The sequence below is a fragment of the Streptomyces sp. NPDC091412 genome (assembly GCF_044756885.1).
Classification (GTDB): Bacteria; Actinomycetota; Actinomycetes; order Streptomycetales; family Streptomycetaceae; genus Streptomyces.
The window spans coordinates 54,543-111,063 of record NZ_JBIVTV010000010.1 but is presented as its reverse complement, the minus strand read 5'-3'; the positions used below and the strand labels follow the sequence as shown (position 1 = coordinate 111,063).

Here is a 56,521-nt window from a genome sequence, read left to right as displayed (position 1 = left end):
TCACGGCGTCCGCGCCGAGGGCGCGGGCCCGCATCACCTCCGACGGCGTCCAGGCGCCGACGATGCTCGGCACCCCGTGTGCGGACGCGATCCGGGGCAGCTCGTCCACCAGGCCGGGAGACACGGCGAACCCGGCTCCGGCGTCGATCGCGGCGCGGACGAGGGCCTCGTCGGTGAGGGTGCCGGCGCCGATCACCGCGTCGGCCGAGAACTGCCGGACGGTCCGTTCCAGGACCGCCGGGAAATCCGGGGTGGTGGCGGTCAGTTCGATCGTTCGCACTCCGGCGCGTATGAGCGCGGCCACGGTGGTGGCGAGGTGCTCGGTCGTCGCGGGGCGCAGGACGGCCACGACACGGGTCTCGGTCAGGGCCACGGGCAGGGGCAGGGGGGCCGCCGATTGGGCCACGGAACAGCTCCTTCTCACAACAGGGTGCCGGGGGCGGGCTGCCTGGTCGCCTTCGGCGAGGCAGGACACGCCGTTGGTCGGGTGTGGTCAGCGGGACCCGGTCGGGCTTCTGCCGCGCCGCGCGAGCGGGCCCCGGCCGGGTCCGTCACCGGGGCGGCCGTCGTCATCCGCGGCCTCCCCACCGCTGCGAGATGTCGCGGGCCGCCGCTCTCACCAGGGGCACCACCCGCGAGACCCGCTCCGGTGGCATGCGTTCCTCGGGCGCCGACACGCTGATCGCATGGGTCGCGGCTCCGGTCACGTCGAAGACCGGGGCGGCGACGCAGCGCACCCCCGCCTCGTTCTCGACGTCGTCGATCGCCCAGCCGCGGGCACGGGACCTGGCGAGCTCGGCGCGCAGCGCGTCGCCGTCGGTGATGGTGTTCCCGGTGCGCGGGGCCATGCCCGCCGCGATCACCGCGTCGACCACGGCGTCATCGGCGTGGGCCAGCATGGCCTTGCCGACGCTGGTGCAGTACGCCGACTGGGTGCTGCCGACCCGCGAGGCCATCCGCACGGGAAGCGGGCTGTCGACCTTGTCGACGTAGACCACGTGCGGGAAGTCCGCCGTGACCAGGTGAACGGTCTCGCTCGTCGCCTCCGACAGGCCCTTCAGCACGTCGCGGGTGTCGCGGTGCGGGTCGTTCCCGGCCAGATACACCTGGCCGAGCTGGGCGTTGCGCCAGCCGAGCCGGTACGCGCCGCTGGGCAGGACCTGGACGAAGCGGGCGTCGACGAGCGGTTGGAGCAGCCGCAGCACCGTGGACTTGCTCAGGCCCTGCTGTGCGGCCAGCTCGGTGAGCGTGCAGCCGCGGCCCTCGACGTCGTCACCGAGCCTGATGAGGATCCCGAGCGCCCGGCGCAGTGAGGCCGAGTTGTTGCGTGCGCCGGGGGTGGGGGCGAGCCGGTCGGTCAGGACGAGCCTCCTCGTCGAATCGCGCGGCCGGCCGTGGCGTTGCGCAGGTGGCCGTCGCGGAGTGCGAACGCGCCACCGATCACCACGTGGTCCACACCGTCCGCGAACTGCCGTGCGTCGTCGTAGGTTGCCGGATCGGCGTGCTGGGTCCCGCGCCGATCGCACGCAGCATCATAGACATGCGCCGTGCATTGCAAGGAGACATTCTGCATTGCACAACAGTCCGCCACTACGGCCGACTTGACCGCCGCGCCGCCCGACCGCGTCCGGTGCCGTCCCCGGGGACCGCGCCCCGGGGGCGGCCGTCCCGTCGTGCACCGCCCGTACGACCGCCGTACGAGGCCTCTCCTCCCCAGGTCGGATCTTCCGCCCCCTCGACGAGTAAAGCCGCACAACCGCACGTACCGTCGAATGCATGACGCACATCGACGCGGGCGCGGAGCTTGACCCGGTGCACCCCGTGCCCCTCCCGGCGGTCCGGCCGAACGGACTCACCTCGGCCGAGGTCGCGGAGCGCATCGCCCGCGGCGAGATCAACGACGTGCCGGTGCGCAGCAGCCGCTCCCTCCCCGACATCGTCCGCGCCAACGTCTTCACCCGGTTCAACGCGATCATCGGCGTCCTGTGGGTGATCACCCTGTTCGCCGCCCCGATCCAGGACAGCCTGTTCGGCTTCGTGATCATCGCCAACACGGGTATCGGCATCATCCAGGAGTGGCGGGCGAAGAAGACCCTCGACTCGCTCGCCGTCATAGGCGAGGCCCGCCCCACGGTGCGCCGCGACGACACCGCCGTCGAGATCGCCACCTCCGAGATCGTCCTCGGCGACCTCATCGAGATCGGCCCCGGCGACAAGGTCGTCGTCGACGGAACCTGTGTCGAGACCGACGGTCTGGAGATCGACGAGTCCCTGCTCACCGGCGAGGCCGACCCCGTCGTCAAGCGGCCCGGCGACCGTGTGATGTCCGGCAGCTTCGTCGTCGCCGGCGGCGGCGCCTTCCAGGCGACCAGGGTCGGCCGCGGCGCCTACGCCGCCCAGCTCGCCGAAGAGGCCTCCCGCTTCACGCTCGTCCACTCCGAGCTGCGCACCGGCATCTCCACCATCCTCAAGTACGTGACCTGGATGATGGTCCCGACCGCGATCGGCCTGGTCATCAGCCAGCTCGTGGTGAAGAACAACGACCTCAAGGAGTCCGTCGCCCGCACCATCGGCGGCATCGTCCCCATGGTCCCCGAGGGACTGGTCCTGCTCACCTCCGTCGCCTTCGCCATCGGCGTGATCCGGCTGGGCCGCAAGCAGTGCCTCGTGCAGGAGCTGCCCGCCATCGAGGGACTCGCCCGCGTCGACACGGTCTGCCTGGACAAGACCGGCACCCTCACCGAGGGCGGCATGGACGTCACCGAGCTGCGATCGCTGGACGGCTACGACGAGTCGTACGTGCGCAAGGTCCTCGGCGCGCTCGGCGAGTCCGACCCGCGCCCCAACGCCTCCCTCCAGGCGATCATCTCCGCCTATCCGGACAGCGAGGAGTGGCGCTGCGTGGAGTCGCTGCCCTTCTCCTCGGCCCGCAAGTACAGCGGCGCCAGCTTCAGCGAGGGCGACGGCGATTCCAGTACGTGGCTGCTGGGCGCCCCGGACGTGCTGCTGCCCGCCGAGGCCCCCGCCCTGGCCGAGACCGGGCAGCTGAACGAGCAGGGCCTGCGCGTGCTGCTGCTCGCCCGCGCCGCCCGCGACCTGGACGACCCGGAGGTGGCCCGGACCGTCCGGCCCGCCGCGCTCGTCGTGCTGGAGCAGAGGCTGCGGCCCGACGCCGCCGAGACCCTGCGCTACTTCGCCGAACAGGACGTCCGCGCCAAGGTCATCTCCGGCGACAACGCGGTGTCCGTCGGCGCGGTCGCCGCGAAGGTCGGCCTCGACGGCACGGCCGTGGACGCCCGCCGGCTGCCCGCCGAGCGGGACGAGATGGCCCGGGACGTGGACGAGGGCACGGTGTTCGGGCGGGTCACCCCGCAGCAGAAGCGGGACATGGTGGGCGCGCTCCAGTCACGCGGGCACACGGTCGCGATGACCGGCGACGGCGTGAACGACGTGCTGGCGCTGAAGGACGCCGACATCGGCGTGGCGATGGGCTCGGGCTCGGAGGCCACCCGGGCGGTCGCGCAGATCGTGCTGCTGAACAACAGCTTCGCCGTCCTGCCGTCCGTGGTCGCCGAGGGGCGTCGGGTGATCGGCAACATCACCCGGGTCGCGACCCTGTTCCTGGTGAAGACGGTCTACTCGGTGCTGCTGGCGGTGCTGGTGGTCTGCTCGCAGGTGGAGTATCCGTTCCTGCCCCGCCACCTGACTCTGCTGTCCACGCTGACCATCGGCGTCCCGGCCTTCTTCCTGGCCCTCGCCCCGAACACGGAACGGGCCCGGCCCCACTTCGTACGGCGGGTCATGCGCTACGCGGTACCGGGCGGGGTGGTGGCCGCCGTGGCGACCTTCGTGACGTATCTGGTCGCCCGCCACCACTACACGGGCCCGGGCGCCCTGGACGCGGAGACCAGCGCGGCCACGCTGACGCTGTTCCTGGTCTCGATGTGGGTCCTGGCGATCGTCGCCCGCCCCTACACCTGGTGGCGGATCGCGCTGGTGGCCTCGATGGGCGCGGCGTTCCTCGTCGTCCTGGCCGTGCCCGCGCTCCAGGACTTCTTCGCCCTGAAGCTGGAGGGCACGGCCATGCCGTGGCTCGCGGTGGGCATCGCGGTGGTGGCGGCGGCCGTCCTGGAGTTCCTGTGGAAATGGACCGGCCGCCGCTTTCCCGTCTAGTGCTGTGACCGGAAGGCCGAGTGGCTTACTTCTTCACGCGGACCAGGTCGCCCGGGGCGTTGACCGCCGGGGTGTTGGAGGTGCCCGCGAAGCTGAAGCGGTAGTAGCCGTCGGCGGTGGACTTCACGGTGGTCTTGAGGGCGCCCGTGGAGTTCGTCTTGACGGTCTTCAGCGTCTTGTAAGTGGTGGTGCCCTTCTTACGGAACTGCAGCTTCACCGCCTGACCGCTGTAGCCCGAGTACTTGCCGCTCTCCCAGTTGGCCCGCGACAGCTTCCCGCTGACGGTGACGCTCTTGCCCTTCTTCACCGGCTTGGGCTTGGCGCTGGTGGTCAGCTTGGAGTTGCGCTGCACCAGCGTGGTGCCGAGGCCGCCCTTCTCGGCGATACCGACCTTGCTGAAATCGATGTCGTTGGACTCGAGGTCCTGGCCGTTGTACGCGACGGCCACGGCGCCCGCGCGCCACGAACCGGCTTCGGCGTTCCGCAGTTCCCCATCGGCCGGATAGATGTCGATCTTGCCCTTGCAGTTGGCCGTGGTCTGCGAGGTGACGGAGCAGCTGGCCGGGTTGTCGCCGAAGAGCACGTTCTGCGGCCTGTCGAAGGAGCCCTTGTAGAGGTACGGGCCGGTGAAGAAGTCCTTGGCGCGCACGTCCACGTCGGCGCCGAACTTCATCGTGTAGGTGATCGTGGTGGACACGTGGCCGGCGGTGCCGACCTTGAGGGCCTTGGCGACCTTGAGGTTGGAGAAGGTGACGTCCAGGTCGTACGGCATGTCCTCGTCGGCGGCGACGCGGGCGCTGATCCCGGTCTTGGCGGCCGAGGGCGTTTGGGCGGCCTGGAAGACCTTCGCGACGTCCGCGCGGTAGGTGGAGGGACCGGCGGCGTGCGCGGCGGGCACGGCGAGGGCGGAGAGGGCCAGGGCGCCGGACACGGCAGCCACGGTGGCTCGTATACGCATGCGTTTCCCCAGGTGGAGAAAGGGGGCCGGCGCCGGCCGTTCCTCGCGGTTCGTCCTCGGCGCCGGGCCCAATGATCGTGGAGTCTGTCTGACTCACATGATGAGATCCCTGACCCGTGAAGAAGGTTGCGCGGAAATCTGGATTTCCTGTGAGTGGCCTGTCTGTGCCCGACGGGCGCCCCGTCCACGAAGCCGGCCCGGGAGAGTCCGGGCCGGCTACCCGGCGAGCGGGTTACTTCGTCACGCGGACCAGGTCGCCCGGGGCGTTGACCGCCGGGGTGTTGGAGGTGCCCGCGAAGCTGAAGCGGTAGTAGCCGTCGGCGGTGGACTTCACGGTGGTCTTGAGGGCGCCCGTGGAGTTCGTCTTGACGGTCTTCAGCGTCTTGTAGGTGGTGGTGCCCTTCTTACGGAACTGCAGCTTCACCGCCTGACCGCTGTAGCCCGAGTACTTGCCGCTCTCCCAGTTGGCCCGCGACAGCTTCCCGCTGACGGTGACGGTCTTGCCCTTCTTCACCGGCTTGGGCTTGGCGCTGGTGGTCAGCTTGGACAGACGCTGGACGCTGAAGCTCTTGACGTTGTCCTTCTGGAGGTAGTCGCCGTCCTTGGCGGCGGCCACGGCCCACACCTTCCAGGTGCCGGCGACCTTGTTGATGAGGTTGTACCGCGGCTCGAGGGTGAACGTGGAGGTGCACTTCGACGTCGTCGCGTCCACCTTGGTGCACTTGGCGGTGCCGTCCTTGCTGTTGGCCACCGCCCCGCTGTCGGCCTTGTCGACGTTCGGGCCGTGGAACAGGATCACCTGCGCCCAGTCGATGCCGGAGTCGTCCGTGGCGGTGAACGTGACGGTGACGTTCTTGGCGGCCGTAGCACCGACCACGACCGGCTTGCCGCCGTTCACCACGACGTTGGAGATCTTGGTGTCTCCGGACACGTCGTCGGCCTGGGCAGCCGGGACGGCGAGGGCGGTCAGGGCGAGTGCGCCGGCCGCGACGGCCACAGTGGCTCGTATACGCATGCGTTCCCCAGGTGGAGAAAGGGGCCGCGCCGGTCGTTCCTCACGGTTCGTCCTCGGCGCCGGGCCCAATGATTGTGGAGTCTGTCTGACTCACGTGATCAGATCCGTGACCGCCGGGGATGGTTGCACGGAAGCTCGGATTTTTTGCGGGAATACCGGCGGAAAGAGTTCCTCCACGGTGCGCCGGCGATGGTCGCGCTCGGGGTAGGCCGCGCGCATCATGTCGAACAACCGCCTTCCGGATCGCCTCAGTTCGGTGAGATCGACGCCGGGGATCGAGCCGTCGCGCATGACCACCCTGCCCGCGACCATCGTCAGGACCGCGTCGCGGGCGGTGCCGTTGAGCACCAGGGTGCGCAGCGGATCCTCGGTGACGCCCATACGGAAGTCGTCCAGAGCGAACGCCGACAGGTCGGCCGTGGCCCCCGCGGCCAGCCGGCCGAGATCCGGTCGGTGCAGCGCAGTCGCCCCACCGGTCCACAGCGCGTCGAAGTAGCCGGTGAGGTGCCCCTGGCCCAGGTCTCCGGCCTGGAGCTTGGCCACCTGGGTGCCCACGTCGATTCCCCGGATCAGGTCCGGCGGGAAGGAGTCGGTGCCCAGGCAGAGGTTCACCCCCCGCGCCCGGTAGCCGGCGAACGTGTGGAGGTTGTGGGCATATCGGGCGTTCGTCAGCGGGCAGTGCACGACCGAGACGCCCGCGTCGGCCAGCACCGCGACATCTCCGGTGTCCCTGCCGAGCACCTCGGGGTGCACGTCCAGCACGACCCCATGAGGAACGATCAGCCGGTCGGACAACAGCCCGGAGTCGGCGATCAGTTGCAGCGGGGTACGGCCGTAGGCGCGCTGGATGCAGTCACGCTCCGACATGCCCTGCAGAGCGTGCAGGCGCACCAGCGCGCCGCGCTCGCGCGCGGCCCGGGCGACGTCGCCGAGCAGCTCGGGGAGCAGGGTCTCGATCCGGCAGGGCAGCAGCACCCCGGTCACGAGGGGATCGGCGAGCCGGGCCGTGTGGTCCAGGAAACGCAGCGCCTCGGCCAGACCACGCCGGCCGGCCTCCTCGTCGAACATCACGGTCCGCTTGCCGTCGGCGCCGATCACGTTCACCCCGGACCGGAACGACGGTCCGAGGAAGCCCCGCAGACCCAGCCGCGACGACACCTCGGCCATCGCCACGAAGTCCTCACAGGTCTCCGCCCAGTCGCTGTGCACCTCCGAGGCGATCGGCATGTAACTGGTGATGCCGTGCAGGGCGAGCTGGACCAGCGCGTACTCGCGTACCGCGCGGCGTTGCGCGGCGTCGAACACCGCCCGGGGCGCGGCGAAGTACTCGGCCGACCAGGTGAAGCCGGACGCCAGATCCGGGGACGCCCAGGAGTCCAGGATCAGATGGTCGATGTCGGTGAGGGCGTCCAGGTCGATCAGACCGGGGGTGACCACCGCGTCACCGAGGTCGATACGCACGTCGGCCTGCCGCCGGTCGAGTTCGGCGCGATCACCCACATCGACGATGGTGTCGCCGTCGATCAGCACGGCGCCGTCCGGCACCTCCACGTGCGAGCGTCCGTCGTGGGCGATCACCCAGGAAGCAGTGACCAGGGTCTTCATCGACGCGCCTTCCAGATTTGGTACACCAACTGACTGAAATGGTCACCCTGACCCGGGAACGGTCCATGCTTCCCTGGGTCCAGTAACGACTGGATAAGGCTCGCGCAAACTTTTACACAAGCCGGAAACTGCGTCCCACAAGGGCTGATGTCCCAGCAATGACGATGCGCCGGGTTGCCGTCGAACTCTAGTAGAAATCGCGATTCTTGGTATACCATTTCGGCCACCTCCCCGCCCCCCGAGCACCAAAGGATCGGACGTGCCGGATCCGCATGAGCCGCCGAGCCCGCCGCGCCACGCCGACGCGCCGAAGCCCACTGATGGGCAGGTGGCCACTCTTCCTCCCCCACAATCCGCGACCACGACCGCCGAGCGCGGGCCCGCCGCGGAGATCGCCACCGCGCGGTCGCTGCTGGGCACGGCGTGGCTTCGGATACGGCGCAGCCGGATCGCCATCGCCGCCCTGATCGTGGTGGTCCTCATGGTGCTGTTCGCGATCCTGGCCCCGATGTTGGTCGCCATCGAAGGATCGGACCCGTTCACCTCCCGGACGGGGCCGGACTTCCTGGACTCCTTCTACGCGCCCGGCCTGCCGCTGCCGTACTACCGCTTCCCCTCCAGCGAGCACTGGCTCGGCCTCGAACCGGGGCTCGGGCGCGACATCTTCGCCCGGATGGCCTACGGCGCGAGGATCTCCCTGACCATCGCGCTGCTGTCCACGGTGGTGTCGGTGGTCCTGGGCACCGTGCTCGGCGCCGCCGCCGGATACTTCGGCGGCAAGATCGACATGGTGATCAGCCGGGTGATGGACCTGTTCCTGGCCTTCCCCCACCTGCTGCTGGTGCTGTCGCTGACCCCGATCATGCAGTCCCGGCTGCGTGGCACCGCCCTCGACTCGGGAAGCCTGGTACCGATCGCCTCACTGGTGATCATCCTCGGCTTCTTCGGCTGGGCCTACCTGGCCCGAGTCGTGCGCGGCCAGGTGCTCTCGATCAGGGAGCAGGAGTTCGTCGAGGCCGCACAGGCCTACGGGGCCTCGCACCGGAGCATCATCCTGCGGCAGATCATCCCGAACGTCATGGGCGTCGTGCTGGTCTACGCGACCATGATGATCCCCACCAACATCACCGCAGAGGCGGCCCTGTCCTTCCTCGGGGTCGGGGTCAAGGACCCCACCCCCTCCTGGGGCCAGATGCTCAACGCGGCCCAGGCAGGCAACTGGTACCTGTCCGACCCGTGGTTCCTCGCCGTCCCGGCGGGAGCACTGGTGATCACCGTGCTCGCGTTCAACCTGCTCGGCGACGCGGTCCGGGACGCGCTGGACCCCAAGTCCTCCCGAAGCTGATCTCCCCCGACGCGCCGTCCTCCCCCGACGCGCGCCACCCCTTCCTTACCCTCAAGGAGACGCAGTGAAACGAAGCACCATGGCGGCGATCGCCCTGACGGTGAGTGCAGGGCTGACCCTGACCGCCTGCGGCGGATCCAAGCCCGCCCCCGGTTCCGGCTCCGGTCCCAGAGCCGACGCCTACGCTCCGGTCGAGATCGGGAAGGGCTACACCACCAAGGGCGGGAACATCAACGTCCTGATGTCCTCGGACTTCCAGACGCTGGACCCCGGCAACAGCAACTACGTGCAGACCGCCAACGTGGGGCAGCTGTACTACCGCACCCTGACCATGGCCAAGGAGACCGCCGGCAAGCCGCCGACCATCGTGCCGGATCTCGCCACCGACCTGGGCAAGCCCTCCGCCGACGGCCTCACCTGGACTTACACCCTGAAGAAGGGGCTGAAGTTCGAGGACGGCACGCCGATCACCAGCAAGGACATCAAGTACGGAGTCGAGCGCACCTACGCCCGCGACGTCTACACCCAGGCACCGCAGGAACTGAACGCGGCCCTGGCCGACGACAGTTACAAGGGCCCGTACTCCGGGGGCGACTTCAAGGCGATCGACACCCCGGACGACCGCACCGTCGTCTTCCACCTCAAGCAGCCGTTCGCCGAGTTCCCCGCCCTGGCCTCCCGGTCGAACACGGCGCCGGTACCGAAGGCCGAGGACACCAAGCTCGACTACACCAACCACCCCGTCTCGTCGGGCCCGTACAAGATCCAGTCGTACGACCGCGGCCGTTCGATGAAGCTCGTCCGCAACGACCAGTGGAACCCGGCCACCGACCCGAACCGGACCGCCCTGCCGGACACGTTCACCTTCACCCTGTCCACCGCCCAGGCGACCATCAGCCAGCAGCTGCTCGCCGACTCGGACCCGACGGCCGTCACCTTGGACAGCAACGGCGGCCTCCAGGCCTCCGACGCCGCCGAGCTCAACAAGCCCGACGTCGAGAAGCGCACCGCGGGCGGCCTGCTGGGCTGCACGGACGTGCTGGACTTCAACACCGAGACGATCAAGGACCCCGACGTCCGCAAGGCACTCGCGCTGTCCATCGACCGGAGCGCCGTCCAGGTGCAGTACGGCGGCGAGCGGTTCGGCAAACTGACCCAGTCGTACATCAACTCGGCCCAGCGGGGATACGTCGAGCAGCACACCGACCTCGACCCGACGGGCAAGCCCAAGCTGGACGAGGCCAAGAAGCTCCTGGCGGGCAAGACGTACCCCAAGAAGCTGGTGTACGGCTACGCCGACGCCAACCCCCGGTACAAGAACGTCGGCACCGTGCTGCAGCAGAACTTCAAGCAGCTCGGCATAGACCTGCAACTGCGCCCGATCCCGACCGCCAACTACTACACCGTGCTGGCCGGTGACCAGATGCCGGACATCGCCCGCAGCGGCTGGTGCGGTGGCGCGGACAGCGGTTCGGTGCGCACCACCGTCGACCCGAACCTGGGCCCGAGCGTGGACGGCAAGACCTTCGGCTTCTCCAACATCCCGCGCTACTACGACCCGAAGATCTCCCGCGCGATGTACGAGCTGCGCGGCACCAACGGGTCCAGCGAGGAACTCGGCAGGAAGTGGGCGACCCTGTTCGACCAGGCCATGCAGAGCTACCCCCTGGTTCCGCTGGTGCGCAGCTACACCAGCAGCGTGGTCGGCTCCAAGGTCCGCAACGCGCAGGTGGGTTACTTCTTCGGCAGCATCGACCTGTCCATCATCGGCGTCCAGCACTGAGACCCCGTCACAAAAGAGGTAGAACGGTGAGTCCATCCCGAGCCGACGGGTCGCGCCCATGACCAGATTTCTGACGCGGCGATTCGTCGCGATGATCCTGCTGTTGTTCGTCATCAGCTTCGTGACCTTCAGCCTGTTCCAACTGGGCCCGGCCGACCCGGCCGCGGCGGCCTGCGGTCAGGAGTGCACCCCGCAGCGCATCGCCGAGGCCCGGGTCGCGCTCGGGATGGACAAGCCCTTCCTCACCCAGTACTTCGACTACATGTCGGGTCTGGTCGGCAGCCGCACGGTCGGCGCGCCGGGCAGCGAGACGCTGTGCTCCTGGCCGTGTCTGGGCAAGTCGTTCCAGACCAACGAGGACGTCACCGCGATCATCGGGCGGGCGCTGCCCTACACCCTGTCGGTGGCCAGCGGCGCGATCGTGCTGTGGAGCGTCGTCGGCGTCGGCCTCGGCCTGCTGGCGGCGCTGCGCAAGGGCCGGTTCACCGACAAGCTCGTCGTCGGCGCCGCCTCGGTCGGGGTGTCCCTGCCCATTCCGGTGACCGGCCTGCTGCTGCTGTTGTTCTTCGTCAGCACGGTGCACCTGCTGCCGTTCACCACCAACGCGATCACCTCACCGTTCGGCGCCGCGGGTCCGGGCGGCTGGTTCCTGAACTACCTGCTGCCCTGGGTGGCGCTGGCGGTGCTGTTCAGCGCGCAGTACATCAGGGTCACCCGCGGCAACATGCTGGAGACCTTCGGCGAGGATTTCATGCGCACCGCGCGCTCGAAGGGCCTGTCCCGGCGGATCATCGTGTTCAAGCACGGTGCGCGGGCCGGCATCACTCCGGTGGTCACCATGCTCGGTCTTGACATCGGCACCCTGCTGGGCGGCGCCGTCCTCACCGAGCAGATCTTCTCGGTACCGGGCGTCGGATTCACCGCGGTGCACGCCGCCCAGGCCGGCGACCTTCCGGTCACCATGGCCATCACCATGATGGCCGCGTTCTTCATCATCGTCGCCAACGTCGTGGTCGACGCCACCTACGCCGTGATCGACCCGCGAGTGAGGGTTGCCTGATGACCACGCCCAAAGCCGCGCCCCTGCTGGACATCCGCGATCTGCGGGTGAGCTTTCCGACCGACGACGGCGTGGTGCACGCGGTCAACGGGATGGATCTGACCCTGGCGCGCGGGGAAACCGTCGGCATCGTCGGCGAGTCCGGCTCCGGCAAGACCGTCACGAGCCAGGCCCTGATGGGACTGCTCAAGGACACCTCCGCCACCGTCACCGGGCAGATCCTCCTGGGCGGCAAGGACCTCAACCCGCTGACCGAGGCGCAGATGCGCGCCTACCGCGGCAAGAAGATCGCGATGATCTTCCAGGACCCGCTGTCGGCGATGCACCCGTTCTATCCCGTCGGGGCGCAGATCGCCGAGGCCTACCGGGTGCACAACACCGTGTCCAAGAAGGCCGCGGCGGCGGTCGCCGTCGACATGCTCGGCCGGGTCGGGATTCCCGACCCCAGGCGCCGTTACTCGGCGTACCCGCACGAGTTCTCCGGCGGTATGCGGCAGCGCGCCATGATCGCCATGGCGCTGGTCTGCGAACCCGAGCTGCTGATCGCCGACGAGCCCACCACCGCGCTCGACGTCACCGTGCAGGCCCAGATCCTCGATCTGCTCAATGAGCTCCAGGCCGAGACCGGGTCCTCGGTGATCCTGGTGACCCACGACCTCGGCGTGGTCGCCGAGGTCTGCCATCAGGTCGTGGTGATGTACGGCGGGGTGTGCGTGGAGCAGGCGACCGTCGCCGACCTGTTCGGCGACCCGCGGCACCCCTACACCCAGGGGCTGCTCGCCTCGATGCCGTCGCTGGCGGGGAGGTCCGAGCGGCTCAGCCCGATCCCGGGCTTCCCGCCGTCGCTGCTGGCCCTGCCCGAGGGCTGCCTGTTCGCGGACCGCTGCCCGAAGACGCACCTGGTGCCCGACGGCGCCTGCGGCACCCGCAGGCCGACGCTGACCGGTCCCGTCGGGCACCCGTCGCGGTGCCATCTGCAGACCCTGGAACCGGCCGGAGAGGTGGTCCGATGACGTCGCTGCTGGAGGTCACCGACCTCACCAAACACTTCCCGATCCGCTCCGGCGCCTTCCGGTCCGCCGGCGGGGTGATCAAAGCCGTCGACGGGGTCGGTTTCTCGGTCGAGGCCGGGCAGACCCTGGGGCTGGTGGGAGAGTCCGGTTGCGGCAAGTCGACCACCGGCCGACTGCTCATGCGACTCCTCGAGCCCTCGTCCGGGAGCATCAGGCTCGACGGCCGGGAGATCTCCGAACTGCGCCGGTCGGACCTCCAGGAGTACCGGCGCCGGGTGCAGATGGTGTTCCAGAACCCGTCGTCCTCGCTCAACCCGCGCCAGTCCGTGGGCAGTGCGATCGCCGCACCGCTGCTGGCCCAGCGGATCACGCCGCCCGGCGGCGTCAAGGCCAAGGTGCGGGACCTCATGGACCGGGTGGGGCTGCGGCCCGACCACTACAACCGCTTCCCGCACGAGTTCTCCGGCGGCCAGAAGCAGCGCGTGGGCATCGCCCGCGCGCTCGCCCTGGACCCGCAGCTGATCATCTGCGACGAACCGGTGTCCGCGCTGGACGTCTCGGTGCAGGCCCAGGTGATCAATCTGCTGGAGGACATCCAGCGGGACACCGGGGTGGCGTATCTCTTCATCGCCCACGACCTGTCCGTGGTCAAGCACTTCGCCGACCGCATCGCGGTCATGTACCTGGGCCGGATCATGGAACAGGGCGACACCGAAGAGGTGTTCGGCGCTCCGCGGCACCCCTACACCCGGGCGCTGCTGTCCGCCGTCCCGCAACCCGACCCGGCGGCCGACCGCAGCGGGCGGATCCGGCTGTCCGGCGACCTGCCCAGCCCGGCCGACCCGCCGCGCGGCTGCGTCTTCCAGTCCCGGTGTCCGGTGCATCCGCGGCTGGACCCGCAGCGCCGGGAGCTGTGCGCCGGCAGCGTGCCGAGCGGCGACATCGCCTGCCATCACACCGACCTCGCCGCCGAGGCCCTGGCCACGACGGCCGGGTGAGCCGGGCCGCGTCCTGTGAACCGCCGTACCGCGCGGCAGAACCGCGCAACAGAGAGGTGACAACCGTGTTGATCCGTGACGTCCGCCCGTGGGGTGGCGAGCGCAGCGACGTCGAACTGTCCGGCGATCGCATCGCGGCGATCCGCCCGCACGACCCGGCCGCGCGGCCGGCCGGTGAGGTCGTGGAGGGCCGCGGCCGGCTGGTGCTGCCGTCGTTCAGCGACGTGCACGTGCACCTGGACTCCACCCGGATCGGCCTGCCGTTCCGGCCGCACACCGGCGGCCCGGGAGTCTGGACGATGATGCTCAACGACCGGCAGAACTGGCGCGCCGCGGAGGTTCCCCTCGAGGAGCGGGTGGCCGGCACGCTGGAGCGGATGATCGCCCGCGGAACCACCCGGGTGCGGTCGTACGCCCAGGTGGACGTGGACTGCAAGCTGGAGAAGTTCGATGCCGTCGTGGCCGCCAAGGAGAGGTTCGCCGGGCAGGCCGACGTCCAGATCATGACGTTCCCGCAGGCGGGCATCCTCCGCGAGAAGGGCACCGTCGACTACCTGGAGGCCTCGCTGAAGTCGGGCGCCGAGGTGATCGGCGGCATCGATCCCTGTTCCCTCGACCGGGATCCCAAGGGGCACCTGGACGTCGTGTTCGGACTGGCCGAGAAGTACCAGGTCGAGGTGGACATCCATCTGCACGAGCCGGGTCATCTCGGGGTGTTCTCCACCGATCTGGTGCTCGAGCGCACCCGGGCGCTGGGCATGCAGGGCAAGGTCACGATGTCCCACGCCTACGAGCTGGGTTCGATCTCCGAATCGGTGAGCCGCCGCATCATCGACGACTTCGCCGAGCTGGACGTCGCGATGGCCACCGTGGCGCCGCCGGACCGCGGGCAGCTGTCGCTGGTGGCGCTGACCGAGGCGGGCGTCCGGGTGGGCCTGGGCGAGGACGGGCAGCGCGACTACTGGAGCCCCTACGGCAACTGCGACATGCTCGACCGCACCTGGCAGCTGGCCTTCACCAACAACTTCCGCCGTGACGAGCTGATCGAGATGTCGCTGGCGGTCGCGACAGTCGGCGGCGCCTCGATCATGAGCCACGACGTCGCCCGGCCGGCCGGGGTCGCCGACCGGCCCGGTCTGGCCGTCGGCGACCGTGCCGACCTGCTGCTGGTCGACGGCGAGACGCCGGCCAGCGCGGTGATGGACCGCGGCACCGACCGCACCGTCCTGCACGACGGCGCCGTCGTCGCCGACCAGTTGGCCCTCGTACGCCACTGAGCCCGCGCACGTCATCGCCCTGAGAGGTGGGAACCTCTCAGGGCGATACGTCCGGACCCGCCGTCCTAGACCAGCAGCTCGCCGCCCTGGACCACCACGCGTCCGCCGGACATCACGAGTTCACGCCGAGGGGCCCGCATCAGGGCGTCCTGCACGTTCTCGGCGTCGATCAGCACGATGTCCGCGGGTGCGCCCGCCGCGAGGTCGTGGACGCCCCGGTGCACGAAGCCCGCCGCGCGGGTGGTGGCGAGTTCCACCGCGTAGGCGAGGTCCTCGTCGGTCCGCATACCGTGCAGCCGCGCGAAATCCAGGGCCACGCGCAGCAGATCGCCGTCGCCGAACGGCGACCACAGGTCGCGGATCCCGTCGGTGCCAAGACCCACCGGCATCCCACGGTCCCGCATCCCGCGCCAGGGCAGTGGCGCCACGCGCACCGGGGCGACCGTCGACCAGGAGACACCTGCCTCGGCCAGCTCGTCGAGCAGTTCGGCCTGCCGCTCCGGAGGCAGCTCCCCGAGGGCGAAGCCATGGGAGACGTTGACCTTCCCCCGCAGCCCCGCGCGGCGAGTGCGGTCGGCGATGAGCTCGAACTGGAAGGCGCCCAACGCGCCCCCGTCGTGCAGGTGGATGTCGATACCGACCCCGCGCCGCTCGGCGATGTCGAACAGCCCGTCGAGCTGCTTCACCGGATCGCGGTCGATCGCCGCCGGATCGAGTCCGCCGATACTGGCCGCACCGTTCGCCGCCGCCTGGTCCAGCAGCTCCAGGACGCCGGGTCGGCGGACCACCCCGTCCTGCGGGAACGCGACGATCTCCACCTCGATCGCGCCGCCGAGTGCGTCCACCGCCTCGCGGACGGCGTCGATCCCCCGCAGGCCGACTCCGAGATCGACGTCGACGTGGCTGCGCACCGCGGTGACGCCGTGCCGCAGGCACTCCCGCAGCACCGTGAGACTGTTGGCCACGCTGGGAATGCCGAGCGCGTCCCGCTCGGCTCGTTCGTGCGCGATCCGGCCCAGCGTGGTCGGCTCGCCGCCGTAGGACACCCACGGCCGGCCCCACCAGCTCTTGTCCACGTGGGCGTGTGCGTTGATGAAGCCGGGCAGGGCGAGCAGCCCGCCGCCGTCCAACCGCTCGCCGGGTTCGCTCGCGGCACCGGCGGGCACCAGATCGCGGATCTCCCCACCGGAGACGACGATGTCGACGGCCTTCATGCCCCGGGGTCGGACATTGGTCAGTATCAGATCAGCCATTCAAAAATGGTATACCGAAACGCGAGGGCTGGGCCCTTGGCCGTCCAGCCGCACGGATCACCCGTGGTGGGCGACGATCGCGTGCCGGCTGTTCTCCAGGTGCTTGGCGACCAGTTCGTCGACGAGCGCGACGTTCCGGTCCGCGATCGCGGCGTAAAGGGCCTCGTGCTCCCGCGCGATCGCCATGAGGTCGTCGTGCTGTCCCAGCAGCCACCGCATCCGGCTGCGGAAGGTGCTCTCCAGCTCGCTCAGCAGCTCGTTGGCGGCCATCGATGTGACGGTCTCATGAAAGTCCGCCGCCGCACGCCGGGCGCGTACGCCGTCCCCCGCACAGGCGGCCTTCAGCTCTTCCTGCAGGTGGGAGCGGAGCCGGTCGAGGCCGGCGCGGTGGCGCCGTTGAGCGGCGAGCCGGAAGGTCAGGGCCTCCAGGGCCCCGCGGACCTCGTTCAGATCCGCGATGTCCGATGACGTGAACTCCCGGACGACCGCCCAGGTGCGTGGCCTCGGCGTGACCAGACCCTCGGCGACGAGCACGCGCAGAGCGTCGCGGACGGGCACCCTGCTCACGCCCATCTGCGCCGCCAGCTCGCGTTCGACGAGCTTGCTCCCGGGCTTGCGAACACCATCGAGAATGTCGTCCCGGAGTTGCCGCGTGACCCGCTCGGACTCCGGCTGGAACTCCCCAGACCCTGCCATGCCCTCAGTGTCCCACGGGAAGCGCGACTATTTGGTATACGGGTCTGGTTCGAGGTGGCGCGACCCGCCGCGGGAAGCCGTCCGCTTTGTCACGGCGCGGCCGCGCGGCGCGGGCGTCTCAGTCGAACCAGCGGTCCCGGGCCAGTTCCTCCGTCCGGGACGGGTCCTCCAGAAGTGCCGCGACCTCGAAGCGGCGCGGCCACTGGCCCGACGCCCAGGCGAGGCCGGCGGCCACGCCCTCCAGGGTGGCGGCGTGCAGGACACCGTCGGAGGTCAGCCGCCAGTCCAGCGCGGTTCCGTCGACGACCAGTTCCTCGTGCTCGACGTAGGTGCGCGGGGTGCGCGGGCCGAGCAGCACCCGCACCGGCTCCGGTACGTCGTGCTCGGCGCCCTCGGAGTCGATCCCGCCGGTGACGGACTCGCTCAGCCGCCGCACCTGGAACAGCTCGGCCAACTCGTCGGCCAGCGCGGGCCGTACGGGCAGCAGCGGGACACCCTCGGTGAAGGGCAGCAGGTCCGGGGAGTCGCACACCACGGCATCGGCGGCGTCCACGACCTCCACCCGGCCGTCGACCACGGCCCGCACCTCGTCCGGCAGGGTCACCTGTTCCGGGTCGAGCTCGGCCAGCGCGCCGTACAGGGCGTGCAGTTGGGCGGACGTCACGGGACGCTCCGGGTCGGCGAGCCGTTCCAGCAACTCCGCGGCGCCGCCCGGTTCCTCCAGCAGGGCGGCGACGCTCGTGCGCACGCCGAGTGCCCGCAGCACCTGCTCGTCGTCGAAGCCGGCGGCGTCGGCCTCCTCGTACAGGCCGCGCAGCAGCGGGTCGGACCCGGCGGCGCGCAGACCGGCCGGGCGGCGCCCGCCGAGCACCGGGTGTCCGCGCAGCCACCAGGCGGTGTACGGCCGGACGATCTCGTGGGTGCCGTCGGGCAGCAGGATCCGCACCGGCTGGGTGAGCGCGTCCCGCAGCGGCGGCCGGGCGAGCAGCGCGAGGGCCCGGGGCCACTGGTCGTCGTCGACGAGGTCCAGGTCGCGCACGGCGACGATCTCGGTGGCGACCGGCGGCACGGGCGTGTCCGGGAACCGGTCGAGCAGGTCCTCGCACCACACGTCGACCGCGTCGAGCAGCCCGGGGTCGTCCGGCTCGGGGAAGTCCCCGTCACGCGGATCGAGTTCGTCCGGGTCGAGGACGACGTCCGTGGCCCGCACCAGGGCGAAGTTCGCGAGCACACCGCACGCGGCGAGCGGCTGCTCACCCCACTTCCCGGCCAGCTCCGCGTCCACCGCCGGGAGTTCGCCCTCGCGCATGAGACGGGCGAACGGGCTTCCGGGCAGGACGAGTTCGCCGGCCGGGGCGAGTTCGCCGTCCTCGTCGGGCAGGGCGAGCGCGCCGAGCCAGGGCTCCTCACCGGGTTCGAGTCCGGCCTCCCCGACCAGCGCGAGGACGGTGTCGGCGAGTTCCTCGGCGTCCGGCGTGTCCTCGTCCCATCCACCGGTGTCCTCGTCGAGGGAGGCGGCGACGGCGGCCCGCACCTGCGGGGTCGTGAGCACGGCACGCGGCGTCGCGGGCAGGGCGCCGAGCTTCTCCAGGAGGGGATGCACGGCGTCCGGGTGCGCGACCTTCAGACCGAGCCGGGCCAGCACCTCCGGGTCGGTGAGGGCGGCACCGGCCACGGGCAGCAGGACCTGCCGGGGCCCGATGGTCGTACGGCTGTCGGCCAGCGGCACCGGCAGCCCGGAGAGGCGGTCGGGGTCGACGCCCGCGAGGCTGTCGTACAGCCGCCGCCACCAGCCGGGCTCCTTCTCCAGGCCGGCCAGCCGGTCGACGGCGTCGGTCAGCGGCAGGCGGGCCACGCCCAGCGTGCGCAGCTCCACGCGCCGTTCGAGTCCGGCGGGCAGCAGGGTGGGCAGCACCTCGGCGAGCACGCGCACGGTGTCGGCGCCCGCGCCCTCGACCACCTCGGCGTCCCGGGGGCGGAGGGATTCGGGCAGGTCGGAGTCGTCGTCCTGATGGGCGGCGGCCACGACCGCGGGCGGCAGGAAGGAGGTGCGCGGCAGCCGGTCGAGAATGGCCTGCCGCAGCGCGCCGTCCAGTTCGCCCTTGCCCAGCGGGCCGGGCACGAGGCCGATGACGCCCTCGGCCACCGGCCGCCAGTCGGCGAGGAGTTCGGCGTAGGCGTCGGCCGCGCGCTGCACGAGGAAGTCGGTGAGCGGGCCGGGCGCGGCGTGGCGGCGGGTGCTGTCCAGCGGGAACGAGGCGATGAGCAGGGCCGGCACGCCGAGGGGTTCGTCGCTGGGGGTGGGGGCGTGGACGACGGGGCTGGTGCGGGGGCCGGCCGGGGTGCCGTCGGCGTCCACGGGGACGGCCCAGGTGACCGACCAGTGCGGGCGCAGGCGCTCCTCCACCGGGCGGTCGGCGAGGAGTTCCGGGGTCAGCGGGCCGTGCGCGCCCGCGGTACGCCAGCGGGTCGTGCCCTCGCGGGTGTCCTCCACGACCGTCAGGGCGCCGTCGGTGCGGCGGCGCAGGGTGCGCGGCGCGGTGTCGCCGATCTCGATGACGACCTCCTCCAGCCCGGGCAGGGCGAGGAGCAGGGCGTCGTCGACGGCGTGCAGGAGGCGTTCGGCGAGGTCGGCGGCGGCCGCGTCGCGCAGCCGCAGGATGACGACCGTGTCGTAGGGGTCGGGCGCGGTGCCCTCGGCGGCGAACGGCAGCCGCAGCAGCGGTACGTGTCCTTCGCGGCGGCGGATCTCGTCGCCGAGGCCGGGGCTGTGCCGGGCGGTGTCCTCCGCCAGCGCGCGGGCCTCGGCCAGCGACCAGCGGACACCGCCGTGCCGGCCGACGACGGCGGGCTCGTCGGTGACGGCGAGGACGGCGGCGAAGCCGACGCCGAAGCGGCCGACGGCGCTGTCGCGGGCGTCGCGCTTGGCGGAGGCCCGGAGCGTGGCCAGGGACTCCACGCCGGTCGCGTCGAGCGGGGCGCCGGTGTTGGCGGCGAGCAGCACGCCGTCGCGCAGGGTGAGCCGCAGCCGGCCGGGCACGCCCGCGCGGGCGGCGGCGTCGGCGGCGTTCTGCGCCAGCTCGACGACGAGCCGGTCCCGGTAGCCGCCGAGGACGAGGTCTTCCTCCGCGTTGGCGTCCTCACGGAACCGGGCCGGGCTGGTGGCCCAGGCGTCCAGCACACCGCGCCGCAGGCGCGCGGTCCCGAACGGATCGCCTCCGGCGGACGGCTGCACCAACATGCTCACGTTCACTCTCCTCATCGGCGTGACGACGAAGGTACCGCGCGTGGGAGAGGCCATTCGCCCGACGGACGGACGGACCGGTCCGGACCGGTCGCGGGGCGGGTCCTGGTCGCGGGGCAGGTCCTAGGAGTGCCCCAGTTCGGCGGTCTCGTCGTCCCCGGTCACCGGCACCGAGCCGGAGTCCTGCGCCGGACGCAGCGGGAAGGGGTCCACCCGCGTCTCGTCGATCACCGGCGGGGGCGGCTGCGGGGGCTTGGGCATCACCGCGGCCTCGGAGTGGCCGCCGCAGCCGTACGTCAGGGAGACCACATGGCCGTCGGCCGGGGAGAACTCGTTGGCGCACACGCCGAAGGCCTGGCCCAGCGAACCGCCGATCGGCACCAGGAAGCCGCAGCTCACGCAGGCCGCCGGGGCCGCCTGGGCCATCGGCGTCTTCGCGCCGAAGCCCTCCTCCCAGCGGTCGGCGGCGACGTGCAGGCCGTAGCGGGACAGGACGCGGGCGCGGCGCATGCCCAGTTCCTGGGCGAGCGCGGAGATCGAGCCGCGGGACGGGACGGTGGACAGGTTCCTCGGCGGGCCCGCCGTGACCTCGGCGTCCTCCGCTTCCGCCAGGTCGGCCATCTCCTGGGAGACCGCGGCGTTCGGCACGGGCTCGTCCTCGCCGGAGTAGCCGGGCTCCAGCCGCAGGTCCTCGGCGTCGGTGGGCAGCAGGTCGCCGGGGCCCATGTCGCCCGGGCGCAGGCGCTCGCTCCACGGCACCCACTCGGGCGCGAGCAGCGCGTCCGGTCCGGGCAGCAGGACGACCTCGTCCAGGGTGACGATCTTGGCGCGCGACGCGCGGGCCACGGTGACGGCCCAGCGCCAGCCCCGGTATCCGAACTCCTTGCACTCGAAGAAGTGCGTGACGACCCGGTCGCCCTCGGAAAGCACTCCCGCGTGCTCGCCGACGACACCGGGCGCGGCCGCCTCCTCGGCCGCGGCCCGGGCGAGGTCGACGGCCTCGGCGCACAGGCGGTCGGGGGTGCGGCTTCGCGTGGTCGCTGCGCTCACAGGTATCGCTTCTCTCCTACGCCGTCTCTCGGGTGCGCCGGCCTGAAGGCGGCGGGGCGGACGGAGCGGACCCTGGGACCGCGTCGACGTCCGCGCCCGATCGCGCTCGGGCGCACCTACGTCATCCATTCTGCGGTATGCCCGTAAGGCGCGCGGTCGAGAACGTTCGCCACGGCGCGCTACGCACGCTACCTTCTCGTCGCCGCTCGGCCTACACCGACGTTGTCTTCACCGCGCCGCACCAGAACTTTCCCACCACGCCAACACCGGCCCACGCCCCGACAAACCCACCACCGGAGCCACGAGCCCGTTCCCGACCACGCCCGGAGCCCGGCCGCCGCGGAGACCACGGCACCCGCACCGAGCCCGCCCGGACACCGGCCGCGGCCGGGTCCAGCACGCCGGGGACAGCCGCAGCCGGACCATTCCCCCTGAGACGCCCGGCGCGCGACCAAGGCAATCCACCGGCCCGGGCCGCCGCAGCCGCGACCGAGCCCGGGGCCCGAAAAACACCCCGCCACCGCAAGCGCGACGAAGTCCGGGGTCCGAAAACACCCCGTCCCCGCAAGCGGGGTCGCGTCAAGGTGTCGGGGGTGGGGACTGCCGGGGCCGGGTGGGTGCCTTAGGGGTGTCTGGTTGGTCGCATCCGTGCCGCCATGGCGCTACCGGTGCCGTTTCCGGGGCAGTATGACGGGGTGGCAGCCGCGAGGACGCCCCCGAAAACCACCGGCGTCGGTGGGGACAAGGGGGTCAAGGGGAGCAGCCGGGGCAGCGGTTCGGGCCGGTTCGGCGGGTCCGTCCGCGCGGTCGGGCGTGCCCTGCATCTGCCCGTGACCGGAACGGTCCGCGGCATCCGCAGGGCGACCAACGCCCACGGCGCCGGCGAGTCCGGTCTCGGCCGGCTGATCGAACTGCACGCGGTGAACGGCGCGGGCGACGTGATGATCACGGTGGCGCTCGCCTCCACCGTCTTCTTCTCCGTCCCCACCGACGAGGCCCGCGGCCGCGTCGCGCTGTACCTCGCCATCACCATGGCCCCCTTCACGGTCCTCGCCCCCGTGATCGGCCCCCTCCTCGACCGTCTCCCGCACGGCCGCCGCGCCGCGATGGCCGCAGCGATGCTGGCCCGCGCCCTGCTCGCGCTGATCATCGCGGGCGCCGCCGCCAGCGGCAGCCTGGAGCTGTATCCGGCGGCGCTCGGCGTGCTGGTCGCCTCCAAGGCGTACGGCGTGGTCAGAAGCGCCGTCGTACCCCGGCTGCTGCCGCCCCGCTTCTCCCTGGTCAAGGCCAACTCACGGGTCACCCTCGGCGGGCTGCTCGCCACCGGCGTGGCCGCGCCCATCGGCGCGGGCCTCCAGGCCCTCGGCGCGCGCTGGCCGCTCTACGGCGCCTTCGTGATCTTCGTCGCGGGGACGTTCCTGTCGTTCGCCCTGCCGCCCAAGGTCGACTCGGCCAAGGGCGAGGACCGGGCGCTGCTGGCCGCGGACGAGCAGCACCTGCGCGGCCCCCGCCGCAAGCCGCTGAAGCGTCCCGGCCTGCGCACCGTCGGCACGGCCGTCACGCACGCCCTCGCCGCGAACGCCGCGCTGCGCTGCCTGTCCGGGTTCCTGATCTTCTTCCTCGCCTTCCTGCTCCGTGAGCACCCGCTGACCGGCGAGAGCGCGGCGGTCTCGCTGGGCATCGTGGGCGTCGCGGCGGGCGCCGGCAACGCCCTGGGCACCGCGGTCGGGGCCTGGCTGAGATCGCGCGCGCCCGAGATCATCATCGTGACCGTCGTCGCCATCGTGCTGGGCGCGGCGGTCACGGCCGCGGTCTTCTTCGGCGCCTTCCTGGTGGCCTGCCTGGCCGCGATCGCCGGCTTCGGGCAGGCACTGGCCAAGCTGTCCCTGGACGCGCTGATCCAGCGGGACGTGCCCGAGCCGGTGCGGACGTCGGCGTTCGCCCGCTCCGAGACACTGCTCCAGGTGGCCTGGGTGCTCGGCGGCGCGATCGGCATCGTGCTGCCGCTCAACGGCGTGCTGGGCCTGTCGGTGGGCGCCGGGCTCGTGGCCGCCGGATGGCTGCCCACCGTCCGTGGTCTGCTGGCCTCGGCCCGGCACGGGGGCACCACGCGGCCCCGGGTGGCATGAGGCCCGCACCGCGGCCATCTGCCACGCCCGCACCCCCGCGTGGGCGGGCAGGCGGGCGCGCCCGATAGCCTTCGGCCATGACCACGCTGCATTCCGCCGTGCGACGCCGCCGCGCCGTCGCCGCTGCCGGCGCCGTTTCCGCCGGACTGCTCGTCCTTTCGGCCTGCTCCAAGCCGACCCCCCTGTCCACGATCACCGTCGGCAGCTCCTCGGTGAGCTCGGAAGCCAACTGCTACAACGACGGCAACGCGATCAAGACCGCCGACCTGGCCAAGTGCCTCAAGTCCAAGGACATCAAGACGATCAAGGTCGACCCGGACGAGACCGTGCGCTTCGGGGTCGACCCGAAGATCGCGGACACGGGCTGGACCATCCTGATGAACGGTCAGCCGCTGACCGACTCCAGCACCAAGACCTACCGCACGATCCCGGGCAGCGTCTTCTTCAACGCCCAGTACGGCGCCAGCGGCAACTCGACGCTGGTCTCCATCAAGGAGGGTGAGAAGGACGTGCGAGGTCTGTGGTCCTTCAAGCTCACGAAGAACTCCTGACCACGTCCGCGCCACGCGTCCTCGTCGCCACCGCCGTCCCCGTCGAACGGGACGCGGTGGCACGGGCGTTCGCCGGGCCCGTCCGTGAAGAGCCGCTGTCGGCGCTGCCCGGAGCGACCCTCCACCGGGTCCCCGGACCCCCCGCCGTCGACCTGATCGCCGCCGGCGTCGGCCCCGCCCTCGCCGCCGCGACCACCGCCTCCGCCCTGACCGCCGCCGCGCTCGCCGGCGCCCCCTACGACCTCGTCGTCTCGGCCGGCATCGCCGGCGGTTTCGCGCCCCACGCGCCCGTCGGCTCGCTCGTCGTCGCCGACGAGATCACCGCCGCCGACCTGGGCGCGGAGACCGGCAACGGATTCCTGCCGGTGACCGAACTCGGCTTCGGCACCGTCACCCACCGTCCGCCCGAAGCGCTCGTACGGGCGATCGCGGCCGCCGCCCCGGCCCGTACCGGCACGGTGCTGACCGTCTCCACGGTGACCGGTACCGCCGCCCGCGCCGACGCCCTGCGTGCCCGCCACCCCGGCGCCCTGGCCGAGGCCATGGAGGGGTTCGGCGTCGCCGAGGCGGCCGCCGCGCACCGCGTCCCGGTGCTGGAGGTGCGCGCGGTCTCCAACCCCGTCGGCCCGCGCGACCGCGCCGCCTGGCGCATCGGCGACGCCCTGACCGCCCTGACCGAGGGCTTCGGGAAGCTCGCGCCCGTCCTCACGAGTTGGAAGATTGCATGAGCCCTGACAGCAGCCGACTGCGGATCGCCTACTCCCCCTGCCCCAACGACACCTTCGTCTTCGACGCGCTCGCCCACGGCCGCGTCCCGGACGCGCCCGCGCTCGACGTCACCTTCGCGGACATCGACGTCACCAACGGCATGGCCGAGCGCGGCGAGCTGGACGTGCTGAAGGTGTCCTACGCGGTGCTGCCGTACGTCCTCGGCGAGTACGCGCTGCTGCCGTGCGGCGGCGCGCTGGGCCGGGGCTGCGGGCCCCTGGTGCTCACCAAGGAGCCCGACGCCGACCTGACGGGCCGTACGGTCGCGGTGCCGAGCGAGAAGTCGACGGCGTACCTGCTGTTCCGCCTGTGGGCCGCGGACGTCGTCCCCGGCAGGGTGGGCGAGATCGTGGTCATGCCGTTCCACGAGATCATGCCGGCCGTGCGGGACGGGAAGGTCGACGCCGGTCTGGTGATCCACGAGGCGCGGTTCACCTACCGCAACTACGGCCTGCACAAGCTCGCCGACATGGGCGAGCACTGGGAGCGCACCACCGGGCTGCCGATCCCGCTCGGCGCGATCATCGCCCGGCGGTCGCTGGGCGAGCGGACGCTGACGCGGCTCGCCGACTCGATCCGCGCGTCGGTACGCGCGGCCTGGGACGACCCGGAGGCCTCCCGGCCGTACGTCATGGAGCACGCCCAGGAGATGGACCCGGCCGTCGCCGACCAGCACATCGGGCTGTACGTCAACGAGTTCACCGCCGGCCTCGGCGAGGACGGCTACGCGGCGGTCCGCGGGCTGCTCACGCGTGCGGCGGCCGAGGGGCTCGTACCGCCCCTCGGCCCGGACGCGCTCGCTTTTCCCTAGGGTCCTTCGTTTGGATCAGCCCGGCATGATCCAAACGAGAGGCCCTGGTCCTGTCGAGGCGGGAATTCGACGACAGGGCCCAGTCCTGTCAGCCCCGTCGGGTCATACGTCCAGCTGGTCGGCGACCGCGCGCAGCAGTCCGGCGACGTTCTTGCCGGACGTCTTGTCGGGGTAGCGGCCGCGCTCCAGGGTCTGCGCGACGCCCTCCAGGAGGGTGGTCAGGTCCTGCACGATGGACGCCAGCTCGTCCGGCTTCTTGCGCTGGGCGGCGGCGACCGACGGGGTCGGATCCAGGAGCGTCACGGAGAGGGCCTGGTCGCCGCGCTGGCCGGCGACCACCCCGAACTCGACCCGCTGCCCCGGCTTGAGCATGTCCACTCCGGCAGGGAGCACCGAGGAATGGACGAACACGTCGCCGCCGTCGTCGCGGGAGAGGAAGCCGAAGCCCTTCTCAGCGTTGAACCATTTGACCTTGCCGGTAGGCAAAGCACGCACCCCATCTCACCGGTCAGCCGAACCACAGTTGCCGCAGGTCAGGCTATCTAGCGCTCGCTCGTGCCTGCCGTTGTCCCGAAGCCTCCCCAGCTCTTTACCCGCCGTCAAGCCCGCCCACTCCAGTCGGCCGAACCTGGCCGGTCCGCGTGGGCGCGCTCGCTCGGGGGCGAGGGAGACAGGGGATATCTCAGCACATGAGGGGGCGGCTCCGGCAACCCGTATTCGCGGACGGTGACGACACCCGGACGGCCCACGCGGCGACGCCCCGCGCCACCGGCCGGGCGTTGAGAACCACCCCGGAACACACCGCCGTCGACAGCATGACCGCACCCTCCCGGCCGCGGTCCCCGGACACGTCGACACCCGCCCCGCGCAGGGTGTCCTGACGGTGCGGCAGCGAGAAGGGTCGTCCGGTGTCCGAAACGGTTCGCCGCCCGCGAGATCCACCGGCGCCGGTGGCCGGACGCGAGTGCGCCGGCCGGCCACCGCGGGCGTCGCCCGGACGCGCTACGACAGCGCGGAACCGTGGCCCGCGGGGTCCGTCCGCTCGCCGTTGTCGGCGACCAGTGTGCGGGCCGCCACCAGGCGGAGGGCGTCCTCGCTGTTCCAGCTGGGGGCCGCCGCCCGCATCGCCTCGACATGGGGCGGCAGGTCGAGGCCCAGGTCCTCGGCGAACAGGGTCTGGCAGCGCTTGATCGCGCCGAGGGCGCTGGCCGCGTCCCCGTCGATGCAGTGCACCGCGGCCAGGAGCTCCCACAGCCGCCGGCGGTAGGGCGCTTCGGCGATGATGCTCTCGATCCGGTAGGAGAGCGTCTCGTTGCGACCGGCGAGGATGCAGCTGGTGAACAGGTCCTGGTAGGCGTCGAAGCGCGCGTTGTTGACGCCCGCGACGTGGGCGTTGAACCACCGCGTCGGCGGCAGGTCCTGGCCGAACGGGCCGCGCCACCAGGCCAGGGCTCCCTCCAGGACCTCGGCCGCCGGCTCCGCCTCACCGCGCAGCAGCAGATTCCGGCCACGCCGTGCGGCCAGCGTGCACTGTGCCAGGTCGAACTCGTGGGGCGTGACCGCCAGCCCGTAGCCGCTCTGACCGCCCCGGTAGGTCCGCACCCGGCAGCTCAGACCCGGCCGGGCCTCGTCGAGGTCCCGGCGCAGGGCGGTGAGATGGCTCCGTATGTTCGCCGCGGCCGAAGTCGGCGGGTCGTCCCATAATCTTTCGGCCAGTTCGGTGATCCCTATGGGCTGTTGTCCGGAGCGATTGCGAAATCGTTCCCTCTTGCGGCAAAACTCCGGTCCGGTTCGAATATGCCGGGGTCGTCCACCGTTGCCGACCGTCCCGCCGACGCCCGCTCCACGGTCAACCGGGGCTCTGGGTGCCCGCGCACCAGGAACTATCCTTGGTGGCGTGCGTGACGATACCCGAACGAATTCCGCCACAGCCGGCGACCGGCTGGTCCGTGCAGGTGCCATCGTTTTCTTCGTCGGTGCGCTGGCCACCGCGGTGACGTTGGCGCCGCTGTTCCTCGGCACGAAGCCCTTCCCGACCTACATGTTCGGACTGAGCATGCTCATGGGCGTCGGCTTCCTGATCGCCGGTGCGGGCGTGCTCCGATCGATCGCGGCGGGCCGCCGTCAGGCGCGCGGCGCCTCACGGTAGCGACTGAAAAGCGTGCGGTTGGCCGCGAGCCAGTCCGGGAACACGGTCAGGTCCGCGAGCACGACATCCGCGCCCGCCGCCCGCAGTTCCCCCTCGTCGCACGGTCCGGTGGCCACCGCCACCGACAGGGCGCCGGCCGCGCGGGCACCCCGTACGTCCCCGACGTGATCGCCGACGTACACCCGGGCACCGTACTCGCACAGCGCCTCGGCCTTCCGCTCGGCCCACAGGTCGCCGATCACCGCGTCCGGCTCGATGCCCAGGTGCTCCAGGTGCAGCTTGGCGTTCGGCTCGTACTTGGCGGTGACGACGATCGCCCGGCCGCCGTCCTGCCGCACGGCCTCGATCGCCTCGCGGGCGCCGGTCAGCGCGGGCGTGGCGGAGACGGCGATCGCCGGGTACAGCTCCCGGTACAGATCCCCCGCCGCCTCCACGCGCTCGGCCGGGAACCAGTTGACCAGCTCTTCCGCGAGCGGCGGACCGAGCCGCGTGACCGCCAGGTCGGCGTCGATGTACGTTCCCGTCCGCTCGGACAGCTCCAGGTAGCAGGCGCGGATGCCGGGGCGGGAGTCGATGAGGGTCATGTCGAGGTCGAAGCCGACGGTCAGCGGGCGAGAGGTCATACGGGTCATTGTGCCCAGGAGGCGGAGCCGCGAGACCCCGGACCCGTGTGACGTACAACTATCTCCGGTGCCTGTGGCGTATCTCCGGTGCCAGTGGCGCCGAGCGCGACTACGTCCGCCGCTGCGAGCGCCACACCAGGAACAGCGCCGACAGCACGGCCGCGGCCCGCACCACCCACGGCCAGGTCTGGGAGACCGCGTCGTTCATGTGGCCCTCGGCGATGGGGGTGCCCCAGCGGCCGTCGGTACGGCCCCACAGCCAGACCACCCAGGCGGCGAGCGCCAGGCCGGGCATGCCGACGACGGCCCACTTGGACTCCGCGGCGGTCAGCCGGCGGGAGGCGTAGGCGATGACCCAGCCGAGCAGCAGCGCGTACCAGTTGCCCAGGACCGCGCCGACCACCAGCAGCCCGGCCGCGAGCAGCAGCAGCGGATTGCTCCGGCCCGCCATCAACGGGGGCAGCGCGAAACGCCGGCGCCCGGCGGGCGCCTCCGGCTCGGCCGCCTCCACCGGTTCGCCGGCACCGGCCGCCTCGGGCGCGGGCTCCGCGTCGGCGGATTCCTTCGCCGGCGGGGGCTTGAGCAGCTCCGGGATCTCCACCCCGCCCATGAAGCCGGGCACGTCGTCACCCCTCCCCAACGGGCCCTGCTCCAGGCGCCACCACTCGGAGCCGGCCATTGGGCCGCCGAGCTCGTCGGCGCTCGCCAGGTGCGGCGGGGACGGGCCGTCGGACGGCGCGGGGCCCGCCGGCCGCTGCGCCGGACGCGGCCGCGGTACGACCTTGCGCAGGCCCTTCGGGCGTGCCTGCTCCGCCTCCGGTTCACGCTGCGCGGGCACGGCCGGGGCCGCCGCCCGCGGTCCGCCCCCGCCGGAGCCGCCCGCGGCCGCGACGACGTCGTCGGGGCTGCCGAGCCCGTCGATGATGCGGCGGACGGCGGCGGGGCTGTCCACGGCGGCCTTGGCGCGGCGCCGGTCGATCTCGTTGCGCAGCTCCGCGACCAGACGCATCCGCGTGGCCGAGGACAGCTGGCGTTGCTGAGCGACGTCCCCGACGCGGCTCAGATACTCGTAGACGACCTGATCGCTCTCGATCCCCACGAAGCCCCTCCGGGGTGGCTGGCCGATGACCCCGCTGGACGACGGTACCGTCTCCCGCGCGGTGCCCCGTGCCGCTGTACGGGGCCGGGCGCGACACTCACCCGGTACCGTGAATCGGATGAGCAGCGATGAGAAACCGGCGGCCCCGCGTTCACTCGCGGAAGCGCTCCGCGCGCGCGACGACGCCTCCCTGGCCGCGCTCCTGCGCAGCCGCCCCGACCTCATCACGCCGGTCCCGACCGACCTCACCCAGCTCGCCACCCGCGCCGGGACCCGCGCCTCGGTGGTCCGCGCCCTGGAGCGGCTGGACCGGTTCGCCCAGCAGACGGCCCAGGCCCTCGCGGTGGCCGGCGACCCGGCCACGTACGGCGAACTGCTCGACCTGATGGCGTCCGACGCCCGCGATCCCGTCGTCGCCGCCGCGCTGCCCCGCGCCCTGGGCACCCTGCGCGAACAGGCCCTCGTCTGGGGCGGCGACGACCGGCTGCGCCTGGTGCGCACGGCACGCGAGCTGCTCGCGCCGTCTCCCCAGCACCCGTCCCCGACCGGGCTCGGACCGACGGTGCGGGAGGCCGCGGCGGGCATGTCCCCGGGGCGCATCCAGGAGATCGTGACGACCGCCGGGCTGCCCTCGACCCACGACTCCGTCTCCGCCGTCGCCTCGCTCACCGACCTCTTCACCGACCGCGAGCGGATGTCCGCGCTGCTCGCCGGGCTGCCCGCCGACTCCCTCGACGTACTGGAGCGCCTGGTGTGGGGGCCGCCCTACGGTCAGGTCACCCCCGACCCGGCGCCGCGTCTGCGCCGGCTGCTGGACCGCGGGCTGCTGCTGCCCACGGCTCCCGGAACCGTCGTCCTCCCCCGCGAGGCGGCCCTGCACCTGCGCGCGGGCCGCGCCCACCGTGCGCCCGAACCGGTGCCGCCGGCCGTGGAGGCCGCCGCGACCCACCGTCCACAGGTTGTGGACGCGACGGCGGCCGGGCAGGCGTACACCGCCCTGGCCACCGTGGAGGAACTGCTGCGGGACTGGGACGAGGGCGGCCCGAACGTGCTGCGCGCGGGCGGTCTGAGCGTGCGCGACCTCAAGCGCACCGCCGTCGCTCTCGACGTGCCCGAACCGGTGGCCGCCTTCTGGGTCGAACTCGCCTACGCGGCCGGTCTGGTCGCCTCCGACGGCGAGGACGACGAGCGGTACGCGGCGACCCCCGCCCACGACGAGTGGCTGGAGCGGCCCGCCGCCGAACGCTGGGCCCACCTCGCGGCGACCTGGCTGGCGGCCACGCGGACCGCGGGTCTGATCGGCGGACGGGACGCCAAGGACCGGACCCTGTCGGCGCTCGGCCCCGGCCTCGACCGCTCGGCGGCGCCGGAAGTACGGCACCGGGTGCTCACCCTGCTCGCGGGCCTGCCGCTGGGCGCCGCACCGGCCGGTGAGTCGGTGCTGGCCCGGCTGCGCTGGGAGCACCCGCCGCGCGAACCGCGGCAGGAGGACGACCTGCGCGGCCGCCTCGCCCGGTGGACGCTGTCCGAGGCGGAACTGCTCGGCGTCACCGGCCGGGGCGCGCTGTCCGCGCACGGGCGCGCGCTGCTCGGCGCGTCCGCACCGGCTCCCGCGGAGGCGGAGCCCGCGCCCGGGAAGACCCCCGCGGGCGAGGCCGGGCGCGGTCCCGCCGCACGCGCGAAGGCGGCCACGGACGCGGCCGGGGCCGCGCCCGCGAGCCCGGGGGACAAGCTGCCCGTCCACAAGCACCACCGGCCGGAAGGAATCCCCGGCATCCCCGGCATCCCGGCACCCCCGTCCCCGACCACGCCGGTCTCCCCCTTCCCGCCCACCGCCCCCGCCTCCGCCGCGTCCGCCGACGAACAGGCCGCCGCGGCCCGCGTCCTCGCCCCGCTCCTGCCCGAGCCCCTGGACCACGTCCTGCTCCAGGCGGACCTGACCGCGGTCGCGCCCGGACCCCTGTGGCGTCCGCTCGCCGAGACGCTGGGCGTGCTCGCGGACGTGGAGTCCAAGGGCGGCGCGACCGTCTACCGGTTCACCCCCGCCTCCGTACGCCGCGCCCTTGACGCCGGCCGCACCGCCTCCGACCTGCACGCCTTCCTCACCGCGCACTCCCGTACGCCGGTGCCGCAGCCGCTGGCGTACCTGATCGACGACGTGGCCCGCCGGCACGGCCATCTGCGGGTCGGCGCGGCCTCGGCGTACCTGCGCTGCGACGACGACGCGCTGCTGAACGAGATCCTCGCCGACAAGCGGTCCGCCGGGCTGCGCCTGCGCCGCCTCGCGCCGACCGTGCTGGCCGCGCAGGCCGACCCGGCCACGCTCCTGGAGGGCCTGCGCGCGATGGGCTACGCACCGGCCGCCGAATCCGCGGCGGGCGACGTGCTGATCACCCGCGCGCACTCCCACCGCACCCCGCCGCGCACCGCCCCCGACCCGGTCCCGGAGGGCCCGCCCGCCCCGGACGCCACGCTGCTGTCCGCCGCGATCCGCGCGATCCGGGCGGGCGACCTGGCCTCGACCGCCCCGCGCAAGCCGACCACGGCCACCCGGGAGGACGGCGAACTGCCCCGCACCGGCTCCGCCGAGACCCTCGCCACCATGCAGGCCGCCGTCCTCACCGGCGAGTCCCTGTGGATCGGCTACGTCAACGCCGAGGGCGCCGCCAGCCAGCGCGTCATCGCGCCGATCCGCGTCGAGGGCGGCTTCGTCACCGCGTACGACCACACCGCGGACGAGGTCCGCACCTACCCCCTGCACCGGGTCACGGGGGTCGCCGAGCTCGCGGACGACCAGCCGTGATCCGCCCCGGATAGGGCACACTGGACGTTTGACCACATGGAAAGGGCGCTGCGTGTGAATGGTCCCCTGATCGTCCAGTCGGACAAGACCCTGCTTCTCGAAGTCGACCACGAGCAGGCCGACGACTGCCGCCGGGTCATCGCGCCGTTCGCCGAGCTGGAGCGGGCGCCCGAGCACATCCACACCTACCGGGTCACCCCGCTCGGCCTGTGGAACGCGCGCGCCGCCGGGCACGACGCCGAGCAGGTCGTCGACGCCCTCGTGCAGTACAGCCGCTACCCCGTGCCGCACGCGCTGCTCGTCGACATCGCCGAGACGATGGACCGCTACGGGCGGCTGACCCTCAGCAAGCACCCGGCGCACGGTCTGGTCCTGACCACCACCGACCGGCCGGTCCTGGAGGAGGTGCTGAAGTCCAAGCGGATCGCTCCGCTGGTCGGCGCCCGCATCGACCCGGACACGGTGGCCGTGCACCCCTCCGAACGCGGGCAGATCAAGCAGACCCTGCTGAAGCTGGGCTGGCCCGCCGAGGACCTCGCCGGGTACGTCGACGGCGAGGCGCACCCGATCGAGCTGCGCGAGGACGGCTGGGCGCTGCGGCCCTACCAGAAGCAGGCCGTGGAGAACTTCTGGCACGGCGGGAGCGGTGTCGTCGTCCTGCCCTGCGGGGCTGGCAAGACGCTGGTGGGCGCAGGCTCGATGGCGCAGGCGAAGTCCACGACGCTGATCCTCGTCACGAACACCGTCTCGGCCCGGCAGTGGAAGCACGAGCTGGTGAAGCGGACCTCGCTGACCGAGGACGAGATCGGGGAGTACAGCGGGACCAGGAAGGAGGTCCGCCCGGTCACCATCGCCACCTACCAGGTGCTGACGACCCGGCGGAAGGGGATCTACCCCCACCTGGAGCTGTTCGACTCCCGGGACTGGGGACTGATCGTCTACGACGAGGTGCACCTGCTGCCCGCACCGGTCTTCAAGTTCACCGCGGACCTCCAGGCCCGGCGGCGGCTGGGACTGACCGCGACCCTGGTGCGCGAGGACGGCCGTGAGTCGGACGTGTTCTCCCTGATCGGCCCCAAGCGGTTCGACGCGCCCTGGAAGGAGATCGAGGCGCAGGGCCACATCGCGCCCGCGGACTGCGTCGAGGTCCGGGTGAACCTGACCGACTCCGAACGACTGGCGTACGCGACGGCCGAGACGGAGGAGAAGTACCGCTTCTGCGCGACCACGGCGACCAAGCGGAAGGTCACGGAGGCGATCGTCCGCCGCTTCGCCGGGCAGCAGATCCTGGTCATCGGCCAGTACATCGACCAGCTCGACGAGCTGGGCGAGCACCTGAACGCGCCGGTGATCAAGGGCGAGACGTCCAACGCGCAGCGCGAGAAGCTCTTCGACGCCTTCCGCGAGGGCGAGATCAGCGTGCTGGTCGTGTCGAAGGTGGCGAACTTCTCCATCGACCTGCCGGAGGCCACGGTCGCCATCCAGGTCTCGGGCACCTTCGGCTCCCGCCAGGAGGAGGCCCAGCGCCTCGGGCGGGTGCTGCGTCCGAAGGCCGACGGCCACCAGGCGCACTTCTACTCGGTGGTCGCCCGCGACACGATCGACCAGGACTTCGCCGCACACCGCCAGCGCTTCCTGGCCGAACAGGGCTACGCCTACCGGATCATGGACGCCGACGAACTGCTGGCGGAGGAGGCCTGACCCTCCCGGGGCCCGCCGGACCGCCGTCTGCGGAATTCCAGCGCCACCGCCATGAGCAGGGCCAGCCCCAGCAGGGGGTAGGGCGAGGCCAGGGGCTGCTGCCACCAGGACAGGTGCAGCTCCACGCCCTTGTTGGGGACCATCCACAGGGTGCGGGCCGTGAACAGGACCACGGTGACCGCCGCCCAGACGCGGCGGCCCTCGGCCAGGAGTACGGCGATCAGCGGGACGCACCACACCCAGTGGTGGGACCAGCTGATCGGTGAGACGAGCAGCGCGGTCAGTCCGGTCAGCAGCACGCCCCACCGCTCCCGCCGCACCCGGCACGCGAGCCACAGGCCGGCGACGGTCACCGCGACGGCGGGCAGCATCCAGGCGAGTCCGGGCGACGGCTCCCCCAGCAGCCGGGCGACCAGGCCCTGGAGCGACTGGTTGGCGATGATCCACGGCTTGCCCACCCGGTTGGTCTCGAACAGACGGCGCGTCCAGTAGTCGACGCCGGCCGCGGGCAGCACGAGTGCCCCGACGGCGACCGTCCCGGCGAACCCGGCCACCGCCACGGCCGCCTCGCGGCGCCGCCCCCGCAGCAGCAAGTACACGATGAAGAGGCCCGGGGTGAGCTTGATGCCGGTCGCGACGCCGATCAGGACACCCCTGCCGCGGGCTCCGGGCGGCCGGGTCAGGTCCCACAGGACCAGGCAGACGATCGCGAGGTTGATCTGCCCGTAGACGAAGGTCTGGAAGACCGGTTCGAGCCAGACGGCCGGCGCCGTCGCGGCGCACACCGCCGCCAGCCCGGCCCGGCGCCCGGCGAGCCGCGCGGAGAGGTGGACGAGCCAGGCGAGCAGGAGCGCGTTGCCCGCGAAGAACGCCGCCTTCAGGGCCGCGGCGGGAAGCCACACCGCCGGCACGAACAGCAGGGCCGCGAACGGCGGGTACGTGGCCGGAAGCCGTCCCTGCGTGACCGTGAAGCCGTACAGGTCGCGGCCGTGGACGACCGCCGCGCCCTCGGCCTGGTAGACCACCGCGTCGGGCATCTGCACCCGCTGCACCGCGAACAGGACCGCGAGGGCGGCGAGGGAGACGACGAGGAGGGCCAGGGCGAGTGCCGCTGGTGACCGGACCATCACCTTCCGTGCTGTCACGGACCGACCCTAGTTGCTCACTTGTGGCGTACGCCCGCCTCCTCGCCGTACTCGCCGAGGACGACCACGTCGAACAGGGCGCCCGCGAACACCTTGACGGCGTGCAGGGCGTCGCCCATTACGTGATGACGGGGGCCGTCCTGGACAGCCGTGGCGCCGGCCGGGCGAGCGGCGGGAGCCGGGTGGATGGTTGCTGCGCTCATATCTCCATGGTGGATCCGGGGGCATAGGACCGGCATCGGTCCACGGACCGGGCTTTCCTGCCTCCGAGTACCCCTCTGGAGGGACCTCTGCCCCTGCGTCCGGCGGACGCGAACCCCTAGGGTCTGGCGATCACGGCACCTGGGCCTGCCCGGAGCGGGAAAACCGGTTGGCCTCCGCGCGTAGCCGCGCCCTAGAATCCACCCTCTTGCCCGCCTCCTCACGGAGCGCCGCCGTCCGGACGGAAACCGGTCGGCAGATCCCGCCGCCGCGCGGCGCAGCCACACGGCACCACCCCACGGCGCCCGCCCGCCCCGAAGGCCTTCCGGAGGCACCCCCTTGTCGTCCCTGTCGTCCTCGTCTCCCGCGTCTCCCGCGTCTCCCTCGTCGCCTTCGTCTTCGTACATGCCCGGCGACCCCCTCGCCCGCGAGCGCGCCCACCTGTCCGCCTCCCGGGCCGCACTGCGCGCCATGCGCGAGGACGTGGAGTCGCTCGACATCCGGGACGTCACCGCGAACTGGGTCAACGCCGAAGTCCTCGCCCGCCAGATCGACGAGCGCATCAAGGCGCTGGCCGACCTCAGCGACACCCCGCTGTTCTTCGGGCGGCTCGACTACCTGCACGCCCCGGGCGCGGACAGGGCGGAGGGCGCCGAGGGCGAACGCTTCTACATCGGACGCCGGCACGTGCACGACGGCGAGGGCGACCCCATGGTCATCGACTGGCGCGCACCGGTCTCGCAGCCGTTCTACCGGGCCTCCAGGAAGGACCCGATGGACGTCGGGCTGCGCCGCCGCTTCGGCTACACCGGCGGCGACCTCACGGCGTACGAGGACGAGCACCTGTCCGACCCGGCCGAGCCGTCGGGGGCCGCCACCACCAGCAAGCTGCTCCAGCAGGAGATCGAACGCCCGCGTGTGGGCCCGATGCGCGACATCGTGGCGACCATCCAGCCCGAGCAGGACGAGATCGTGCGGTCCGGGATGTCCGGCACCGTCTGCGTCCAGGGCGGACCCGGCACCGGAAAGACCGCCGTGGGCCTGCACCGGGTCGCCTACCTCCTCTACGCCCACCGCGAGCGGCTCGCCCGCACCGGCACCCTCGTGATCGGGCCGAACCGGTCCTTCCTGCACTACATCGAGCAAGTGCTGCCCGCGCTCGGCGAGTTGACCGTTCAGCAGGCCACCGTCGGCGATCTGGTGGCGCATGTGGAGGTGCGGGGCGCGGACGACGCGGCGACCGCGATCGTCAAGGGCGACGCCCGGATGGCGGAGGTGCTCCGCAGGGCGCTGTACTCCCACGTGACCATGCCCACCGAACCGGTCGTGGTGGTGCGCGGCTCGCGGCGCTGGCGCGTCCCGGCGTACGAACTGGAGGACATCGTCCGGGAGTTGCTGGACCGCGGCATCCGCTACGGCGCCGCCCGCGAGGCCCTGCCGCAGCGGATCGCGCACGCCGTGCTGGTGCAGATGGAGCGGGCGGGCGAGGCCCCCGACGACCGTGTGCAGGACGCGGTGGCCCGCAACGCGGCGGTCAAGGCGGCCGTCAAGGCGGTCTGGCCCCCGGTCGACCCGGCGAAACTGGTGCTGCGGCTGCTGGCGGACGCGGACTTCCTCGCGGAGCACGCGGACGGGATCCTCACCGAGGAGGAGCGCAAGACGCTCCTGTGGGCCAGGCCCGTACGGTCGGTGAAGTCGGCCAAGTGGTCCGCCGCCGACGCCGTACTGGTCGACGAGGCCGCCGACCTGGTGGAGCGGACCCACTCCCTCGGGCATGTCGTCCTGGACGAGGCGCAGGACCTCTCCCCCATGCAGTACCGGGCGGTCGGCCGGCGCTGCACCACCGGCTCCGCGACCGTCCTCGGCGACCTGGCCCAGGGCACCACGCCGTGGGCCACCCGCACCTGGGAGGAGGCCCTGGCCCACCTCGGCAAGTCCGACGGCCTGATCGAGGAGCTGACGGCGGGTTTCCGCGTGCCGACGGACGTCATCACGTACGCCTCCCGGCTGCTGCCGCACATCGCCCCCGGGCTCACCCCCGTCGCGTCGGTGCGCGAGAACCCCGGCTTCTTCGAGATCCGTACGGCCGCCGGGGACGCCGAGGTGGTCTCCGCGTGCCAGGAGTTGCTGCGCAACGAGGGCTCGGTCGGCCTGATCGCCGCCGACGCCCGCGTCCCGGCCGTGGCCGAGGCGCTGACGGCGGCCGGCCTGCCGTACCTCGCCCCCGGCGAGGAGACGACGGCCGAGACCCGCCTCACCCTGGTCCCCGCCTCACTCGCCAAGGGCCTGGAGTACGACTACGTCGTCCTCGACGAGCCCCAGGCCGTCGTCGACGGCGAACCCGACGAACGCACCGGCCTGCGCCGCCTGTACGTGGCCCTGACCCGAGCAGTCTCGGGCCTGATCGTGACCCACACGGCCCCCCTGCCGGGTCAGCTGTCCTGAGGGCCACCGGACTGCTGAGAGGGCGGGTCGGCGGGAGCGGGGGCAGCGGGGCTGGTTTCCTCGCCGGGCGCCGCCGAACCGGGCGCGTCGCCGGACGCGGCGGGACGCGGCACGGCGGGACTGGGCGCGTCCCCGGGCGCGGCCCAACCGGACGCGACGGCGCCGGACGCGACGCCGGGCACGGAGTGGCTGGCCCCATCAAGGCCGGGCAGGTCGCCGGGTGCGGCAGGGCTGGACCCAGCATGGCCCGGTGCATCACCGGGCGCAGCGGGACGCGGCACGGCGGGACTGGGCACGTCGCCGGGCGCGGCCCAACCGGACGCGACGGCGGGCACGGCATGGCTTGCCCCATCAAGGCCGGGCAGATCGCCGGGCACGGCAGGGCTGGACGCGGTAGGCCCGAGTGCGGCGGGACTGGGCGCACCGGCGCCGGATGCGGCGGATCCGGGCCCGGCAGAGCCAGCCGGCGCGGCGCCGGGGACGGCCCCGTTCGAGAGCGGCGGCGCGTACGGTCCATGGCTGCCCTGCGGTGACGCGTACGGCCAAACCGCGCCCGGCGGCGGAGCGTACGCCCCCTGTGCGCCCGGCGGCGGGTACGCCCCCTGCGACCCGGGCGGCTGCGGGTACGGCCCGTACATGCCCTGCGGTCCCGGGTACGGCCCGTACGCACCCGGCGCCTGCTGCGGGTACGGACCGTACCCACCTGGCGCCTGCTGCGGGTACGGCCAGTACGCGCCCTGAGGTGGTGCGTAGGGCAGGAAATGGGGCGGGACCGGCTCGGGAGGCGGGGCTGACACGTGCTGCGGGCGGCGTCGCCGTGCCAGCCACAGCACGATCGCGGCGAAGAGCAGCACCGAGGCCATGTCGACGAGGGCCAGTTGCCAGGTGGCGTCCGCCGCCGTCTCGTCGGACGCCAGTCCGTCCACGTACGCGGCGGACAGGCCGAAGGCCAGCAGGTTGTTCAGCGCGTGCAGGGCGATGGACGCCTCGAGGCCGCCCGTGCGGATGGTCAGCAGCCCCGCCACCACACCGAACACCAGGAGATCGGCGAAACCCCAGGGCGTGCCCCAGCCGTGCGCGGCCGCGAAGAGCACCGCCTGCGGCAGCACCGCGAGCCACGGGGAACGGAGGAAGGCACCGGCCGCCTGCAGCAGCCAGCCGCGGAACACGTACTCCTCAGCCGCCGACTGCAACGGCACGAGGACCACCAGCATGGCCAGGGAGACGAGGAACGTCTGCCACCCCACCCACACGCCGGCCCCTCCGCCGTCGCCCTGGTCGTCCGGCAGGAAGATCGCGACCACCGGCAGCAGCACCATGGGGGGCACGGCGGCCAGCAGGCACCAGGCCAGCCATCGCCAACGCGGCCGACCGGCGACGGAGGCCACCGTGCCGGCCGGACGCCGGCCCAGCCAGAGCACGGCCAGCAGCACCAGCGGCAGGTCCACGGCTATGAACGCCAGATCCAGACCCGTACCCAGAACGGGGCCGAAGTCGACGCCACCGTCCGGCAGTTCCGGATAACCGGCGGCCGTGCCGATCCCCTCGGTGAGGAGGTAGAGGAACAGGGTGGCCAGGACCGACCCGAACACCAGCACCACAGTGCCGAGCAGCGGCCACCACCAGCGGTGGTGAGGTGAGTACCGGGCCATACGGTGATACGGAAGCCCGGTGGGGTCAGGGGACGTTGCTGTCATGAACGACATCGTGCCCGGTCCGAATGGGCCAGGCGTACGAATTACCCGCCCCGGACCCACCTCACCCCGGTCCGGGCACCGTGTCTCAGCCCGCGGGCTGCCGGACCGCCGCCCCGTCCAGGACCGCGCGCCACTCCGCGACCGCCGCGACGGAGACCGGCCCGTCCCAGCCGCCGGGGCGGGCCGCGCCGCCGATGTGGAAGGCGTCGATCCCCTCGGCGAGCAGCGCGGGCACATGGTCCAGCCGCAGGCCGCCGCCGACCATGATCTGCTGCTCGTAGCCGGGCTCGCCGCCGCGCGCGGCCTCCGCGATCAGCGTGGGCAGCCCGTCGTCCACGCCCGAGGCGGCACCCGCCGTCAGATACGTGTCGAGCCCCGGCAGCCCGTCCAGCCGCTTGCGCAGCGCGTCGCGGTCGGCGGCACGGTCGATCGCCCGGTGGAAGGTCCAGCGGCAGCCGTCCAGCTCGCCGACGACCCGCTCCACGGCGGCCAGATCGACCCCGCCCCGCGGATCGAGGAACCCGAGCACGAACTCCTCGACGCCGGCCGCCCGCAGCTCGCCCGCGACGCCCACCAGCCGGTCCAGCCCCCGGGCGCCCCCCGCGCCGAATCCGTCCGCGAGCCGCAGCATCACGCGCGGCGGAATGTCCACGGCCGCGCGGATCCCGGCGACGGTACGGGCCGACGGGGTGAGCCCGTCGGCCGCCATGTCGGTGACCAGCTCGAGGCGGTCCGCGCCTCCGGCCTGAGCGGCGACCGCGTCCTCGACGTCGAGGACGATCACCTCCAGGACTGCACGCATGCTCATAGGAGCCCTTCCCTCGGTTCCCCTGAAGCGGACAGGTCTAGTCCAATATCAGAGTACGCCGGTCGGCAAACCCACGGCCGGGAACCGGTCACCCGATGATGTTCAGCCCAGCCTTCCCGGCGCCCGCGAGCTCGTGGATCCCGTATCTCGTGCACATCGGCGGAAGTCGTGCCCGCTCCGCCGGACAATGGCCGTATGGCCGATCTCGATGCCCTGCGCTCCCGCTGGACCCGCGCCCTGGAGGGTGCCCGGGGCCCCGGTGGCGGTCCCGACCCGGTGCCGTATGCCGACGACCTGCTCAAGCGCTGGCAGGAGCCGCAGCGGCACTACCACACGCTCACGCACCTGACCGCGGTCCTCGATCACATCGACGTACTGGATGAATACGCTGCCGACCCGGACGTGGTGCGGCTGGCCGCGTGGTTTCACGATGCCGTCTACCTGCCCGAGCGCTCCGAGAACGAGGAGCGGTCCGCGCGCCTGGCCGAGCGGGCGCTCCCAGAGGCCGGAGTCGCCGACGCGAAGACCGCCGAAGCCGCCCGGCTGATCCGCCTCACCGTCACCCACGATCCGGCCGACGACGACCGCGACGGCCAGGTGCTGTGCGACGCCGATCTGGCGATCCTCGCCGCGTCCCCGTCGGCGTACGCCGCCTACGCGGCCGGCGTCCGTGAGGAGTACCACTTCGTCCCGAACGACGCCTTCCGCGAGGGCCGTGCCGCCGTCCTGCGGCAGCTCCTCGCCCTGCCCCGCCTGTTCCGCACCCCGTACGGCGCGGAGCGCTGGGAGGCGACGGCCCGCTACAACGTCACCTCGGAGCTGGAAATGCTGTCGCCCTGAGGCCCCGCCGCGCCTACCCTGCGCCGTATGCGTACATGGGGCGGGGAGCAGGTGGAGCAGGCCGTCGCGGACGCCGTGGCGCTGCTGAGGACGGCGACGGACCGGGACTGGGACGGGGTGAGGGCCGGGCGGCTGGAGTGGAGCTGCCGGCGGACGGCGGAGCACATCGCGGGCGATCTCATCGCGTACGCCGGGCAGTTGGCCGGGCGGGCGCAGAACGCCTACGTCCCCTTCGAGATCACCCTCGACGAGGGCACCGGAAACACGGACGTCCTGGACGTGATCGAGACGACCGGCGCCCTGCTCGCCGCCGCCGTCCGCACCACCCCGCGCGAGGTCCGGGCCTTCCACCCGTACCCCTTCCGCGGCGCGAACCGCGAGGGATTCGCCGCGATGGGAGTGGCCGAGGTACTGCTGCACACGCATGACATCGCGACCGGCCTGCACCTGGCCTACGAGCCGCCCGCCGAGCTGTGCGAGGACGTGCTGACCCGGCTCTTCCCCCACGTCCGGCCGGGCTCCGCACCCTGGCCGACGCTGCTGTGGGCCACCGGCCGCGGCGACCTGCCCGGTCGGCCGCCGGTCACCGAGTGGCGCTGGAGCAACCCGCCGGCCATACCCGCCGACCGGCTCACCCTGGAGGGTGTCACTCCCGCCGCCGCCCGCGATCTGAGCGCCGGCGGTGACGGCGGGTTCACGTGGGCCGAGGGCGGGCCCTACGAGGGCACGCGGGACGCCGCCGGGATGACCGTGAAGGCGTACGAGGCCGGGGCACACCGGCCCGAGTGGGGGATGTTCGTGCTGGTCCGCAGGGAAGACGGGTGCGCGGTCGGCGGGATGGGCTTCCACGGAGTGCCCGACGAGGAGGGGCGCGCGGAGGTGGGTTACGACCTCGCCGTGTCCGCCCGTGGCCACGGCTACGCGACCGAGGCCCTGCGCGCGCTGTCGGGCTGGGCGCTGGCCCGGGACGACGTACGGCTGCTGGTCGCGACCGTGGACCGCGTCAACCTTCCCTCCCAACGCGTCGTCACCCGCGCCGGTTTCGCCGCCGTGCGTGAGGGCGAGGAGGAGATCTTCTACGAACTGCGGCCCTGAACACGGCGCTTGGGGCGGCGCAGCCCCGCCGCGTACAGCAGCCGCACCACCTCGCGGCTGCTGACCTCGACCGCGCCGGCCGCCACCGCGTCGGCGTACCGGTGGGAGGGCAGGTCGTAGTGGTCCCGCTCGAAGGCCCGGCGGGGCACGCCCAAACCCTCGGCGAAGGTGTGGAGTTCGTCGTACGAGACGTCGCTGACCAGGTGGGACCACATGCGGCCGTGACCCGGCCAGGACGGCGGGTCGATGTAGAGGGTCACGGTGCGACCGCCCGGCGCGGCGCCGTCACGACGTCGTGCTCCGGCCGGTGGCCTCCGCCAGCGCGCCCACCGGTGCCACCTTCACGCCCGCCTTGGAGCACACCCAGTGCGGGTCCGGCCCGAGTTCCGGCTCGACATCCAGCGCGTGCGGGTCGCCGTAGCCGCACACCGGGCACAGCGGCCAGCGGCCGTACCGCTCCAGGAGCGCGTCCTGGACGTCCTGCGCGACCAGACCCGCCACGTACTGGGCGCCTTCCGGCCACTGCTCCACCCACCAGCGGCGCTGGACGACGGAGTCCTCCACGAGCGAGACCACGTCCGCGTCGGCGACCTCGCCGGCGACCAGATCGGCGAGCACCAGGGCGCGGGCGGCGTGCAGGGCCTGCTCCAGGGGGCTGAGGGGTTCCATGCCCCCCATTGTCACCCCGAAGTCACGGACCGGACACCGGTGACGGATCACGCCCCGGCGGACTCCGCGCCGCCGGGGACCCGCTCTCTCCATCTCCCGTGCGCCGCCGGGCTGTTCACGGGAGCCCGGGCCAGGGCCGCTGGGGCTGTAAAGGGTTTCTTGACACACCCCTGAATGTAAAGGCATCCTTTACATGTGACCGATTCCCTCCCCCTCGCTTCCCTGAGTGCCCGGCTCGCCGAGCACGCCGCGGCCCTGGCCTCCGCGGTGGGCAGCCCGTTGGCCCCACCGGCCTACCTCGACCTGATCCGACACGCCCAGGACGTCGACGCCTTGGCGGAACAGGTGCTCAAGCTCTGCGTGCAGCAGTGCCGGGACGCGGGCCACACCTGGCAGGAGGTCGGGGACCTGCTCGGAGTCACCCGCCAGGCCGCATTCCAGCGGTTCGGCAAGCCCATCGACCCCCGAACGGGAGAACTCATGGACAAGACAGTGCGCATGACGGACGCCGCGGAGCGCGCCCTCGAGATCGTCACGGCCGTCCTCGAAGGCCGCATGGACGACGCCAGGCCGTCCTTCAACGCCGAGGTGCTGGCGGCCTTCACCGACGAGGTGCGGGGCAACGCGCTGGCGAGCGTCGCCGGACTCGTCGGCGCGTTCGAGGGCTTCGGCGAGGGCGAACCGTTCGTCCGGCGCATCGGCGATCACACCGTGGTGGACATCCCCCTGCGCTACGAGGCCGGTGAGATGAAGGCCCGGGTCGCCTTCGACACCGCCGAGAAGGTCGGCGGACTCTTCATCCTCCCGCCCGAGACGCCGTGACCCGGCCGCTCCGACACCCCCACAGAGAGTCCATTCCGTGATTGCCTCCAGCCTCAACTCCTCGGCGGTCCCCTGGGCCGCGATCGCACCCCTGCTGGTCGCCGAGCTCGCTCTGCTCGTCTACTGCCTCGTCGACCTCGCACGGCACCGGAGCACCCGTCACCTGCCCCGCTGGGCCTGGGTGCTGACATGCCTCTTCGTGAACCCCGTGGGCCCGATCGCCTACCTGGTGGCGGGACGGAGCGAGGACCGATGAGCGGGCCGGCCGTGGTGACCGCGAACCTGGTGCGCGACTACGGGCACGGGGCGGGGCTGCACGGCGTGGACCTGGAGGTGCCGCGCGGCGGTGTCTACGGTCTGGTGGGCCCGAACGGCGCCGGGAAGACGACGCTCCTGTCCATCGTGGCCGGTCTGCGCCGCTTCGACGCGGGCGAGGTCCGGACGGCGGTCGACGCGGGACGGATCGGGGTCTGCCCGGACACCCCCGAGTTCGAACCCTGGCTCACCGCGGCGGAGGTGGTGCGCCAGTCCCGCGGTCTGGCCGCGCGCGGCGCACGCGGGCGCCGCGGCGGACCGGCGCACGACACCGGCGGGACCGCCCCCGACCCGGTCACGGCCGTACTCGCCGAGGTCGGCCTGACCGAGGCGGCCGACCGGCGCACGGGCGGCTTCTCCCGCGGTATGAAGCAACGGCTGGGCCTCGCGGTGGCGTTGGCGCTGGACCCCGAGCTGCTGATCCTCGACGAACCGTCCAGCGCGCTCGACCCGTCCGGGCGGGCGGAGGTGCTGTCCCTGGTCGCCGGTCTCGGCAGGACCCGCACCGTGATCTTCTCCAGCCATGTCCTGGCGGACGTCCAGCGGGTCGCCGACACGGTGGGCGTGCTCGACCGGGGCAGGCTCCTGTTCCAGGGGCCGGTCCGCGACCTGATCGACCGGTTCCTGCGGCCGGCCTGGGAGCTGCGCCTGCGCGCGGGCGGCGAGCAGCGGCTGGCCGAACTGCTGCGGCGGCAGGAGTGGGTCACCTCGGTGGCGGTGAACTCCGACGGATCCGTGCGCGTCGAAGCGTCGAGCACGGCGGTCGGTGAGCGCCGGCTGCCGCAGGCGATCGCCGCGGCGGACGCCGCGCTGATCAGCCTCCAACCGGTCGACGCCGACCTGGAGGCCGCGTTCCTGGCGCTGACCGGCGGACGGCACGGACAGGACGGACAGGACGGTCGGCACGTGGAGCACGGACAGCGGGAAGCGGATCGGACGGGTGCGGCGTGAACGAGCTTTCGCTGTGGCGGGTGGAGTGGCTTCGGCTGCTGCGCACCAAGAGGCTGATCGCGCTGCTGGGTGTCTTCGTGGTCTTCGGGTTCACCGGGCCGCTGCTCGCCCGGTACTCCGCGCAGCTGCTGGACCACGCCGGCGGCTCGGCCCAGCGGGCGAAGATCGTCTTTCCGCCCCCGGTCCCGGCGGACGGTGTGGCCCAGTACGTGAACAACGCGTTCGGGATCGGCCTCATCGTGGCCGTCGTCGTGGCGGCGTACGCGTGCTCGATCGACGCCAAGCCCGCGCTGGCTGTCTTCTACCGGACACGCGCCCGGCGCTTCGGCGATCTGCTGGTGCCGAGGTTCGCGGTCAGCGCCGCCGGGGCCGTGGGCGGCTACCTGGCCGGGCTGCTCGCCGCCTGGTACGAGACGGCCGTCCTGCTGGGGAATCCCGGTACGGCGGCCGTGGGCTGGACCGCGCTCACCGGCTCGGTGTACCTGGTGTTCGCCGTGGCGGTCACGGCGCTGGCCGGGACCCTGGCGCGCAGCACGCTCGGCACCGTCGGGTACGCGCTGCTCGTACTGTTCACGCTCCCGCTGCTCGGGGCGCTGCCGGGGGTGTCGCGCCGGCTCCCGACCGAGCTGACGAAAGCGCCGGACGCGTTCCTGCGGCACACGGCGGCCGACCACGCGCAGCAGGCCCTGGCCGTCGCCGTGGTCCTCACGCTCGGCTGCGTGGTGGCAGCGGTCCTGCGGGGCGCGCGCAAGGAGGTGCGTTGACGTCCGTGTCGCGGAGCACGGGGCACGAGGCTCGGACGGCCACGTCGCGGCCACTGTTCGAGCCGGGTCTGCGGGGCCTTGGCGCGCGGCCTTGACCACGTGACCGTACGGAAAATACCTTTCACAGTGTGACCCAGGACGTGAAGGAAATTTTCGCAGGCGTGGGCGCCCCGGGCCTCACGCCCCCCGCACCCGCCGCCCTCGCGGCCAAGGTACGCACGCTCGCGCCCTCGATGACCCGCTCCATGCAGCGGGTCGCCGAGGCCGTCGCCGCCGACCCGGCCGGCTGCGCGGCCCTCACGGTCACCGGCCTCGCCGAGCTCACCGGCACCAGCGAGGCGACCGTCGTACGCACCGCCCGCCTGCTGGGCTATCCGGGTTACCGGGACCTGCGCCTGGCCCTCGCGGGCCTGGCCGCCCAGCAGCAGTCGGGGCGCGCGCCCGCCATCACGACCGACATCGCGGTGGACGACCCCATCGCCGACGTCGTCGCCAAACTCGCCTTCGACGAGCAGCAGACCCTGGCCGACACCGCCGCCGGCCTCGACACCATCCAGCTCGGCGCGGCCGTCACCGCGCTGGCCGCCGCCCGTCGCACCGACGTCTACGGCATCGGCGCCTCCGGTCTGGTCGCCCAGGACCTCACGCAGAAGCTGCTGCGCATAGGTCTGGTGGCGCACGCGCACAGCGACCCGCACCTCGCCGTCACCAACGCGGTGCAGCTGCGCGCGGGGGACGTCGCGATCGCCATCACCCACTCGGGTTCGACCGGGGACGTGATCGAGCCGCTGCGGGTGGCCTTCGAGCGCGGCGCGACCACCGTCGCCATCACCGGCCGTCCCGCCGCGCCCGTCACCCAGTACGCCGACCACGTCCTGACCACCTCCACGGCCCGCGAGAGCGAGCTGCGCCCGGCGGCGATGTCCTCCCGGACCAGTCAACTGCTCGTGGTGGACTGCCTGTTCGTCGGGGTGGCACAGCGGACGTACGAGACGGCGGCGCCCGCGCTCGCCGCGTCCTACGAGGCGCTCGCCCACCGGCACAGCCCGCGGGGCGGGACCCATCGCTCGTAGCGTTCGCAACGCTCGCAGCCGAGAACCGAACAAGCCCGGATCCGCACGGTCAGCCGTACCGCGACGCACGAAGAGAGCCGCCCCCTCATGACCTCCACGCCCCACTACCGCGAGCTGCGCACCGAGTTGGAGTCGCTGACGACCGAGGCGTTCCGCCCCGAGCTGGCGGAGATCGACCGGCTGCCGACGCTGGAGATCGCCCGGCTGATGAACGCCGAGGACACCACCGTGCCCGCCGCCGTGGCCGAGCGGCTGCCGCAGATCGCCGCCGCGATCGACGCGGTGGCGGAGCGGATGGCGCGCGGCGGCCGGCTGGTCTACGCCGGCGCGGGCACGGCCGGACGGCTGGGGGTCCTGGACGCCTCGGAGTGCCCGCCGACCTTCAACACGCGCCCCTCCCAGGTCGTCGGGCTGATCGCGGGCGGCCCCCCGGCCATGGTGACCTCGGTCGAGGGCGCGGAGGACTCGAAGGAGCTGGCGGCCGAAGCGCTCGACGCCCTCGGTCTCACGCGGGACGACACGGTGGTGGGCGTCTCCGCCTCCGGCCGCACCCCCTACGCCATCGGCGCGGTGGAGCACGCCCGCGCCCTGGGCGCCCTGACCATCGGCCTGTCCTGCAACGCGAACAGCGCGCTGGCGGCCGCCGCCGAGCACGGCATCGAGGTCGTCGTCGGCCCCGAACTCCTCACCGGCTCCACCCGTCTGAAGGCCGGCACGGCGCAGAAACTGGTCCTCAACATGCTCTCGACGATCACGATGATCCGCCTGGGCAAGACCTACGGAAACCTGATGGTCGACGTACGGGCCTCCAACGACAAGCTCCGCGCCCGCTCCCGCCGTATCGTCGCCCTGGCCACGGGCGCCGCGGACGACGAGATCGAACGCGCCCTGACGGCCGCGGACGGCGAGGTGAAGACCGCCATCCTCACCCTCCTCGCCGGCACCGACGCCGCCACGGCGAGCCGCCTCCTGCAACAGTCCGACGGCCATCTGCGCACGGCACTGGAGCGGGCGGGGGACTGAGGCCGGCGGGCCCGGGACCGGTGGCGGGAGCGAACGGGGAGGCCGGGGGCTCCCTCACCGGCCGGGGCGTCCTACGCTGGAGGACACCATGAACCACGCCCAGCTCACCGCCCTAGGACGGGCTCTGCGTCTGCTCGGGGAGCATGGCGAGGCGCTGTCCGCGGACACGCCCGACGCCAGGCTGCACGAGATGAAGGCGGACCTCCGGCGCGCTCTCGACCTGCTGGACGAGACCGTCACGACGGCCGCGCCCGCCACCCGCTGCGCCGAGCATCCGAACGGGCCCGTCGACGAGAGCGCCCCCGACCTGTGTCTGCTGTGCGAGACCCGGCGCCGGGCCGCCCGCCGCTCCGAGGTCGACGGGGCGTACGCCTCGTACGCGCGCCGCGCCGCCGAGCCCGCGGCCACCGCCCCGTCCCGCTACGGCGTCCGCGAGGACCGGCCGCAGCCCCAGCAGCGATGGCTGCCGGAGCTGTGGAACGGTCGGGAGTGGCAGTTGTGCGGGACCCCGCGCCGGGACCGGCGCGAGGCCGAGCTGTTCATCGCCGCCCAGCGCCGGGCACCGCGCGCCGCGCCCGCCTACCGGCTCGTGCACGAGTTCACCGACTACGAGGTGGTGCGGATCTGGGGCCATCCCACACGGGCCGACATCGAGCCCATGGGCAACCCGTAGGGCCTACGGCACCTTCGCCCCGGCGGGCGCGGGCTCACCGGACGCCGACGGCTCACCCTGGGCCGCGGTGCGCGGGCGCGGGATGAAGGACGCGACCAGGAAGCCGAGCAGGGCGGCGCCGCCGCCGATGGCGAGGACCGTGCGGAAGCCGTTCTCGGAGGGCAGCGCGTAGGACCCGAACGCGGTGGTCATATGGGCCAGGACCACACCCGCCACCGCGCTGGCGACCGACGTGCCGATCGAGCGCATCAGGGTGTTGAGGCTGTTCGCCGCGCCCGTCTCGGACGCGGGCACGGCGCTCATGATGAGCGCGGGCATCGAGCCGTAGGTGAAGCCGATGCCGGCGCCGATCACACAGGACGTCAGGACGAAGTGCCAGACCTGGCTCATCAGGACGATGTTGAGGCCGTAGCCGGCGGCCACGATCAGCGCGCCGATCATCAGCGTCACCTTGGGGCCCCTGGTCCGCGAGACGATCGCCGACACCGGGGCGACGGCCATCATCACCAGGCCCGAGGGGGCCATGACCAGGCCGGAGGCCAGCAGCGACTTGCCGAGTCCGTAGCCGGTCTGCGCGGGCAGTTGCAGCAACTGCGGGATGACCAGGGACATCGAGAACATCGCGAAGCCGATGGCCACCGAGGCGAGGTTGGTCACCAGCACCTGACGGCGGGCCGTGGTGCGCAGGTCCACCAGGGGCGCCTCGACACGCAGCTCGAACAGGCCCCAGGCGACCAGGACGACGACCGCCACCGCGAACAGGCCCAGGGTCGTTCCACTGCTCCAGCCCCAGTCGGCACCCTTGGAGATCGCCAGGAGCAGGCAGATCAGGCCCGTCGCCATACCGACCGCGCCGAGAAGGTCGAAGCGGCCGCCGGTGCGCACCGCCGACTCGGGCACGACGCTCAGCACCAGCACCGCCGCGGCGACGCCCAGACCGGCCGAAACCCAGAACAGCATGTGCCAGTTGAGGTTCTCGGCGATCAGGGCGGCGGCGGGCAGACCGAGGGCGCCGCCGACGCCGAGCGAGGCGCTGATCATCGCGGTCGCCGAACCGAGCCGCTCGGCGGGCAGTTCGTCGCGCATGATGCTGATGCCGAGCGGGATGACGCCGGAGGCGAGGCCCTGCAGGGCACGGCCGACGATCATCGGCGTGAGGGAGTCGCTCAGCGCGGCCGTGACCGAGCCGGCCACCAGCATGGCCAGGCTCAGCAGGAGCATGCGGCGCTTGCCGTACATGTCGCCGAGGCGGCCCATGACCGGGGTGGCCACGGCCGCGGCGAGCAGCGTGGCGGTGACGGCCCAGATGGTGTCCGACGCCGAGGCGTGCAGGAGCTGGGGCAGCTCGGGAATGATCGGGATCACGAGGGTCTGCATCAGCGAGACCACGATGCCGCCGAAGGCGAGTACGGCCACGACGGCGTTGGGCCGGGGCGCGGATTGCCCGGCCGCGGCGGGCCGGGCGAGTGCGTCGGACATGAAGGAAGGTCTCCGTCGGAGAGCGGGTGTACTTGACTCAGGCAACTTTAATTGAAATTGATTGACTTAAGCAAGCGAAATCCCGCCAGGAAGACCCGGCAGGCAGACCAGACCAGGCAGACAGACAGACCAGGTGGAGGCTCGCCGGACGAAGACCCCCCGGAGATCCGGCAGGCGAAGACCCGGCAGGCAGAGGGGCGGCGCCCGCCCTCCGGCAGCCACCGCCCCCACATCCGGGTCCGAGCCCCCGGGCCCGACCCGGCCCGGCTCAGCTCAGCGTCTTCAGCGCCGCCGCGTCGTACGGCTTCAGCTCATCGAAGCGGCCGCCGAGCACCTTCGCCGCCCACTCGGGGTCGTGGAGCAGCGCGCGGCCCACGGCCACCAGGTCGAACTCGTCGCGCTCCAGCCGGTCCAGCAGGTTGTCGAGGCTGCCGACCTCCGCGCCCTCGCCCTGGAACGCCTTGATGAAGTCGCCGTCCAGACCCACCGAGCCGACGGTGATGACCTGCTTGCCCGTCAGCTTCTTCGTCCAGCCCGCGAGGTTGAGGTCCGAGCCCTCGAACTCCGGCAGCCAGTAGCGGCGCGTGGAGGCGTGGAAGACGTCGACTCCGGCCGCCGCGAGCGGCGACAGGATCGCCTCCAGCTCCTCCGGGGTCTCGGCCAGGCGGGCGTCGTAGACGTCCTGCTTCCACTGCGAGTACCGGAAGAGGACCGGGAAGGAGGGCGAGACGGACTCGCGCACCGCGGCCACGATCTCGGCGGCGAACTTCGTACGGGCCACCGGATCGCCGCCGTAGGCGTCGGTACGGCGGTTGGTGCCCGCCCAGAGGAACTGGTCGAGCAGATAGCCGTGGGCGCCGTGCAGCTCCACGCCGTCGAAACCGATGCGCTCCGCGGCGGCGGCCGCCTCGGCGAACGCGCCGATGACGTCGTCCAGGTCCGTCCGCGTCATCGCCCTGCCGGTGACCTCGGACTCGCCGACGCGCAGCCCGGAGGGGCCCACCGCGGGCGCGTCCGGGAACGGCTGCTGGCCCGGCCGGCGCACCATGCCGATGTGCCACAGCTGCGGCACGATCGTGCCGCCCGCCGCGTGCACGGCCTCGGCCACCTTGGCCCAGCCCGCGAGCTGCTCCTCGCCGTGGAAACGCGGCACGCGGTCGCTCTGCCCGGCCGAGTCATGCCCCACATAGGTGCCCTCGGTGACGATCAGGCCGACGCCCGCGGCGGCGCGGCGGGCGTAGTACGACAGCACGTCCTCGCCGGGGACGCCGCCCGGCGAGAACATCCGGGTCATCGGCGCCATCACGATCCGGTTGGGGACGGTGAGGCCGTTCAGAGTGACGGGGCGGGAGAGGATCCCGGCCGCGCGGGAGGCGGACTCGGAAGCGGTGGAGGTCACGTGGGGGGCTCCTCGGAATCGTGATCGGTACCGGCCGGCGCGCACACGCGTCCGCCGGGCACCGGCGTCAACTGCCCCGCCTGTCACGGCATTCCGCCGATCCACCCCTGTGACCCGGAACACGCCCGAGGGCGGCACCCCCTGTCTCCAGGGAGTGCCGCCCTCGGTACGTGAAGGACGGATCCGATCCTCGAAGGGATCAGAAGTCCATGTCACCGCCCGGCATGCCGCCGCCGGCCGGCGCGGCGGCCTTCTCCGGCTTGTCGGCGATGACGGCCTCGGTGGTGAGGAACAGCGCGGCGATGGAGGCGGCGTTCTGCAGCGCGGAACGGGTCACCTTCGCCGGGTCGATGATGCCCTCGGCGACCAGGTCGACGTACTCGCCGGTCGCGGCGTTCAGGCCGTGGCCCGGGGTGAGGTTGCGGACCTTCTCCACCACGACGCCGCCCTCGAGGCCGGCGTTGACGGCGATCTGCTTGAGCGGGGCCTCCAGGGCGAGCTTCACGGCCTGCGCGCCGGTCGCCTCGTCACCGTCGAGCTCCAGCTTCTCGAAGACGTTGGTGGTCTGGAGCAGGGCCACGCCACCACCGGCGACGATGCCCTCCTCGACGGCCGCCTTGGCGTTGCGCACGGCGTCCTCGATGCGGTGCTTGCGCTCCTTGAGCTCCACCTCGGTGGCGGCACCGGCCTTGATGACCGCGACGCCGCCGGCGAGCTTCGCCAGGCGCTCCTGCAGCTTCTCGCGGTCGTAGTCCGAGTCGCTGTTCTCGATCTCGGCGCGGATCTGGTTGACCCGGCCGTTGACCTGGTCGGAGGAGCCGGCGCCGTCGACGATGGTGGTCTCGTCCTTGGTGATGACGACCTTGCGGGCGCGGCCCAGGAGGTCCAGGGTCGCGTTCTCCAGCTTGAGGCCGACCTCCTCTGAGATGACCTCGCCGCCCGTGAGGATGGCGATGTCACCAAGCATGGCCTTGCGGCGGTCGCCGAAGCCCGGGGCCTTGACGGCGACGGACTTGAAGGTGCCGCGGATCTTGTTGACGACCAGGGTCGACAGGGCCTCGCCCTCGACGTCCTCGGCGATGATCAGCAGCGGCTTGCCCGACTGCATGACCTTCTCCAGGAGCGGGAGCAGGTCCTTGACCGAGGAGATCTTGGAGTTGGCGATGAGGATGTACGGGTCCTCGAGCGACGCCTCCATGCGCTCCATGTCGGTCGCGAAGTAGGCGGAGATGTAGCCCTTGTCGAAGCGCATGCCCTCGGTGAGCTCGAGCTCCAGACCGAAGGTCTGCGACTCCTCGACGGTGATGACGCCTTCCTTGCCGACCTTGTCCATGGCCTCGGCGATGAGCTCGCCGATCTGGGTGTCGGCGGCGGAGATGGAGGCGGTGGAGGCGATCTGCTCCTTGGTCTCGACCTCCTTGGCCTGGTCGAGCAGGGCGGCGGAGACGGCCTCGACGGCCTTCTCGATACCGCGCTTCAGGGCCATCGGGTTGGCACCGGCGGCGACGTTGCGCAGGCCTTCCTTGACCAGGGCCTGGGCGAGCACGGTCGCGGTGGTCGTACCGTCACCGGCGACGTCGTCCGTCTTCTTGGCGACTTCCTTGACCAGCTCGGCGCCGATCTTCTCGTACGGGTCCTCGAGCTCGATCTCCTTGGCGATGGAGACACCGTCGTTGGTGATCGTGGGGGCACCCCACTTCTTCTCAAGGACGACGTTGCGGCCCTTGGGGCCGAGGGTCACCTTGACGGCGTCCGCGAGCTGGTTCATGCCGCGCTCGAGGCCTCGCCGCGCCTCCTCGTCGAACGCGATGATCTTGGCCATGTGAAGTGGTCCTCCCAGGACTGGGGGTGATTACTTCGGACCGCGCCCGCGCCCGCGACGGACGGCCCCGGCCGGAGGTTCCTTGCCCCACCCGGCCCGTGGCCTCACCGACCCGGTCCTTCGTTGTCACTCTCACCTTCAGAGTGCTAACGCCAATGATTAGCACTCGACCCCTTCGAGTGCAAGCGCCTTCGGGGCGTCGGCGGGGACTCAGCCGGACGCGAACACGGGCATGCCGGGCCGTGCGAGCGCGCGGTGCGCGGACACGGGCGCGCCGAACGCCGGACGGGACGGCGCGCGGGCACAGCGAAGGGCCCGCACCCCGGCAGCGGAGGTGCGGGCCCTTCCGTAGAAGAACGTCGCTTGCGGTGGTCGCGCGATTCAGGCCGTGACGCGGACCATGTCGGCCTGCGGACCCTTCTGGCCCTGCGAGATCTCGAACTCGACCCGCTGGCCCTCTTCCAGCGAGCGGTAGCCGTCCATCTGGATCGCGCTGTAGTGGACGAAGACGTCCGCACCACCGTCGACCGCGATGAAGCCGTACCCCTTCTCCGCGTTGAACCACTTGACGGTGCCCTGAGCCATGCCTAACTCCCCTATTACTGGCCCTTGCACAGATCCACACTTCGCGGATCCGGGTCAGACCTCACCCCCCGTGGATCGGGGGCGTGCGCCGGAACGCGTCGACCGCGGCTGAATGTATCTGTCCAACTGCCGTCTGCAACAGGTCAATCGGACGAGAAATCTGGACGTACGCGGTCCGGAATATAGGGAGAATTCACGTGAATTCAGGGCAAGTCGGGCCCCATAAACAAGGCAAATGCCGCAGAAGGCCCGCAGACTTTGGCTACTTCTTGCCGGGCCCGCGGCAGGAATCCATGGCCCCGGATTTGGAGTTCGGGGGCGCGTTCCCCAACTCTACCGTGCTCAACCACACAGAATTGCCCCCTCCGCTTCTCTCACGGAGGGGGCCATTCGATGAACTCTGCGTGACCAGGATTACCGAAGGTAATGATCAGCCGCCGGCGACCGCCGGGATGATCGAGACGCCCACGCCGTCCGGGGTGGCCGTCTCGAGGCCCTGCTCGAACCGGACGTCGTCGTCGTTGACGTACACGTTGACGAAGCGGCGCAGCTTGCCCTGGTCGTCCAGGACCCGTGCCGCGATGCCCGTGTGGTTCTTCTCCAGGTCCGAGATGACCTCGGACAGGGTCGCGCCCTCGGCGCTCACCTCGGCCCGGCCGCCGGTGTAGGTGCGCAGGATGGTGGGGATACGAACGGTCACGCTCATGCCAGGCCAGCCTCTCGGAAGGAGTCCAGGGTCGGACGGATCGTCGCGGTCAGGCCGGTGCCGGCCACCGCGTCCAGCGTCTTCAGCCCGTCGCCGGTGTTGAGGACGACGGTGGTCTTCGTCGGATCGAGGACACCGTCCTCGATGAGCTTCTTCGTCACGCCGACCGTCACACCGCCCGCCGTCTCGGCGAAGATGCCCTCGGTCCGCGCCAGCAGCTTGATGGCGTCGACGACCTGCTCGTCGGTCACGTCCTCCACCGCACCGCCGGTGCGGCGCGCGATGTCCAGGACGTACGGGCCGTCGGCCGGGTTGCCGATGGCCAGGGACTTGGCGATCGTGTTCGGCTTCTGCGGCCGCACGACGTCGTGGCCGGCCTTGAAGGCGGTGGACACCGGCGAGCAGCCCTCGGCCTGGGCGCCGAAGATCTTGTACGGCTTGTCCTCGACCAGCCCCAGCTCGATCAGTTCCCGCAGGCCCTTGTCGACCTTGGTGAGCTGGGAGCCCGAGGCGATCGGGACGACGATCTGGTCCGGCAGCCGCCAGCCGAGCTGCTCGCAGATCTCGTACGCCAGCGTCTTGGAGCCCTCGGCGTAGTACGGCCGCAGGTTGACGTTGACGAAGCCCCAGCCCTCGCCGGCCGGATCGCCGATCAGCTCGGAGCAGAAACGGTTCACGTCGTCGTAGTTGCCCTCGATGCCGACGAGTTCGCCGCCGTAGATCGCGGCCATCACGACCTTGCCCTGCTCCAGGTCGTGCGGGATGAACACGCAGGAGCGCAGTCCGGCGCGGGCGGCCGCGGCGCCGACGGCGCCGGCCAGGTTGCCGGTCGAGGAGCAGGAGAGGGTGGTGAAGCCGAAGGCGCGGGCCGCCTCCAGCGCCTGGGCGACCACGCGGTCCTTGAAGGAGTGCGTCGGGTTGCCGGAGTCGTCCTTCACGTACAGCCCGCCGGTCACCCCCAGTTCGCGGGCGAGGCGGTCGGCCCGGACGAGCTTGGTCCAGCCCGGGTTCAGGTTCGGCTTGCCGGCGACGTCCGCGGGGACGGGCAGCAGCGGCGCGTAGCGCCAGATGTTCGCGGGGCCCGCTTCGATCCTCTTGCGCAGCTCCTCGGTGTCGTAGGCCGAGAAGTCGTAGGCGATCTCCAGCGGGCCGAAACACTCCTCGCACGCGAAGACCGGGCCGAGGGGGACGCGGTGACCGCACTCGCGGCAGCTCAGCGCCGCGGCGGGGCCGAGGTCCACAGTGGAGTCGGTGCTGCTTACAACGGTCTGCACAGCCATGTGAGGCGAGGCCCTTTCTCCTCATCTTCCTCACGACGCATCTCGCCGTGAGACGGATTTGGCACCTTCCCTAGCCGGGAGCCTCGCGAAGACGATCGGCTGTGCTCGCACAGCAGTCGATACGAGAACCGGCTGGAGGGTTGCCGGGGCTTCATCGGGCCGTGTCCCTCTGCCCCTCTGGATGAGCTGTATTCGGTTGTGACGCGGAGGTGACCCCCGGCATGGGATGGTCGTCCGCGTTGTTCAGACTGTAACGGAAGGCCAGGACGGCTGAGCCGGTCGTCCGAAGCGCGAGACAACAGTGAGGAGCCGCTGACCGTGCTGGAAGAAGTCGAGCGCTGGCTGGCCACCCGCTCCTGGTCCGTGGCCGACCGGCCGCTCCACCAGATCCTGGCGGCCAAGCAGCGCACCGGCCAGTCGGTCTCCGTGGTGCTGCCCGCGCTGAACGAGGAGGCGACGGTCGGCGACATCGTCGCGGTGATCCGCCGCGACCTCGTGGAGCGGGCGCCGCTCGTCGACGAGATCGTCGTCGTCGACTCGGGCTCCACCGACCGCACCTTCGAGGTGGCCGCCGCCGCCGGCGCCCGGGTGGTGCGCCGCGACGAGATCCTTCCGCGCCTGCCGG

At 72.2% G+C, this 56,521-nt stretch carries 51 protein-coding genes and 1 riboswitch (2 of these 52 only partly in view); of the genes, 25 read left to right on the top strand and 26 right to left on the bottom strand.

Annotation, left to right across the window (positions count from 1 at the left end; all coding sequences use genetic code 11):
• The 3 genes from ACIQMV_RS23880 to ACIQMV_RS23870 all read right to left on the bottom strand — a co-directional run.
• On the bottom strand, positions 1-406 hold the 5' portion of the coding sequence (locus tag ACIQMV_RS23880; protein ID WP_402595345.1) for a bifunctional 4-hydroxy-2-oxoglutarate aldolase/2-dehydro-3-deoxy-phosphogluconate aldolase. Its footprint begins 245 nt before the window's first position; only the first 406 of its 651 coding nucleotides appear in the window; it begins with the start codon at positions 404-406; its stop codon lies off the left edge, out of view.
• Between the two features lie 163 nt (positions 407-569).
• Positions 570-1,310: an IclR family transcriptional regulator gene (locus tag ACIQMV_RS23875; protein WP_402595517.1), complete on the bottom strand. Its 741-nt coding sequence runs from the start codon at positions 1,308-1,310 to the stop codon at positions 570-572.
• 47 nt (positions 1,311-1,357) lie between these two features.
• Positions 1,358-1,573 (bottom strand): hypothetical protein, encoded by a 216-nt coding sequence (locus ACIQMV_RS23870; protein ID WP_402595524.1) that lies wholly within the window; start codon positions 1,571-1,573, stop codon positions 1,358-1,360.
• Positions 1,574-1,776: 203 nt separating this feature from the next.
• On the opposite strand from ACIQMV_RS23870, the gene ACIQMV_RS23865 reads away from it, so the two are divergent.
• Positions 1,777-4,173, top strand: a complete 2,397-nt coding sequence (locus ACIQMV_RS23865; RefSeq protein ID WP_402595344.1) for an HAD-IC family P-type ATPase — start codon at positions 1,777-1,779, stop codon at positions 4,171-4,173.
• 25 nt (positions 4,174-4,198) lie between these two features.
• Here the strand turns inward: ACIQMV_RS23865 and ACIQMV_RS23860 are convergent, their stop codons facing one another.
• The 3 genes from ACIQMV_RS23860 to ACIQMV_RS23850 form a co-directional block, all read right to left on the bottom strand.
• Complete coding sequence (locus ACIQMV_RS23860) at positions 4,199-5,131, bottom strand: hypothetical protein (protein WP_402595343.1); 933 nt, start codon at positions 5,129-5,131, stop codon at positions 4,199-4,201.
• A 232-nt stretch (positions 5,132-5,363) separates the two neighbouring features.
• Positions 5,364-6,146 carry a DUF5707 domain-containing protein gene (locus tag ACIQMV_RS23855; protein ID WP_141360177.1) on the bottom strand — a complete coding sequence of 261 codons (783 nt, stop codon included), beginning with the start codon at positions 6,144-6,146 and terminating at the stop codon, positions 5,364-5,366.
• Between the two features lie 90 nt (positions 6,147-6,236).
• Positions 6,237-7,751, bottom strand: coding sequence for a chlorohydrolase family protein (locus tag ACIQMV_RS23850; RefSeq protein ID WP_402595341.1), 1,515 nt, complete (start codon positions 7,749-7,751; stop codon positions 6,237-6,239).
• Positions 7,752-8,142: 391 nt separating this feature from the next.
• Between ACIQMV_RS23850 and ACIQMV_RS23845 the strand changes: the two genes are divergently transcribed.
• The 6 genes from ACIQMV_RS23845 to ACIQMV_RS23820 all read left to right on the top strand — a co-directional run bounded on the left by ACIQMV_RS23845 (position 8,143) and on the right by ACIQMV_RS23820 (position 15,227).
• Positions 8,143-9,096 (top strand): ABC transporter permease, encoded by a 954-nt coding sequence (locus ACIQMV_RS23845; RefSeq protein ID WP_402595514.1) that lies wholly within the window; start codon positions 8,143-8,145, stop codon positions 9,094-9,096.
• Positions 9,097-9,160: 64 nt separating this feature from the next.
• On the top strand, positions 9,161-10,879 hold the full coding sequence (locus tag ACIQMV_RS23840) for an ABC transporter substrate-binding protein (RefSeq protein WP_402595339.1): 1,719 nt from the start codon (positions 9,161-9,163) through the stop codon (positions 10,877-10,879).
• Positions 10,880-10,937: 58 nt separating this feature from the next.
• Positions 10,938-11,939 (top strand): ABC transporter permease, encoded by a 1,002-nt coding sequence (locus ACIQMV_RS23835; RefSeq protein ID WP_141360174.1) that lies wholly within the window; start codon positions 10,938-10,940, stop codon positions 11,937-11,939.
• Positions 11,939-12,952 (top strand): ABC transporter ATP-binding protein, encoded by a 1,014-nt coding sequence (locus ACIQMV_RS23830; protein WP_402595338.1) that lies wholly within the window; start codon positions 11,939-11,941, stop codon positions 12,950-12,952. Before ACIQMV_RS23835 ends, ACIQMV_RS23830 begins: the two co-directional genes overlap by 1 nt.
• Positions 12,949-13,950, top strand: a complete 1,002-nt coding sequence (locus ACIQMV_RS23825) for an ABC transporter ATP-binding protein (protein WP_402595336.1) — start codon at positions 12,949-12,951, stop codon at positions 13,948-13,950. Before ACIQMV_RS23830 ends, ACIQMV_RS23825 begins: the two co-directional genes overlap by 4 nt.
• 65 nt (positions 13,951-14,015) lie before the next feature.
• The gene (locus ACIQMV_RS23820) at positions 14,016-15,227 is read left to right on the top strand and encodes an amidohydrolase (RefSeq protein WP_402595334.1); all 1,212 of its coding nucleotides are present in this window, start codon (positions 14,016-14,018) and stop codon (positions 15,225-15,227) included.
• A gap of 65 nt (positions 15,228-15,292) precedes the next feature.
• Here ACIQMV_RS23820 and ACIQMV_RS23815 read toward each other — a convergent pair whose 3' ends face one another.
• From ACIQMV_RS23815 to ACIQMV_RS23800, 4 genes are all read right to left on the bottom strand, one after another.
• Positions 15,293-16,480, bottom strand: a complete 1,188-nt coding sequence (locus ACIQMV_RS23815; RefSeq protein ID WP_402595333.1) for an amidohydrolase — start codon at positions 16,478-16,480, stop codon at positions 15,293-15,295.
• Between the two features lie 57 nt (positions 16,481-16,537).
• Positions 16,538-17,176 carry a GntR family transcriptional regulator gene (locus ACIQMV_RS23810; protein WP_402595331.1) on the bottom strand — a complete coding sequence of 213 codons (639 nt, stop codon included), beginning with the start codon at positions 17,174-17,176 and terminating at the stop codon, positions 16,538-16,540.
• Between the two features lie 118 nt (positions 17,177-17,294).
• Entirely contained in the window at positions 17,295-20,438 is a 3,144-nt protein-coding gene (locus tag ACIQMV_RS23805) for a sacsin N-terminal ATP-binding-like domain-containing protein (RefSeq protein WP_402595329.1), read from the bottom strand.
• 105 nt (positions 20,439-20,543) lie between these two features.
• Positions 20,544-21,470, bottom strand: a complete 927-nt coding sequence (locus tag ACIQMV_RS23800) for a DUF3027 domain-containing protein (protein WP_141360167.1) — start codon at positions 21,468-21,470, stop codon at positions 20,544-20,546.
• A 695-nt stretch (positions 21,471-22,165) separates the two neighbouring features.
• Between ACIQMV_RS23800 and ACIQMV_RS23795 the strand changes: the two genes are divergently transcribed.
• The 4 genes from ACIQMV_RS23795 (at position 22,166) to ACIQMV_RS23780 (ending at position 25,729) form a co-directional block, all read left to right on the top strand.
• Positions 22,166-23,599, top strand: coding sequence for an MFS transporter (locus tag ACIQMV_RS23795; protein WP_402595326.1), 1,434 nt, complete (start codon positions 22,166-22,168; stop codon positions 23,597-23,599).
• Positions 23,600-23,676: 77 nt separating this feature from the next.
• Positions 23,677-24,150, top strand: coding sequence for a DUF2771 domain-containing protein (locus ACIQMV_RS23790; protein WP_141360165.1), 474 nt, complete (start codon positions 23,677-23,679; stop codon positions 24,148-24,150).
• Positions 24,120-24,878, top strand: a complete 759-nt coding sequence (locus tag ACIQMV_RS23785) for a futalosine hydrolase (RefSeq protein ID WP_402595324.1) — start codon at positions 24,120-24,122, stop codon at positions 24,876-24,878. The genes ACIQMV_RS23790 and ACIQMV_RS23785 overlap by 31 nt, the downstream gene beginning before the upstream one ends.
• Entirely contained in the window at positions 24,875-25,729 is an 855-nt protein-coding gene (locus ACIQMV_RS23780; protein ID WP_141360164.1) for a 1,4-dihydroxy-6-naphthoate synthase, read from the top strand. Before ACIQMV_RS23785 ends, ACIQMV_RS23780 begins: the two co-directional genes overlap by 4 nt.
• A 102-nt stretch (positions 25,730-25,831) precedes the next feature.
• Here ACIQMV_RS23780 and ACIQMV_RS23775 read toward each other — a convergent pair whose 3' ends face one another.
• Together ACIQMV_RS23775 and ACIQMV_RS23770 are read right to left on the bottom strand one after the other, a co-directional pair.
• A complete protein-coding gene (locus ACIQMV_RS23775) occupies positions 25,832-26,215 on the bottom strand; it encodes a cold-shock protein (RefSeq protein ID WP_141360163.1) in 384 nt (127 codons plus the stop codon).
• Positions 26,216-26,731: 516 nt separating this feature from the next.
• A complete protein-coding gene (locus tag ACIQMV_RS23770; RefSeq protein ID WP_402595321.1) occupies positions 26,732-27,331 on the bottom strand; it encodes a BTAD domain-containing putative transcriptional regulator in 600 nt (199 codons plus the stop codon).
• Between the two features lie 295 nt (positions 27,332-27,626).
• On the opposite strand from ACIQMV_RS23770, the gene ACIQMV_RS23765 reads away from it, so the two are divergent.
• Positions 27,627-27,878 carry a hypothetical protein gene (locus ACIQMV_RS23765; RefSeq protein ID WP_402595319.1) on the top strand — a complete coding sequence of 84 codons (252 nt, stop codon included), beginning with the start codon at positions 27,627-27,629 and terminating at the stop codon, positions 27,876-27,878.
• Here ACIQMV_RS23765 and ACIQMV_RS23760 read toward each other — a convergent pair.
• Both ACIQMV_RS23760 and ACIQMV_RS23755 read right to left on the bottom strand, forming a co-directional pair.
• Positions 27,854-28,501: an HAD family hydrolase gene (locus ACIQMV_RS23760; RefSeq protein WP_402595318.1), complete on the bottom strand. Its 648-nt coding sequence runs from the start codon at positions 28,499-28,501 to the stop codon at positions 27,854-27,856. The genes ACIQMV_RS23765 and ACIQMV_RS23760 overlap by 25 nt on opposite strands.
• Before the next feature lie 109 nt (positions 28,502-28,610).
• Positions 28,611-29,600, bottom strand: coding sequence for a hypothetical protein (locus tag ACIQMV_RS23755; protein WP_402595317.1), 990 nt, complete (start codon positions 29,598-29,600; stop codon positions 28,611-28,613).
• Positions 29,601-29,718: 118 nt separating this feature from the next.
• Between ACIQMV_RS23755 and ACIQMV_RS23750 the strand changes: the two genes are divergently transcribed.
• Both ACIQMV_RS23750 and ACIQMV_RS23745 read left to right on the top strand, forming a co-directional pair.
• Complete coding sequence (locus ACIQMV_RS23750; protein ID WP_402595316.1) at positions 29,719-32,403, top strand: helicase-associated domain-containing protein; 2,685 nt, start codon at positions 29,719-29,721, stop codon at positions 32,401-32,403.
• Positions 32,404-32,457: 54 nt separating this feature from the next.
• Complete coding sequence (locus ACIQMV_RS23745; protein WP_384177652.1) at positions 32,458-34,104, top strand: DNA repair helicase XPB; 1,647 nt, start codon at positions 32,458-32,460, stop codon at positions 34,102-34,104.
• Here the strand turns inward: ACIQMV_RS23745 and ACIQMV_RS23740 are convergent.
• Positions 34,059-35,249, bottom strand: coding sequence for a glycosyltransferase 87 family protein (locus tag ACIQMV_RS23740; protein ID WP_402595313.1), 1,191 nt, complete (start codon positions 35,247-35,249; stop codon positions 34,059-34,061). The genes ACIQMV_RS23745 and ACIQMV_RS23740 overlap by 46 nt on opposite strands.
• Positions 35,250-35,266: 17 nt before the next feature.
• Positions 35,267-35,452: a hypothetical protein gene (locus tag ACIQMV_RS23735; protein WP_141360156.1), complete on the bottom strand. Its 186-nt coding sequence runs from the start codon at positions 35,450-35,452 to the stop codon at positions 35,267-35,269.
• Between the two features lie 403 nt (positions 35,453-35,855).
• Here ACIQMV_RS23735 and ACIQMV_RS23730 point away from each other — a divergent pair, with 403 nt between their 5' ends.
• A complete protein-coding gene (locus ACIQMV_RS23730) occupies positions 35,856-37,895 on the top strand; it encodes a HelD family protein (RefSeq protein ID WP_402595308.1) in 2,040 nt (679 codons plus the stop codon).
• Here ACIQMV_RS23730 and ACIQMV_RS23725 read toward each other — a convergent pair.
• Together ACIQMV_RS23725 and ACIQMV_RS23720 are read right to left on the bottom strand one after the other, a co-directional pair.
• Positions 37,883-39,592, bottom strand: coding sequence for a type II CAAX prenyl endopeptidase Rce1 family protein (locus ACIQMV_RS23725; RefSeq protein ID WP_402595306.1), 1,710 nt, complete (start codon positions 39,590-39,592; stop codon positions 37,883-37,885). The genes ACIQMV_RS23730 and ACIQMV_RS23725 overlap by 13 nt on opposite strands.
• 85 nt (positions 39,593-39,677) lie before the next feature.
• Positions 39,678-40,400: a copper homeostasis protein CutC gene (locus tag ACIQMV_RS23720; RefSeq protein ID WP_402595305.1), complete on the bottom strand. Its 723-nt coding sequence runs from the start codon at positions 40,398-40,400 to the stop codon at positions 39,678-39,680.
• Between the two features lie 195 nt (positions 40,401-40,595).
• Between ACIQMV_RS23720 and ACIQMV_RS23715 the strand changes: the two genes are divergently transcribed.
• A complete protein-coding gene (locus ACIQMV_RS23715) occupies positions 40,596-41,240 on the top strand; it encodes a hypothetical protein (protein ID WP_402595303.1) in 645 nt (214 codons plus the stop codon).
• 27 nt (positions 41,241-41,267) lie between these two features.
• The gene (locus ACIQMV_RS23710; RefSeq protein ID WP_402595301.1) at positions 41,268-42,335 is read left to right on the top strand and encodes a GNAT family N-acetyltransferase; all 1,068 of its coding nucleotides are present in this window, start codon (positions 41,268-41,270) and stop codon (positions 42,333-42,335) included.
• Here the strand turns inward: ACIQMV_RS23710 and ACIQMV_RS23705 are convergent.
• Together ACIQMV_RS23705 and ACIQMV_RS23700 are read right to left on the bottom strand one after the other, a co-directional pair.
• Positions 42,317-42,595: a DUF4031 domain-containing protein gene (locus ACIQMV_RS23705; protein ID WP_225074587.1), complete on the bottom strand. Its 279-nt coding sequence runs from the start codon at positions 42,593-42,595 to the stop codon at positions 42,317-42,319. The genes ACIQMV_RS23710 and ACIQMV_RS23705 overlap by 19 nt on opposite strands.
• A 25-nt stretch (positions 42,596-42,620) precedes the next feature.
• On the bottom strand, positions 42,621-43,004 hold the full coding sequence (locus ACIQMV_RS23700; protein ID WP_402595299.1) for a hypothetical protein: 384 nt from the start codon (positions 43,002-43,004) through the stop codon (positions 42,621-42,623).
• Between the two features lie 195 nt (positions 43,005-43,199).
• On the opposite strand from ACIQMV_RS23700, the gene ACIQMV_RS23695 reads away from it, so the two are divergent.
• The 7 genes from ACIQMV_RS23695 (at position 43,200) to ACIQMV_RS23665 (ending at position 48,625) form a co-directional block, all read left to right on the top strand.
• Positions 43,200-43,826 (top strand): DUF3887 domain-containing protein, encoded by a 627-nt coding sequence (locus ACIQMV_RS23695; RefSeq protein ID WP_402595297.1) that lies wholly within the window; start codon positions 43,200-43,202, stop codon positions 43,824-43,826.
• A 37-nt stretch (positions 43,827-43,863) separates the two neighbouring features.
• Complete coding sequence (locus tag ACIQMV_RS23690) at positions 43,864-44,082, top strand: PLD nuclease N-terminal domain-containing protein (RefSeq protein WP_216372784.1); 219 nt, start codon at positions 43,864-43,866, stop codon at positions 44,080-44,082.
• A complete protein-coding gene (locus tag ACIQMV_RS23685; RefSeq protein WP_402595294.1) occupies positions 44,079-45,092 on the top strand; it encodes an ABC transporter ATP-binding protein in 1,014 nt (337 codons plus the stop codon). Before ACIQMV_RS23690 ends, ACIQMV_RS23685 begins: the two co-directional genes overlap by 4 nt.
• Positions 45,089-45,856: a hypothetical protein gene (locus ACIQMV_RS23680; protein WP_402595292.1), complete on the top strand. Its 768-nt coding sequence runs from the start codon at positions 45,089-45,091 to the stop codon at positions 45,854-45,856. The genes ACIQMV_RS23685 and ACIQMV_RS23680 overlap by 4 nt, the downstream gene beginning before the upstream one ends.
• A gap of 128 nt (positions 45,857-45,984) precedes the next feature.
• On the top strand, positions 45,985-46,929 hold the full coding sequence (locus ACIQMV_RS23675; RefSeq protein ID WP_141360146.1) for a MurR/RpiR family transcriptional regulator: 945 nt from the start codon (positions 45,985-45,987) through the stop codon (positions 46,927-46,929).
• 87 nt (positions 46,930-47,016) lie between these two features.
• Positions 47,017-47,952: an N-acetylmuramic acid 6-phosphate etherase gene (murQ, locus tag ACIQMV_RS23670; protein WP_402595290.1), complete on the top strand. Its 936-nt coding sequence runs from the start codon at positions 47,017-47,019 to the stop codon at positions 47,950-47,952.
• An 88-nt stretch (positions 47,953-48,040) separates the two neighbouring features.
• Complete coding sequence (locus tag ACIQMV_RS23665; protein ID WP_141360144.1) at positions 48,041-48,625, top strand: hypothetical protein; 585 nt, start codon at positions 48,041-48,043, stop codon at positions 48,623-48,625.
• 3 nt (positions 48,626-48,628) lie between these two features.
• On the opposite strand, the gene ACIQMV_RS23660 is transcribed toward ACIQMV_RS23665, so the two are convergent.
• From ACIQMV_RS23660 to thrC, 6 genes are all read right to left on the bottom strand, one after another.
• Entirely contained in the window at positions 48,629-50,104 is a 1,476-nt protein-coding gene (locus tag ACIQMV_RS23660; RefSeq protein WP_402595288.1) for an MFS transporter, read from the bottom strand.
• Positions 50,105-50,372: 268 nt separating this feature from the next.
• The gene (locus ACIQMV_RS23655) at positions 50,373-51,503 is read right to left on the bottom strand and encodes an NADH:flavin oxidoreductase (RefSeq protein ID WP_402595286.1); all 1,131 of its coding nucleotides are present in this window, start codon (positions 51,501-51,503) and stop codon (positions 50,373-50,375) included.
• 199 nt (positions 51,504-51,702) lie between these two features.
• Positions 51,703-53,325 (bottom strand): chaperonin GroEL, encoded by a 1,623-nt coding sequence (groL, locus tag ACIQMV_RS23650; RefSeq protein WP_141360141.1) that lies wholly within the window; start codon positions 53,323-53,325, stop codon positions 51,703-51,705.
• 381 nt (positions 53,326-53,706) lie between these two features.
• Positions 53,707-53,910 (bottom strand): cold-shock protein, encoded by a 204-nt coding sequence (locus tag ACIQMV_RS23645; protein ID WP_009189266.1) that lies wholly within the window; start codon positions 53,908-53,910, stop codon positions 53,707-53,709.
• Positions 53,911-54,340: 430 nt separating this feature from the next.
• Positions 54,341-54,616 (bottom strand): MoaD/ThiS family protein, encoded by a 276-nt coding sequence (locus tag ACIQMV_RS23640; RefSeq protein WP_141360140.1) that lies wholly within the window; start codon positions 54,614-54,616, stop codon positions 54,341-54,343.
• The gene (thrC, locus tag ACIQMV_RS23635) at positions 54,613-55,896 is read right to left on the bottom strand and encodes a threonine synthase (protein ID WP_402595283.1); all 1,284 of its coding nucleotides are present in this window, start codon (positions 55,894-55,896) and stop codon (positions 54,613-54,615) included. The genes ACIQMV_RS23640 and thrC overlap by 4 nt, the downstream gene beginning before the upstream one ends.
• Before the next feature lie 18 nt (positions 55,897-55,914).
• Positions 55,915-56,084: riboswitch (SAM riboswitch) on the bottom strand.
• 130 nt (positions 56,085-56,214) lie between these two features.
• Between thrC and ACIQMV_RS23630 the strand changes: the two genes are divergently transcribed.
• A protein-coding gene (locus ACIQMV_RS23630) for a glucosyl-3-phosphoglycerate synthase (RefSeq protein ID WP_402595281.1) crosses the window boundary here: on the top strand, positions 56,215-56,521 show its 5' end (the start). Its footprint extends 665 nt past the window's final position; the window shows 307 of its 972 coding nt (coding positions 1-307); it begins with the start codon at positions 56,215-56,217; the stop codon falls past the right edge of the window.

Excerpts from the sequence above, each read along its gene's own strand:
- ACIQMV_RS23825 (WP_402595336.1), top strand. The coding sequence starts at position 12,949 with ATGACGTCGCTGCTGGAGGTCACCGACCTCACCAAACACTTCCCGATC.
- ACIQMV_RS23835 (WP_141360174.1), top strand. The coding sequence starts at position 10,938 with ATGACCAGATTTCTGACGCGGCGATTCGTCGCGATGATCCTGCTGTTG.
- ACIQMV_RS23710 (WP_402595301.1), top strand. The coding sequence starts at position 41,268 with ATGCGTACATGGGGCGGGGAGCAGGTGGAGCAGGCCGTCGCGGACGCC.
- ACIQMV_RS23865 (WP_402595344.1), top strand. The coding sequence starts at position 1,777 with ATGACGCACATCGACGCGGGCGCGGAGCTTGACCCGGTGCACCCCGTG.
- groL (WP_141360141.1), bottom strand. The coding sequence starts at position 53,325 with ATGGCCAAGATCATCGCGTTCGACGAGGAGGCGCGGCGAGGCCTCGAG.
- ACIQMV_RS23860 (WP_402595343.1), bottom strand. The coding sequence starts at position 5,131 with ATGCGTATACGAGCCACCGTGGCTGCCGTGTCCGGCGCCCTGGCCCTC.
- ACIQMV_RS23645 (WP_009189266.1), bottom strand. The coding sequence starts at position 53,910 with ATGGCTCAGGGCACCGTCAAGTGGTTCAACGCGGAGAAGGGGTACGGC.
- ACIQMV_RS23700 (WP_402595299.1), bottom strand. The coding sequence starts at position 43,004 with ATGGAACCCCTCAGCCCCCTGGAGCAGGCCCTGCACGCCGCCCGCGCC.
- ACIQMV_RS23715 (WP_402595303.1), top strand. The coding sequence starts at position 40,596 with ATGGCCGATCTCGATGCCCTGCGCTCCCGCTGGACCCGCGCCCTGGAG.
- ACIQMV_RS23815 (WP_402595333.1), bottom strand. The coding sequence starts at position 16,480 with ATGGCTGATCTGATACTGACCAATGTCCGACCCCGGGGCATGAAGGCC.
- ACIQMV_RS23735 (WP_141360156.1), bottom strand. The coding sequence starts at position 35,452 with ATGAGCGCAGCAACCATCCACCCGGCTCCCGCCGCTCGCCCGGCCGGC.
- thrC (WP_402595283.1), bottom strand. The coding sequence starts at position 55,896 with ATGGCTGTGCAGACCGTTGTAAGCAGCACCGACTCCACTGTGGACCTC.
- ACIQMV_RS23640 (WP_141360140.1), bottom strand. The coding sequence starts at position 54,616 with ATGAGCGTGACCGTTCGTATCCCCACCATCCTGCGCACCTACACCGGC.
- ACIQMV_RS23760 (WP_402595318.1), bottom strand. The coding sequence starts at position 28,501 with ATGACCTCTCGCCCGCTGACCGTCGGCTTCGACCTCGACATGACCCTC.
- murQ (WP_402595290.1), top strand. The coding sequence starts at position 47,017 with ATGACCTCCACGCCCCACTACCGCGAGCTGCGCACCGAGTTGGAGTCG.
- ACIQMV_RS23720 (WP_402595305.1), bottom strand. The coding sequence starts at position 40,400 with ATGAGCATGCGTGCAGTCCTGGAGGTGATCGTCCTCGACGTCGAGGAC.
- ACIQMV_RS23725 (WP_402595306.1), bottom strand. The coding sequence starts at position 39,592 with ATGACAGCAACGTCCCCTGACCCCACCGGGCTTCCGTATCACCGTATG.
- ACIQMV_RS23780 (WP_141360164.1), top strand. The coding sequence starts at position 24,875 with ATGAGCCCTGACAGCAGCCGACTGCGGATCGCCTACTCCCCCTGCCCC.
- ACIQMV_RS23850 (WP_402595341.1), bottom strand. The coding sequence starts at position 7,751 with ATGAAGACCCTGGTCACTGCTTCCTGGGTGATCGCCCACGACGGACGC.
- ACIQMV_RS23750 (WP_402595316.1), top strand. The coding sequence starts at position 29,719 with ATGAGCAGCGATGAGAAACCGGCGGCCCCGCGTTCACTCGCGGAAGCG.
- ACIQMV_RS23810 (WP_402595331.1), bottom strand. The coding sequence starts at position 17,176 with ATGGCAGGGTCTGGGGAGTTCCAGCCGGAGTCCGAGCGGGTCACGCGG.
- ACIQMV_RS23790 (WP_141360165.1), top strand. The coding sequence starts at position 23,677 with ATGACCACGCTGCATTCCGCCGTGCGACGCCGCCGCGCCGTCGCCGCT.
- ACIQMV_RS23730 (WP_402595308.1), top strand. The coding sequence starts at position 35,856 with ATGCCCGGCGACCCCCTCGCCCGCGAGCGCGCCCACCTGTCCGCCTCC.
- ACIQMV_RS23855 (WP_141360177.1), bottom strand. The coding sequence starts at position 6,146 with ATGCGTATACGAGCCACTGTGGCCGTCGCGGCCGGCGCACTCGCCCTG.
- ACIQMV_RS23830 (WP_402595338.1), top strand. The coding sequence starts at position 11,939 with ATGACCACGCCCAAAGCCGCGCCCCTGCTGGACATCCGCGATCTGCGG.
- ACIQMV_RS23685 (WP_402595294.1), top strand. The coding sequence starts at position 44,079 with ATGAGCGGGCCGGCCGTGGTGACCGCGAACCTGGTGCGCGACTACGGG.
- ACIQMV_RS23665 (WP_141360144.1), top strand. The coding sequence starts at position 48,041 with ATGAACCACGCCCAGCTCACCGCCCTAGGACGGGCTCTGCGTCTGCTC.
- ACIQMV_RS23870 (WP_402595524.1), bottom strand. The coding sequence starts at position 1,573 with ATGCAGAATGTCTCCTTGCAATGCACGGCGCATGTCTATGATGCTGCG.
- ACIQMV_RS23660 (WP_402595288.1), bottom strand. The coding sequence starts at position 50,104 with ATGTCCGACGCACTCGCCCGGCCCGCCGCGGCCGGGCAATCCGCGCCC.
- ACIQMV_RS23805 (WP_402595329.1), bottom strand. The coding sequence starts at position 20,438 with ATGAGGAGAGTGAACGTGAGCATGTTGGTGCAGCCGTCCGCCGGAGGC.